This is a genomic window from Mesorhizobium sp. CNPSo 4670 (assembly GCF_057784235.1).
In genome coordinates this window covers 1-54150 of sequence record NZ_JBWJFQ010000017.1, presented here as the reverse complement: position 1 = coordinate 54150, position 54150 = coordinate 1, and the positions used below count along the sequence as shown (strand labels likewise).

Here is a 54150-nt window from a genome sequence, read left to right as displayed (position 1 = left end):
AGCGTCAGCGGCGTGTTGGAGGCCGGCTTGATCACCGTGCAATTGCCGGCGGCAAGCGCCGGGGCAATCTTCCAGGCCGCCATCAGCAGCGGGAAGTTCCAGGGAATGATCTGGCCGACGACACCCAGCGGCTCCTTGAAGTGATAGGCGATAGTGTCGTCATCGATTGTGGAAATGGAGCCTTCATCAGCACGGATACAACCAGCGAAGTACCGGAAATGATCGATGGCAAGCGGCACATCGGCGCCCCGCGTCTCGCGGATCGGCTTGCCGTTGTCCAGCGTTTCGGCCATCGCCAGCAGCTCGAAATTCTCCTCCATCCGATCGGCCACCTTGTTGAGCAGCCGCGACCGCTCGGCCGGCGACAGGCGCGCCCATCCGTCCTTGGCCTTATAAGCTGCATCGAGCGCCGCTTCCACGTCCGCAGGCGTCGACTTCGCCACCTCGACGAGGCGTTGGCCGTTGATTGGGCTGTAGTCGGTGAAATACTGCCCGTCCAAAGGCGCGACCCATTTTCCACCGATGAAGTTGCCATAGCGGGCTGGAATATTTCCCTTGGAGCGGACGAGTTCGAGGGCGTGTTGGGACATGGCAATTTCCTTGTCTTAATGCCCGGAACATTCCAGGGCCACGGAAACCCCAGCTTTATGCCCTGCCCCAAGACGCGCATTGATTTCGGTCAAAGCACCTTCCGCCCCAGTGCCTAGTCTGCCCTCATCGACAAAGGAGTTGGACTCATGGTCAAGACGATGAAGGCCGCCGTCGTAAGGGCATTCGGCAAGCCGCTTACGATCGAGGATGTGCCGGTGCCCGTGCCGGGGCCAGGTGAACTGCTGGTCAAGGTTATCGCCTGCGGTGTGTGCCATACGGACCTGCATGCCGCCTCCGGTGACTGGCCGGTCAAGCCTGTGCCGCCCTTCATCCCCGGCCATGAAGTGGCAGGCGTGGTGGCCGCGCTCGGGCCAGGTGTGACCGATTTCAAGAAGGGTGATCCGGTCGGCGTAGCCTGGCTGCACGACGCCTGCCTGAGCTGCGAATATTGCGAGACCGGTTGGGAGACGCTGTGCGAGCATCAGCACGATACCGGCTATAGCTGCGATGGCGGCTTCGCAGAATATGTCATCGCTTCGGCAGCATTCACCGCGCGCCTTCCAGCCGGTGTCGATTTCGCCCAGATGGCCCCGATCCTGTGCGCCGGCGTCACCACCTACAAGGGGCTGAAGGAGACCGAGGCACGTCCGGGCGAATGGGTGGCGATTTCAGGCATCGGTGGCCTCGGCCATGTGGCGGTCCAGTATGCCAAGGCGATGGGCTTCAAGGTCGTGGCGCTCGACGTGACACCGGACAAGCTCGCACTGGCGCGCGCGACCGGGGCGGACGTGGCCATCGACGCCCGCTCGCCAGACGCAGTGGCCGATGTCCTCAAGGCAACGGGCGGCGGCGCCCACGGCATCCTGGTGACGGCCGTCTCGCCACCGGCCTTCTCCCAGGCGGTACACATGGTGCGCCGCAAGGGTACGGTCGTCCTCGTCGGTCTTCCCGCCGGAGAATTCCCGACCCCGATCTTTGACGTCGTGCTGAAGCGCATCACCCTGCGCGGATCCATCGTCGGTACGCGACCCGATCTGGACGAGGCCATCGCCTTCGCGGCCGAGGGCAAGGTGCACGCTGAAATCACCAAGGCGCCGTTGAGCGACATCAACGCAGTCCTCGCGCGGCTTAAGGCGGGCAAGATCGAGGGCCGTGTGGTACTGGATCTCACCTTGCCGATAGAGACGAGCGCGCGGAAGACCGAAGCTGCTTATGCGTAAGGACATCCGGCGGCCGAAGATCTCCATTCAAGGCTAGGCCGCCGGCACCAGGATTGATCTCGCACAAGGACCGGGGCATCAGCGGCGTTTACGTTCCCTCGCATGATCCTCAATCTGCTCATCGGCACCGTCGTCATCAGCCTGACGGTCCTGGTCCATACGTTTGGGCTGATCGCCGTCCACCCATTCGATGGGATACCTTGTCGCCCGATTTCGTATGCACGGGCGTCACAGCCGCACGGTGGCAATGATTAGCGTGGTGATGGGGCTCTTCGCCGTCATGACCACCGAGATCTGGCTTTGGGCCGGGCTGTACCGGTTGCTTGATATTTTCGCCGACTTTGAGACCGCCCTGTATTTTTCGACCATTACCTTTTCGACGGTCGGCTATGGCGACATCGTACCTCCGCACGCATGGCGCGTGCTGGCGGCACTGGAGGGCGTGAACGGATTTCTGCTCATCGGCTGGTCGACCGCCTACCTGATCGCCGCGGGAATGCGCATCGGTCCGTTCAAGGCCGGCGAGCATTTTTGATTGAGGCTGAAACCACCACCCAACGCCGGGGCCGGCCTACCGCAGCGGTCGAACCTGGCCGCGATCGATCTGACGGGCTGCCAGTGATGAGTCGGAAAGCTGACTCAGATGGCAGTACCAACGACGGCACCAATACCGGCGGTCAGCGCCATTGCCAGCGCGCCCCAGAATGTGACACGAACCGTTGCCCTTAGCACATTGGCGCCGCCGGCTTTGGCGCCAATGGCGCCCAGAACCGCCAGGAACAGGAGTGAGGCAACAGACACCGTTGTGGCAAGCCAGACGGCCGGCGAAACAAGCACCATCGCCAATGGCATCGCCGCGCCAACCGAAAATGCAGCCGCAGAGGTCAGCGCGGCCTGGATCGGTCTGGCCGTCGTCACCTCCGAAATACCGAGTTCGTCACGAGCGTGGGCGCCGAGCGCGTCCTTCGCCATCAATTGGTCGGCGACCTGCAAGGCCAGCGTTGGCTCCATCCCACGTTTGACATAGATTTCCGCTAGTTCCCGTCGCTCGAAATCTGGCTGCGTCGCCAGTTCCCCTTTCTCGCGGGCAAGGTCGGCTTGTTCGGTATCGGACTGCGAACTGACCGATACATATTCGCCCGCCGCCATCGACATCGCCCCTGCGACCAGTCCGGCGACGCCAGCCACCAGAACATTGGAGGCCGCGGCATTGGCTGCCGCCACGCCAACGATCAGGCTGGCCGTCGAAACGATGCCGTCATTGGCGCCGAGCACGGCGGCACGCAACCAGCCGACGCGCGATACGAGATGGTTTTCATTGTGCAGGCGGCTCATGACATCACGGCGCACGCCGTCCGGCAGGTCGAAGCATTCTGACCAGCACATCCGATTTGACATAGAAATGTTGCCACAGCGCGGCTGCGGCATGCAGGCCGACGACAATGATGATCACCGGCTTGGCGAGTTCGTGAATCTCCCCCATCACTCGAAAGCTGAAGTACCATGCCAGCGCCCCGGTAGTCGGCATCCCGAAAATGAAAAGATAAAGCAGGAAATGGGCGGCCGCAGCAATCCGCTTCAGCAGGACGCTTTCTTCGGGCGGTGCCGCCGGCACGCCATTCCGTAGACGGATCGCAAACCGCCAGGTCGCCAGCACCAGAACAGCCAAACCGACATAGACATGAATGTTCGCGTTGAGGATGTCGCCAGCTGCCGGCTCGGTGCCGCGCGAGAACGCCCGGTAAGCCGGCTTGATGTCCTCACCGATTACAAGCTGCAGGACGATCAGCACCGCGATAGTCCAATGCAGCACTATCTGGGTTCCGGAGTATCCGGCCGGCTCTTGGGCAACAGTCATAGGCAGCTACCTCGTTTGAGAGAACCTTCCTACCTCGCTGCTTATGCGACAATCTTGATCCAGGACAAGTCAAGTTGTCGTCCCTTGAGCTTCGCGGCGCCCTCGCAGCTCGACCTCGGCTGACAGCCAGTTGTCAGCTTGGTCGTGGGATATTGCATTCGAAGCGGACCAGATGGGTCGCCTCTGCAAGGTTCAATGTGGAAGCACAATTTCGATGAAACAGATTGCCCTGTCACTTTTCGTCATCGCCGCCTCTGGCGCTTACGTCTGGGATCAAGCTGGCCAAGATCCGGCAAACGATATGCTTGGCTCATCTGACATGCTTGGCTCAGCGCTGCCGGCCAACGCGGCAAAGGTGCCCGCCGCGGAGCCGGCACCCACCGCGGCCTTGCCGATGTTTCGGACTTTGCCGGCGCTCGACCCTCGGTTCAGGACAAGGTTTCCGATTGCCCGGGAGACGACGGCGGGCATAGCAGTTCCCGCCGAACGGCCAAACGAGCCAGCTAAGCAGACAGTGGTTCCGGTCGAGCCTGTGGCGCCGGCTGTCACCGATCCCACGTTGTCAACGCCTTCATTCGCCATAACTCCTGCCGTCTACATACCTGTACCGCAGCAGCGGCCGGCATATCCGGAGGCGCCCGCACATGTTGTTCGGGTCGGCATGAAGCTCGCCGCACAGGCTTATGCTGACGGCGTCTACACTGGCCCGCCCGCCGATGCCTATTACGGCATCATCCAGATTCAGGCCCTCGTGCAGGGGGGACAGCTTTCGGCGCTGAAAGTGCTCAAATATCCATCCGATCGCCGCACCTCCATCAGCATCAACAGGCAGGCGCTGCCCATGCTGCGCGACGAAGCGATCCGCGCCCAAAGCGCCAATGTCGACATTATCTCAGGCGCGACGCTGACCAGCAGAGCCTTTATCCAGTCGCTGCGCGGCGCGCTGAAGAAAGCGTCGTCCTAGGTCCATGCGCGAAACGCGTATTTTGATGGGAATGCCCATTACGGTCGACGTCGGTGGCGCGTCGAGCGGTGAGCTGATCGAGACGGTCTTCGGCTATTTCGAGCACATCGACCGGCGCTTCAGCACATACCGGGCCGACAGCGAGATCTCGGCCATCAACCGCGGCGACGTTCCGGTCGTCGACTGGAGCGGCGAGATGACCGAGGTGTTTGCTCTCGCGCGGCAGACGAACGACGAGACGGATGGATACTTCGATATTCGCAAGCCCGACGGGTCGCTAGATCCATCGGGCATCGTCAAGGGCTGGGCAATCCGCAACGCGGCAGCCATCGTTCAGCGAGCCGGCATCCGCGATTTCTTCATCGAGGCAGGAGGCGACGTGCAGTCCTGCGGCAAGAATGCCTCGGGCCGGGACTGGAGCGTCGGCATCCGCAATCCCTTCAACGCCCACGAGATCGTAAAAATCGTCTATCCCCGTGGTCGCGGACTGGCAACCTCCGGAACCTATGTGCGGGGTCAACACATCTACAACCCGCATGCAATTGACAGTCCGATCCAGGACATCGTCAGCCTGACCGTCATCGGCGCCGATGTGCTCGAAGCCGATCGTTTCGCCACTGCTGCCTTCGCCATGGGCCGGGACGGCATTCTCTTCATCGAGCAGACGCCCGGCCTGGAGGGCTATGTCATAGACACCAATGGCCGCGCCACACCGACAACCGGGTTCGGAGCCCTTTGCCTGCCATGATCAAAACCATCGACCGATTTCTCGATCACCTGACCATGTACAGGCTGGTCCTCTATTATCTGATGGCGCTGGTCGGCGCCGCGTTCGTGCTCGGCTTCGTCAAGCTGATGCCACAGGATCCGATTGCGCTCGCCTTCACAATGGCTTTGGCGCTGGCCGCCTGCTGGCTCACCAACAAGGTCTTTGCGCATGTCTTCGCGGTCCCGGCCAACAACGAGTCCGTCTACATCACCGCGCTCATCCTTGCGCTCATCCTCGATCCGGTAGCCACCACCGACATCAAGGGAATCGCAGCGGTGGCATTCGCGTCCGTCTGGGCGATTTCATCCAAATTCATTCTCGCCATCGGGCGGAAGCACCTTTTCAATCCGGCTGCGCTGGGCGTAGCGCTGTCCGCGCTGCTGCTCGACCAACCAGCCACCTGGTGGGTTGGTGGCAATCTGCCGTTGCTTCCGCTCGTTCTCCTCGGCGGCATGCTCATTGTCCGCAAACTGCGCCGGCTTGATCTTGTCTTGACCTTTTTTGTCGTGGCGCTGGCGACCATTCTGGCAACCGGCGATCCGTCGCAGTACTGGACCGCACTTACGGAGACACTGGGTTCGTCACCTCTGCTGTTGTTTGCCTTTGTGATGCTGACCGAGCCGCTGACGGCACCGACGATGCGATGGCCGCGCGTCGCCTTTGCCGCCATCGTCGGCTTTCTGTTTGCTCCCAACATCCATATCGGCTCGTTCTATTTCACACCGGAACTGGCGCTGCTCGCCGGCAACCTGTTTGCCTATGCGGCAGGACCCAAGGGACGCTTCGTGCTGACGCTCGAACGCATCGAGCAGTCGGCCGTCGATAGTTTTGACTTCATCTTCCGATCGCCGCGCAAGCTCGCCTTTGAGGCCGGCCAGTATCTCGAATGGACGCTTGGCCTCGATCGTGCCGACAATCGCGGCAACCGCCGTTATTTCACGGTCGCATCGGCGCCGACAGAGGAAACAGTCCGCCTCGGCGTCAAGTTCTATCCGCAATCGAGCGCCTTCAAGCGCGAATTGATGACCATGAAGCCGGGCAGCACGATCCACGCCGCGCAACTGGCCGGCAATTTCACGCTTCCCGCCCGGCGTGAAACCAAGATCGCGTTCCTGGCCGGTGGCATCGGCATCACGCCGTTCCGCTCGATGCTGCAATATCTCCTCGACCGCAAGGAGCAGCGACCGATCGTCATCCTCTACGGAACCGAAGGCCAGCAGGACATCGCTTATCGCGAGGTGCTTGGCGCGGCCAGACAGGAGCTTGGCATCAAGACGATCCACGCTGTGGCGCGCGGTGGCGAGCGCGGGCAATATCCCGGATACATCGACGAGCGCCTGATACGTCTGGCAATACCCGACTACCTCGAGCGCACCTTCTACATTTCCGGCCCGCAGGCGATGGTCAAGGCGCTGCGCCAGAAGCTGTTGGCCATGGGCGTTCGCCGATCGAAGATAAAGGTCGACTATTTCCCGGGTTTTGCCTGATGCACACTCAACCGTGTCGCGGCAAGGAAATGGTCACCACCAGGCCCGGATCGGCGTTGGCCATGGCAAGGCGTCCATCATAGGCTTCGACGATGTCGGAAACGATGGCCAGGCCAAGACCGCTGCTGCCGCCCTTGCTGTCAAGTTGGACGCCGCGCGACAAGGCGGATTCGCGATCGGCATCTGGTATACCTGGGCCATCGTCGGCGACGGTAACGATCACATCGGCAGTCGTGGCTGATGCATCGACACGGACTGACGACTTTGCGTAGCGCGCAGCGTTTTCGATGAGATTGCCGAGGATTTCTGACAAGTCACCTTCGTCAATCGGCGCCGCCAGTTCCGCGGCGACGTCCATCTTGAACGAGAGCTGCTTGCCACTTGGCGTCCGTTTGACGACGGCAATGATACCAGCCGCAACGTCCGAGACCCGGCAGGATGCCTTGCCGGAGACACCCGGCGCGAGGCGGGCGCGCGCGAGTTCCCGCTCGACATGGCGCCGGATCGCTCCGGCGCTCTTCTCGATCTCATCGGCCAGATTCGTCTCGCCTTTCTTGCGCAACGCACGGATGTCGGCCGACAGCACTTGCAGTGGCGTCTTGAGGCCGTGCGCCAGATCGGTGGCGCGCGAGCGCGCTCGCACTAGGGCCTTCTCCTGGGCATCGAGTAGCCGATTGATTTCGTCCGCGAGCGGCTGCACCTCGCTTGGTGCCACCACATCGAGCCGTCCCGTTCGCTGCGCAATCACGCTTCCGACAGCGACCCGCAAGGTCACCAGCGGTGCAAGGCCGATGGTGATCTGGATGAAAAACGCGGCCATGAGGACTGCAGCGAGCATCAAGAGAGCCGGAGCGAGATCGCGAACATATTCGCTCACAGAGACCTCAACGGTTCGATGATCTTCCGCCACGATGGCGCGGAAGGAGCGGCCTCCGGCATCGATGATCGTGCGCTCGACCGCAATACTGAGTTCTCCTCCCGGGCCCGTGAACTCCTCGACCGTTCGCAGCCCACCACTTGCGCTCCGGGCAGGCAGGAGCAGCTTGGCGTCCCACAAGGATCGAGAACGCTCGAGGCTGCCGGTGGCGATGTCCTCCACCTGCCAGTAGTAACCGGACAGTGGATTGGCAAACCGCGGATCGGTCAGCACTGGGGTCACGACAAGGTGGCCATCGCTTGTGAAGGTCGTTGCGCCGATCAACTCGTTGAGGTCGACCGTCAGTTCGCCCACCACGCGGCGCTCCACATGAAGTTCGAACAGATAGCGCAAGCCGGCGCCGGCGATGCCGAGTGCGACAAGAATCGAGATTGTTGCCGCCAACCACAGCCTGAAGCGGATCGAATTGCCCATCAGGCGGCATCATCGGGCATCAGATACCCGAACCCGCGTCTTGTTTCGATGACATCGCTGCCGAGCTTCCGTCGCAACCGCGCTACAATGACCTCGATCGCGTTCGGATCGCGGTCGTTGCCCGAATCGTACAGATGCTCAGCCAGTTCGGTCGGCGCCACCACCCGCCCTGCGTGATGCATCAGAAACGCCAGGAGCCGGTACTCCAGCGGCGACAGGGAAACGGGAATGCCGCGCAGCGAAATGCGCATCTGGCGCGTGTCCAGAAGCAGCGGGCCGGACCTCAGAACGGGTGCCGCCTGCCCCGCCGAGCGCCGCAGGATGGCCCGCAACCGGGCGAGCAGTTCTTCCATTTCAAAAGGCTTGGGAAGATAGTCATCCGCACCGGAGTTGATGCCCTCGACACGCTCCATCCACATTCCCCTTGCGGTCAGGATGAGAACCGGAAACCGGCGGGCGTTGGCTCGCCAACGTTTCAAGATCGTGAGGCCATCGAGCTTGGGCAGTCCGAGATCCAGAATCGCGGCGTCATAATTCTCGACATCGCCCGCGAACCAGGCGGCTTCACCATCCTTTACAACATCGACCGCCATTCCGGACGCCTTGAGGGCAGTCGCGATATCGGCAGCGATACGGGGCTCGTCTTCGGCGAGGAGTATCTTCATCAGTCACCCTCCCCATCGCGCATAATGACTCCGGCACCGGCGTCGACGTCGACAGTCCTTCGCCGGCCATCGGCACCGACGACCTGGAACCGGTAGACCCATCTGTCGGCCTTGCGAATGAGCTCGACCGCAACAACGTCGCCGGGGGCTTTGGCGCGGACAAGGTCCAGTATATCGGCAAGGCCCTTGATTTCGCCGTGCTCGTACAAATCCCGCGCCCGGTCATGGTCGCCGTCATCGTCCTCTTCGGCACGGGCACCGACAGGCATGGCCAGGACAAGTCCAGCGAGACCCAGCACCGCCAAACACTTCAACTGGCTTTTCATCGGCAAGGCATGTCGCACGTTCAAGCTTTCAATTTGCTGTCAGTCATCCTCAGCCCGCAGCAAGCAAAGGGTCCCTATCAAGGCATTATCGCGTCCAATCATGGCCGCGCCGAGAAGGATACCAGACCATGCGCAATTCCATGTTTATCCTTGCAGCACTTGCAGGCCTCACAATCTTTGCCCTGCCGGCGGCCGCTGAATCGGACGAAGGATCATGTGGGGCGCCATCGTCTGTTGTCCCATCCGGCCCGATCGACCTGCAGGCCATCCCAATGCAGGACGCCACCACCCCGAAAGCCATCAGGGGGGATGACGATGCGTGCGACGACCGGCAGGGCGATGAGGCCGACGACAACGACTAGATCTCTGGTTCGCGGCGCGTGGCACGCCACAGCACATAACCCGCGCAAATGTCGTCGGCCAAGGCTCGCTGCGAGGCCGGCAATTATCCAAAGTGCCCTACCAATTTCTGGAGAGTTTTCGTGGTCCCCATTCAACACATCCACCCCGTTCTTGTTCATTTTCCCATTGTTCTGATCTACACGCTTGCGGCTATCGACCTTGTGGCGCTGGCTGGCGGCAGCGCCGTCACCAGGAAATCGGGCGCCGGCACGATCTCAACGTCTTTAGCCCTGGCTGCCGGGGTGTTCGCCATTGGGACCTGGTTCTTCGGCGGTCTTGCCCTTGATCACGCCGAAGCGGCCGGCTTCAGCAGCGATATCGCGGAAATCCACGAAAGCCTGGGAGCTATCACAGCCTTTGCCTTCCTGATCTGGGGACTTGTGAGGCTTGCGCTTTGGATGCGGAATCGCGAGTTTCGAGCTGTAACGATCGCCATTCCCCTGATTGAAATTTGCGGAGCGGTGCTGGTCACTGCGACGGCCTACTATGGTGGACTGCTTGTCTACGAACTTGGGGTGAATGTCGCCAAGACCGCGATCGCTGGTTGACCGGCGGGCGCCCGTCGTTCGCGACCTCAGCTTTGGACCATTTGCCTCGATGGCAAAATGATTCAGATCAAGGCGCTTCGTGCATGTGAAGCCTAAGAAGCCGGAGGTTTGGAAAACTCCGGAGAGCGAACATGCAAGCCGAAGCCATAATGAGCAAGCCAGTCGTCGGCATAGACCCGTCCGCATCGATCGCCGAGGCGGCCGGGTTGATGCTCTCTAAAAAGATCAGCGGCTTTCCCGTCATTGGCGGCGACGGCACCCTGGTTGGTATCGTCAGCGAGAGCGATTTCCTGCGTCGGGGGGAATTGGGCACGGAGCGCAAGCGCTCGCGCTGGCTTGAGTTTCTCGTCAGCCCCGGAAAGGCCGCCGATGAATATGTCCACGCCAATGGGCGACGGATCGAGGAGGTGATGTCGCAAGATGTCGTCACGGCATCCCCTACCGCATCGCTCGCCGAGGTCGTTGAGCTCATGACGCGTCACCATGTCAAACGCATTCCGGTCGTCGACGCTGGGAAAGTCGTCGGCATCATCACCCACTCTGATCTTCTGCGGGCATTGCTCAGCGTCCTTCCGGATGCAGCCCCTGCAGCCATCGATGACGAACAGATTGGCCAGAACATCATTGCCGAGCTTGCGACGCAGAAATGGGCCGGCAAAGACTTGATCAACGTGACGGTGAACAAAGGCGTGGTGAAACTGAGCGGTGCCATCTTCGACGAACGTGAGCGCCAGGCAGCCATTGTAGCGGCCGAAAACGTCGCCGGCGTCAAAGCGGTCGACGATGGTCTCTTCTGCGCCGATCCCTTGTCCGTCATCCTCGTTTCGTAGCGGTGGCAAGACCAACGCCGAGTTGGTGTCTCGAGCCGCGGTGCCAGTGGGTTTAACGTAGCATTCGAGGATGGCCCACCCAGCGAAACAGGTCAGCTTTTACACGTGCGATCCGCTAACATTGCCACGGTGGGCTGCCAGTTTTTCCCCCAGGCTTCGCCATGCTCAGACGGCGACTAGAAGTATCAATGGCCGAAGGAGCAACAGGGCGAATGCAACAAGTGCCGCGCCCGCAACTCTTTCTGCCATTCTCTTATCTCCGCCGAAGCGCCGACCTAGCAGAAGCCACACCGATCCGGTGGCGGCTGTCATCACCAGGAGCGCAACCCAGAAGATCCCCAGCGCGCGCGGTTCGATGTTCATCGGCACGATAGCCAGGCAATAAATAAAGGCCTTCGGGTTCAGGGCACTGATCGCCGCAACAGAAATGGCGTCGCCGTTCTTGGACACGTTGATCCGAGCACTCGCCGTCAGACGCAGGCCAAGAATGACGAGCCATGCGGCTGCAACCAGCCTAAGTATTTGAAAGGCATCGGGCGACACAAAGGGACGCAGCGAAAACCAGCACGCGGATGCGATCCCGTATCCGCATGCCTGAGCGGCCAAAAGCTTGATCTCATTCTCTCGCTTGACCGACCCCGCCATCAAAAGAGCGTTGGTTGGTCCTGGCGCGACAAAGAGCAGAAATGTTTCTAGAAGAAATAAATTGCCCAAACTGCCTGGCCCCGCGGGATGTAAACCTATCAACTGCAAAATGCCGGTTTGCGTTGACTCTCGTCAAGACACGGGCGGCACGACTTCCTCGACGCTGAGCCGCACGATGCACTACCGCTGGTCGGCCGCGTGCTGCAGTCGCGCGATCAGGTCGCGGTTCCGGCAGTAATCTGGCGGGACCTCGGCCTGCTGATGTTCGTCAAGCCAGGTCGAACATTCATCCTGGTGCCCGCAGGAACGGCAGCGGTCCACCGCCCGATTGGTAACAGCTGCACGGTCCGCCACGACATTTAGTTGTCTGTCGACGCCGAGCTTCTGCATCATGCGACCCATCAAAGCGGTTCTGGCGTCAACTGAAATCAGATAATCGAGAAAGGTCATGATTCATCACTCCTGCCTACTGGCCATCATTGCCACTGTAGACGGCCGGTCGCGTTGATCTCGGTCAACCGCCGCGCCTAAACGAGGCGTTGCGCGCTAAACCAAAGCGTCAAGGCGGACGAGAAATGGCCGCTGCCCGGCAAGCAGTTTTTCCCGTGCCAGGTCTAGATCCAGCCATTCACAGCGATCGACCTCGGGAAACGACTGCATGCGGCCGCTGCCTCGTGGCCACTCCATCTCAAACAGGTTGCTGCGCAACGTCGCGGTATCGAAGTCGCTTTCGAGGGCGAAGACGGTGACCAGTTTGCCTCCTCGCTGACGCAACTCACCCAAATTGAGCAGGGCTCCCTTGGGCTCCCAGCCAGTCTCTTCCTTGAATTCGCGCCGCGCCGCGGCTTCTGGCTGCTCGCCTTCGTCATACTCGCCCTTGGCGATGGACCAGGCGCCAAGATCGCGGCTTTGCCAGAATGGGCCGCCTGGATGGACGAGCAGCACCTGCAGCACCTTGTTCGACCTACGATAGGGCAGAATGCCCGCGCTTCTTTTCATCATCACTCAAGCCTCCCCATGCGGCCTACGATCTCGGGTAGGCCGCATGAGGCTTGGGCCCTCTGTCGATCAGCTGCCCCGCCCTCTTCCGGTGCGACTGACGGCTCTCTTGTCCGAAGAACCAGCGCTTGGTCGCCTCCGAGGCCAGTAGATAGAGCGCGGTGATTGCGACAAGCCCGGCAAGCACCGGCAGCGGCAAAGGCACGAAGCCGAACCAGGCGGCAAACGGCAGATAGGGGATCATGATCGCGACACCCCCGACACCCAACGTAAGCCAGGCGAGCAACGGGCTTGGACGGCTTGCCCAGAAGGCCCTGTGCGTGCGCACAATGAGCACGATGGCAAGCTCCGTCAGCAACGATTCGACAAACCAGGCGGTCTGGAACGCGGCTTCCGTGACATGCGCGAAGAACAGGAGGAACGCGAAGGTCGCGAAGTCGAACAGCGAACTGACCAAGCCAAAGCTGATCATGAACCGCCGCACAAAACGGATGTCCCAGTGGCGAGGCTGGCGAAGCTGGTCGGCATCGACGTTGTCGCTTGCGATGGCGAGCGAAGGAACGTCAGAAAGGAAATTGTTGAGCAGGATCTGCTTTGCCAGAAGCGGCAGGAAAGGCAGGAACAGCGAGGCGACAGCCATGCTGATCATGTTGCCGAAATTGGCGCTGGTAGTGATTGAAATGTATTTCATCGTATTGGCGAATGTCTTGCGGCCGTCGTCGACGCCGCGCACGAGAACGCCCAGATCTTGCTTGAGAAGGATGATGTCGGCAGCTTCGCGCGCGACATCGACAGCTGTGTCGACCGAGATGCCTATGTCTGCCTCATGAAGGGCGGGCGCATCATTGATGCCGTCGCCAAGATAGCCAACGACATGGCCTCTGCTCCGCAAGGCCTGAACGATGCGCTCCTTCTGGTTGGGATCGATCTCGACGAAAAGGTCGGTGTGCTGCACGCCTGCAAAGAGCGCGCTCTTGGTCAATTTCGAAAGCTCCTCGCCGGTCATGATCCTGCTGGCGTGCAAGCCGACCGCTTGGGCAAGATGTGCGGCAACGTAACGGTTGTCGCCCGAAATGACTTTTACCGCGATGCCGCGTTGGGCGAGCTCGGCAAGCGTCTCCTTGACGCCTTCCTTTGGCGGGTCGAGGAAAAGCAGGAAGCCTGCGAAGACGAGATCGATTTCGTCTTTCCTGTTGAACGTTTTCCGGCTCTCAAATCGACGGATTGCCAGGCCCAGAACGCGGTAGCCGTCCGCGCTCCAGCGCCGGAATTTTTCGTCGATCGCCGCACGTTGCTTCACATCGAGGGGTTCCAGCCCTTTCACCGTGCTGACGAGGCCGCACGTTTCGAGGACATTTAGTACGGCGCCCTTGGTGATCAGAAGATCTTCGGCATCCTTGGTCCGCACAACAACGGACAGGCGCTTGCGAATGAAATCATAGGGGATCTCGTCGACCTTGGTGAAAGCGGCCAATGAAGCGCCCCCGCCCGGTGCATCGGCGATCGCTTCGTCCAGCGGGTTCTTCAATCCGGTCTGCAGGGCCGCGTTGAGGCGTGCCCAAAGCAGGATGTCGGTTGACGGATTGCCGTCGACATCAAGCCATCCGTCGAGGTGGATCACGCCTTCCGTCAGCGTGCCGGTCTTGTCGGTGCAGAGGACGTCCATGCTGCCCAGATTCTCGATGGCGTCGAGACGGCGCACGATGACCCCATTGGCAGCCATCGCGCGAGCCCCTCTAGCCAGCGTCACACTGATGATGGCCGGAAGGAGTTCCGGCGTAAGACCAACCGCCAGTGCCAGCGAAAACAGCAGCGATTCAATCAGTGGTCGATGCAGCATCAGGTTGGCGAAGAACACCAGGATGACAATCGCCAGCATGATCTCGGTCATCAGATAGCCGAACAGTCTTATGCCCTGGGCAAACCCTGTTTCGGGAATTTGGCGCTCCAGGGCCGCAGCGATCGATGCGAATTCAGTGCTGGCGCCGGTCGCTGCCGCAAGCACGGTTGCAGTGCCGCTGCGGACTGATGTGCCCGTAAAGACCGCATTGCTGCGCTGTGCGACGGAAGCCTCGGGCGCCGACCGCCCCGGTGCCTTCACAACGGGAAAGGTTTCGCCGGTCAGCACGGCCTCGCTGACATTGAAATCGCGCGCGTCAAGAATGATACCGTCCGCGGGAATAAGGTTTCCGGCCGACAGGCGGATCAAGTCGCCCGGCACGATATCTTCGGCAGCAACCGAGCATTCGACGCCATCACGCAACACAATAGCCTTGCGCGAAATACGCTGTTTCAGTGCTTCGGTCGCCCGCGACGCACCGTACTCCTGGGTGAAGCTCAGGACGCAGCTTGCCAGCACGATCGCACCGATGATCGCAGCCTCCTGGCCCTCTCCCACGAAAGCCGATACGCTGGCCGCGAAAATAAGGATCAGCACCAGCGGGCTACGGAACTGGCGGGCAAACACGATCAGAGCCGACGCGCTTGACTTCGACGCCGGTGTGTTTCGGCCGAATTTTGCGAGCCTCGATGCCGCCTCGGAAGCTGCAAGCCCCGAGGCAGACGTCTCAAGGCGTCGCAGGAGGTCATTGGTCTCGATCGACCAATAGGCACCGCCATCTGGCGGGACGGATTGCTGGTCAGCTTCGCCTATCATCAATACGACATGAAGCGGTTGATGCTGCTCTCTTCGATCAGTGTACGGGTGACGCCGCCAAACGCCCATTCCCGCAACCGGCTATGGCCATAGGCGCCCGAGACGACCAGGTCCGCATGGATCGAGCGTGCGAATGTCACCAACCGGTCCCCGTCAGCCTCGCCGGCGATCAGCTCGGTTCGCGCCTTGATGCCATGGTGTTCGAGAAAGACCGCGACATCGGCGAGGCCGTCACGAATGCTTTCGTCGCGGTCGGTGTCAATCGTGACGATCACGACTTCGCTGGCTTTGGCCAGGAAAGGCAATGCATCAGCAATCGCTCGCCGTGCCTCCCTGGTGTCCTTCCACGCTACGAGAACGGTTTTTGCAAGGACGTGCTCGACGTTGGTTGCGGCGACCAGAACCGGACGCCCGGCACCCAGTGTCAGACTGCCGACATCCACGGCGCGAAAGACATTGTCTCCTGCCTGGCCGGTAATGATAAGATCTGCCGCCCTGGCCGAAACGCTGAGGAAGCGGGTTGGGCTGCAAACCGCTTGGCCCCATTCGCTAAAGATCGACGCAGGAACCAGCCTCTCGAACTCGGCACGCAGTTCGGCAAGCCGCTTTTCGATCTCCGTCCGCTGGATCTGCATGATCTCGCCTTCGTAGACCATGCCTTCGCCGGTCGCGACCAGGGGCGGAACATCCGCGGCTGCCAAGCCGATAAGACGGGCTCCGAACCGCTCCGCGAGCTCGACCCCAGCCGTTATAAGGGGTGCAGGAGGCGCATCGATGGCGAGGTTGACGATGATTGACTTGTACGACATGCGGACGCCTTTCGCTGAACGATGGAATCCGTGATGAATTGCACTCGTCCGCGTCCAATGCCTTGATGCGCGTCAAAGACCGCCAATTGCATCCGCCGTCGGCTCGATCCGTTTTGCGTGTGCGGCGAGAAGTGATAGTTAGCCTTGGCAGCACCGTCTCGAACCCAGGAACCTCAGGTGATCAAAGACGAAGCGCTCAGCCTGTCGCCCGGCGGAACGACACTGAAATCACTGTTGTCGCAAATGTTCGATCAGGCTCCGGGCTTTACAGCGCTCCTGCGCGAGCCGGGTCATATTTTCGAGCTGACCAATGCCGCCTACCAGCGATTGATCGGCCACAGGCAAGTGGTTGGAAAGTCAGTACGGGACGCCTTTCCCGAGTTCGACGAGAACGAGTTTTTCGAACATCTGGACCATGTGTACACGACCGGCGAGCCCTATATCGGCCACGAGGTGAAGGTTGGCCTTCGCAACAAAGCCGACGGGCCGGTCGAAGAGCGCATCCTGGATTTCGTCTATCAGCCGATCAAGGCCGACGACGGTCGTGTCACCGCGATCTTCATTGAAGGCACGGATGTCAGCGACCTCTCCTTTGCAAACGCCGCACTTCTGTTGCGTGAGGACCATCTGCGATCGATCCTGGCCACAGTGCCAGACGCGATGGTCGTTATCGACGAACAGGGCCGGATCCAGTCCTTCAGCACCGCTGCCGAAACGCTGTTTGGCTATCAGTCAGGCGAGGTCATTGGTAAGAACGTCAATATGCTGATGCCGTCGCCCTATCGCGTCGAGCATGATGCCTACCTGCTTCGCTATCTGACGACGGGAGAACGCCGGATCATCGGGCTCGGCCGCACCGTGACCGGCGCGCGCAAGGACGGCACAACTTTTCCGATGGAGCTTTCAGTCGGCGAGATGCATCCGGGAACCGGACGTTTCTTTACCGGCTTCTGCCGCGACCTGACCGAGCGGCACCGGGCAGAAGCCAGAATCCAGGAGCAGCAGCAGGAGCTCCTGCACATGGCGCGGTTTACCGCGCTCGGCGAAATGGCCTCGACGCTTGCTCATGAGATCAACCAGCCACTGACGGCGATCACCAATTACCTGAAGGGCAGCCGCCGGCTTCTCGAGAACAGCAAGGAAGAAAATGCGCCTATGCTGCGCGATGCCGTGGAAAAGGCGGCCGAGCAGGCCCTGCGGGCAGGAAACGTCATTCGTCACCTGAGGGACTTTGTTGCGCGGGGCGAAAGCGAGCGTCAGGTCGAACGACTGCCGGCGCTGATCGAGGAAGCCTCGTCGCTGGCCCTGGTCGGTGCGAAGGAGATAAATGTCCTCGTCGCCTACAAGCTCGACCCTGCCGCCGAACTGGTCTTGACCGACCGCATCCAGATTCAGCAGGTTCTGCTCAACCTGATGCGCAACGCCGTGGAGGCCATGCAGGATGCACCGCGCCGCGAATTGAAAGTCACGACGATTGCGCGGGATGACGGGATGGCCGAGGTGAGCGTGATCGATACAGGCCCAGGCCTCGCGCCGGAGGTCTCGGCTCAACTCTTTCAGCCATTTGTAACCACCAAGAAGCAAGGCATGGGTGTCGGCCTCTCCATTTGCCGTACCATCGTCGAGTCGCATGGCGGCCACATCTGGGCCGAGCCAATGCCCGCCGGAGGAACAGCATTCCGGTTCACATTGCGCATCGTTGAGAAGGAAGAGGTCGCCAATGGCCGGCAATGATCTTGTGCATTTGGTCGACGACGACGTCGACGTCCGCAAGTCGCTTGGGTTTCTTCTCGCCACAGCCGACTTTGCCGTACGCCTGCATGAATCGGCCACAGCTTTTCTCTCGACGGCGACAGGGAATATCGACGGCTGCATCGTCACCGACGTACGCATGCCGGGTATAGATGGCATCGAGTTCCTGCGGCAGCTCAGAGCAGGCGGACATAGAATCCCGGTTATTGTCATGACGGGCCATGCTGATGTGGCGCTCGCCGTTCAGGCAATGAAGGAGGGCGCTGCCGATTTCATCGAAAAGCCGTTCGACGACGAGATGCTGATCGGAGCGATCCATTCAGCGTTGGCCAACCGCAACCAGGTCGATGCAGCGCATCCTCAGTCTGCGGATATCCGCGTGCGTCTGTCGACCTTGTCAGAGCGCGAGCGGCAGGTGTTGGATGGACTTGTTTCGGGTCTGCCCAACAAGACGATCGCCTATGATCTGGGGATCAGCCCGCGCACTGTCGAGATTCATCGCGCCAATGTCATGAGCAAGATGGGCGCAAGCAGTCTGTCACATCTCGTGCGCATGGCGCTGATCGTGGAATCCCGCCCCTAGGGAGAACCTTCGAGAGGGTTGCCTGTTCTGGCCTGAACCTTCTCATCTTCCCACTCGCGCCAGTGGGTCGGTCGGATGTCGACACGAGCACCAGTGGCGGCATTTTTCCAACCCTCCTTCGCCTTCCTGCAGGCAAAGACAAGTGCATGTTCGCCGTCTTCATCGAAGACGGCGAGTTCGAGATCGCGACCAAACGGAGCGCTTGGGATAGGGTTCCACATCGCATCAAAATCTTCGCAAACGGTTCGTTGCGCATTGATCTGCATCATTTTCTGGAACCGCCGGACAGGCATGCGCGTTGCCGGGGGTCGGATCGATGTGGCTAACAATTCTTACGGCGGAAGGCGCCATATATCGTCATCGGTGCCAACCACATGCACGGCGCGGGCAGCCCAATTGATTGCCAACGCACCACTGATGTCTGATCGGGCGCTCATCACGACGACTGCCTTTCCCTGAAATCCTTCATAGCCTCACTCCGTCGCCGGCCGGCCATCTTAGGGCGGCTGCCGCATCGGAAATTGATCGCCGTCAAACGCCGTACGATTGCGCCCCTTGCGTCGTACGCCGATTGATCGGGATCAAGGACCGTGCTGCGCGAGCGCATAACATTCGACGGCATAGGGAGAATTGCGATGCAATATATCAAGGTCGATGAAGCGCTATGGGCATCCTGCATGTTGCCGGAGGGCATCTTGGAGCGCTGGTTCATTGCCAGCGGTGACACAATCAAAGCCGGCGAGCGGATAGCCGAAGTTCGCGTTGAAGACGCGCTGCACGAGATCGTGGCACCGGCAGGTGGCCGCGCCACGATTGTCGCTACTGCGAATACCGTGGTCGAACCCGGCTCGATCCTGGCAACGTTGGAGTCCCAGTCCGCGTGAGGATGCCTCACAGGTGGATTGCGCTCATTCTTCAACAATAGCCCAAGGATGTATCAATATGCAGACCCAACATGCCGTTGCCTGGCTGGATCATCGCGAAGCCAAGGTCTTTTTCTTCAATCGAGAGACCGCCGAGAGCCTTAGGCTTGCCACCACGCTTGCGCATCATCAGACCCACAACAAGGCAGGCACCGTCGACGGCAAGCGTGCACCGGAAAGCCAGTCCTTCTACCACGACATCGTCGCGGCCCTGCAGCCGGCGAAGGAATGGCTGATCATAGGGCCAGGATCGGCGAAAGATGAGCTGGCAAAGCATGTCCGCGACCACCATCCCCACTTGAGGGATCGCATTGTCGGCGTAGAACCTGCCGATCATCCTACGGAAGCCCAGATCGTGGCGCATGCTCGGTCATTCTTCCGTGCCGCCGACCGGATGTTGCCCTAGCTTCGTCTGCGCCGGCTTGCTGGCGCCGCTAACGACGCCAGATCGATTGCCTCCATTAGGCGTCAAGTTCGGTAGGCTGCCGCGTCCGTGGCCCCGATCACGGTTGCTGCAAGGTGCTGATGTAAGCGATAATTGCATCGATCTGGTCGGGGCTCGCGATCCACTCAGGCATGTCCGGGTGGCCAGTCGAAATCCCCTCAGCGAGAGCCTCTTCGAGATCAGTGATCGGATAGCGCTTTGACAAGGTGCGAAATGGCGGAGCATCGGGATGGCTGCTCTTGTCCGTTTTTCCGACGGCGTGACAGCGGGCGCAATTGACTTCCACCAACGCCTTTCCGTGATCCGTTAAGCTATCGGCCAAGGCTGGATGCACATGTCCGATCAGCATCAGAGCAAGGACGGAAGCCGGCAGACAACCACGCCTGTAAAAGCTGTTCATGTTTGACGACCTTCCGCCTTGTCGATCTACGCGACTGTCTTCGCCGCTGCGTCCTCGATCGCGGTTCTGGCTTCCTCGCGAACCCGCTTGGCCGTTTCCGAAGCAAGCCTGGAGATCAGTGTAGCGACCTTGCCGGCTTCGCTGACGTATTGCGATGTCGCATTCTGCAGGAAAACAGAAAAGATGTCGAAAGCGTCATTGAACTGCGGACCGCCGATCAAATCATCGGCCAGCTTCACGTCCTGTTCGCAACGGTGCTTCAGAAACGCCAGCGTTTCGACGTTGTATCGCATCATCGCCTTGAAGGCATGCATCTGAAGGGTCGCGGCAGCGAGGAAGAACGTCTGGCCATTCTCCGCCATCGGCAACAATTGCATGCCGAATGACGATGGTTCGGGCTGAGTGTGCATTATCGACTACTCCGTTGTGAGGCATGCAAACAAAAATCTCCTCAGCGCGACTTTGACGCCGTTCGTCGTCATGTCCTTGATCAGGATCAACCCTATGGCCTTGCCGGATTGCACGAGCGTCCCGGCGCCAACCGGTCTCGTTGCGGCGTTTGACACGCATCAAAGTGCTTCCCTCCTTTTGATGGCCAAGTCGCTTCAACCGTAAATGGATTGACGCGATGGCTTTCAAGACGATCATGGTTCAACTGGACGTGGACGCCATCACGGCGCCACGCATCTCGATGGCATTGGGATCTTGCTCAACGACTTGAGGCCGACCTGATCGGCTTCTGCGCCGCCGAGCCGCGTTTTGTCCTGCCAACCGGCACCGACGACCAGGCCGCGACCAAGGCGATGTGGTGTCAGGTGGAGGAGATAGAAGGTCGCTTAGACTGCCTGAGAGGGGAATTCCTGAGCATCGTCAATGGCAGCAATCGTGCCTCGTGGCGTGGCGAAATAGGAAATCCGACCCGGCAGCTTGCAATCAATGCGCGTGCCGCCGACTTGATCCTCACCGGCTCGCCGGCGACCGATCTGGTGGTCGACCATCACCGTATACTGGATCCGGCAAGTCTCATCCTTGCGGCTGGCCGCCCGATACTCGTGGCATCAGAAACCACTGCCCCGATCAAGGCCGAAAGCATCCTGATTGCGTGGAATGACAGGCGAGAAGCGCGACGTGCCGTCGTCGACGCTATGCCTTTCCTGATCACCGCCAGGGATGTTGTGATCGCCACCGTGGACAATGGTGATACTGGATCCAGGGAGAATGTGGCGGATGTCGAACTCTTTCTGACGCGCCACGGGGTGAAGGCGCGATCGGAAGTTTTTGATGCCCGCCACATAGAGCCCGCGGAAATTCTCCTTCGGATCGGGCAGGAGATCGCGGGCGATCTCATTGTTCTGGGTGGCTACGGTCATAGCCGAGTCCGGGAAATGACTTTTGGCGGCGTGACGCGTTCGGTTCTCCAGAGCGGATCAGTGCATCGGTTCATCTCGAATTGAAAAAAGACGTCTGAGGCGTCGGCCCCCGGTGGCCAAGAGCGACCGCATCATTCCCCTGCTTGTGCAGAAATCCGGCGGCTAAGAGCCGCCGCCTGCTCATCCCCTTTCCCCAAGAGCAATTTGATCCGGCTCAATGCTCGAAGCCCTTCGACGCCTTAGGAATGGAACTCAAATCTTCGAGGAGCGTCGCCATGGGTCATAGTTCTCACACGTCCTTTGCTGAGTTCACGCACGCTGCCCAACAGGCGCAGCAATGGGTCAACGAGCTTGCCAAGGATCTTTGCTGGAGCGAGCCGAGCGCGTGCCGCCTCCTGAGGTCTGTTCTGCACACGGTGCGAGATTGGCTGTCGCAAGCGGAAATGGCCGATCTCTCGGCGCAACTGCCTGTTTTGGTCCGCGGCATCTATTTCGAAGGCGGAACCCCGCGGTGCCTACGCATGAGCGCACGAAGCGCGACTTTATTATCAGCGTCCGAAACAGTTTCGGCTACGATGAGGAGATCGATTTCGATGTCGCGATCAGTGCCGTTTTCAAGCTTCTTGACCGTCACATTTCGCATGGTGAGATCGTGCAGGTCAGAAACTCGATGAAGCAGTCCCTTAGAAAATTGTGGCCGGTGGATTGACCCATGTTCCGAGACCGGGAAGACGCTGGAGTGAAGCTCGGCCTGGAGCTGACCAACCTTCATCTGCATCGGCCTGTTGTGCTGGCATTGCCGCGTGGCGGCGTGCCTGTCGCAGTGGAGGTGGCCAGAGCTCTCAATGCTCCTCTTGACTTGCTTATCGTCCGCAAGGTCGGCGCGCCGGGCAATTCCGAGCTGGCTGTTGCCGCAATCGTCGATGGCGACCCTGGGGAGGTCGTGTTGAACCGTGAGATTGTCGAGACCTATGCGCTCGACGAAGACGGATTACGTGTCTTGATTGCCAAAGAGCGTCCCGAACTCGAACGTCAGCGCGTTGCCTATCGAGGCAACAACAGACCAATCTCGATCTCGGGAAGGACCGTGATCATCGTCGATGACGGGGCCGCGACCGGAACGACCATGAAAATCGCGATCCGCGCCCTCAAGCGCCGGTCACCGAGAGAAATCATCGTGGCTGTTCCTGTTTCACCGCAAGAAACGGTCGTTGAACTGGCCCGGCAAGCGGATCGTGTGGTTTGCTTAAGTCAGCCAGGACAGTTCCGTGCCCTGAGCTACCATTACTTACGGTTTCCCCAGCTCTCGGACAGCGATGTGATCGCTACGATGGACGAGGCTGTTCGATCGCAAACGGGCAGGCAACACCGAAGTGGGCAACAGGCGGCCGGCCCCGCTTCGAAAGCCTCCACGAAATCAATGAGACGGAACAACCGAGAGAAATAAGAGAAAAAGGAGAGACCGTCATGCAGGTCCGCACGCTTTCTGCCTTGGAATGCACGAAAATCCTGACGACCAATCGTGTTGGTCGCTTGGCATGCGCGACGGATGGGCAGCCCTACGTCGTGCCCCTCTACTACGCCCATTCGGATGCTCATCTTTACGCGTTTTCCATGCCGGGCAAGAAGATCGAATGGATGCGAGCCAATCCGCTGGTGTGCGTCCAGGTCGACGAACACGACCAAGGGCGAGGATGGCGAAGCGTCGTTGCCGACGGCCGATACGAGGAGCTGCCTGATCGGATCGGCCACAAGCTTCAGCGGGATCATGCCTGGTCGGTCTTGAGCAAGCACTCCGACTGGTGGGAGCCTGGCGCACTCAAGCCGGTCGTTCCTCCCACAGCCGACAGTGCACCGCACGTTTTCTTCCGGATCCTGATTGAACAGGTGTCGGGACGAGAAGCGAGCGAGTAGTCGTCCCATCAATTGGTTGGAAGAAATGGAACGGGCCGGCGCAATCTGCGCCGGCCCTTTTTTCCTGCCGTTGACTTGCTATCGCGCCATCAAGACCGGCAGCGATTGACCCTCAAGCATCGACTTGGTGACGCCACCGAAAATCCGCTCGCGCAACCGGGAATGACCATAGGCGCCCATGACCATCAGCTCGGCCGCAACGTCGCCCGCATGCTGGCGCAGCACGTCGGCGACCGAATGGTTCGCACTCGGCAGGCGTTCGACCGTAACCTTCACGCCGTGCCGGGCAAGATAGGTAGCGGCATCTGCTCCGGGTTCCGCACCGTGATGGAACTCGTCCTCGATCGGGTCGACCATAACGAGGTGAACCTCTTCGGCGCTTTTCAGCATGTCGAGCGACTCGCGAACGGCACGCGACGACTCAAGCCGGGCGTCCCATGCAACCAGGATACGTTTCGGCTTCAGCGTTGGCCGGGAGTCCTCTGGAACGAGCAGGATAGGCTTTCCCGATGAGAACAGCGCGCCTTGGATGACTTTATCCCTCAGCGTCGTGCTTGTGAGCAGATCTGGACCAAGAATGGTCAGATCGGCATAGCGGGCGCGCCTTCCGATGACTTCGTCCGCCCAGGCCGTATCCGGGTAGTCGTCGCTCAGATCAGTAGATACCGAGCTCTGCGAAAGAAAGGCGCCGACTGCCGAGATTCGCTCCTTGAGCCTCTTGACCTCGACCTGGCGCTCCTCGAACCAGGCTGGTGAAACGACGCCCACATGCGCACCGCCTGAGGGCGGTAGGGCCAGCTCGAGAACGAGCACGGAGAGATGGGCGCCGACCTGTTCGCACAGGCCGGCGGCGAGCTTCAGATCGCCCTCGCCTTGGTTCGGTCCGGTAACCGTAAGCAGTGTCTTGAAAGTCACGGCAACAACTCCTCATTTCCGCGTGAAGGTTCAATCGTTGCTGAAGCTTAAGCGCGAGAGGCCGGTGCGTTCATTGCGCTGAATCAATCCCTTGGGTGCGGCCCCATTTGATCCGCATCAACGTCCTCGCGAGCCAAGGCTGTAGGCTTCCGCTAATCAGTCGGGGAAACGCAGATGAAATTTCTGATCGCGGTGGCTCTCGCAGGTTTGGCCTTCAATACCGCCGCCGCTCAGGAGCTGGGCAACGGCAAGGCGGAATACATGAATTCCTGTGCCGTCTGCCATGGTCCCGAAGGCAAAGGCGATGGTCCGCTCGGCGACGAATTGGTCAAGCGCCCTGCTGACCTCACTCGTCTTTCGAGAAACAATGGCGGCGCGTTCCCCTACTGGCGCGTTTTCGCGACGATCGACGGCCGCGCCATGGTGCCGGAGCATGGCGATCGCGACATGCCGGTCTGGGGCCGCCAGTTCCTTCCTGGTGACGTGAAGAAATATGGCCCGAACGCCGGCGAAATCGTCACCAGGGAACGGATCCATGACCTGGCTGGTTATGTCGAGACACTGCAGCAATGAGAGCACATGGCGGAAACGGTCTCCGCAAGACACAAGCATCAGGGAGGCGGTCCATGATCGTTGATGACCAGCAATCCGTTACCGCGTTCCTGCTTGATCCTGCCTCATACGCCGCAGCTTGGCCGGTCGAGGCGATCGAGACCCATATCTCGCGTATTTTTCTGACTGGCGAACGCGCCTACAAGATGAAGCGGGCAGTGAAGCTCCCCTATGTCGATTTCTCGACGCCGGCACTGAGGCTGGCCGCTTGCGAGAAAGAGGTGGAACTCAACTCCAAGACCGCGCCCGGCCTCTATCTGGGTGTGCGTCACATTACACGCGAGGCAGATGGCAAACTGACTTTTGACGGCACTGGCCGACTGGTCGATGCGGCGATCGCGATGGTTCGCTTCGATCAGTCGAGGCTCCTCGATCGCATGGCTACCGCCGGACACCTGACGCCAGCGCTGATGACCGCCGTAGCACGCATGATCGTGGGATATCACCGTGCCGCGTCGGCAATCCACAATGGCAGCGGATCGTCCAACATGGCGGGCGTGCTCGACATCAACGAGGGCGGCTTTGCCACCAGCCATGTTTTCACAAAAGCAGAAAGCACGACCTTTGCCGAGGCCTTCCGCACCGCTCTTGCTCGGCATTCCGGATTGCTCGATCGTCGCGAAGCCGCAGGCAAGATCCGTCGGTGCCATGGGGATCTGCACCTGCGCAACATCTGCCTTTTCGACGGCGAGCCTCGCCTCTTCGATTGCATTGAATTCAATGACCAGATCGCCAACATCGACGTTTTGTACGATCTTGCCTTCCTGCTGATGGATCTTTGGCACCGGGGTTTTCCGCAGCTCGCCAACCTTGTGATGAACCGCTATCTCGACGAAGCCGACGACGAGGACGGGTTCATCCTGCTGCCCTTTTTCATGGCGGTGCGGGCCGCCGTGCGCGCCCACGTCACAGCAACCCAGGTCGAGGAAGGCAGTGCCGATTCCGACAAACTGACTGTCGAGGCCAGGTCCTATTTCGACCTTGCCCGGACATTTCTCCAGGAAACCCCGCCGCGTCTCGTTGCCATCGGCGGCCTCAGCGGTTCCGGCAAGACGACCGTTGCAGAGGCGTTCGCCGCCCATGTCGGTGTGCCGCCCGGCGCCCGCATCGTCGAAAGCGACCGTATCCGCAAAGCCATGCACGGTGTGCCGGCCGAAACGCGCCTACCGGACAAAGCCTATCGGCCGGAAGTCTCCGACCGCGTCTACCGTGAAATGGCGTGGCGGGCCGGCCTGATCCTCGCGGAGGGTGGATCGGTTGTCGCTGATGCCGTCTTTGACAGGCCTGCCGATCGCGATCGGATCGAGAAGGCGGCGAGTGACAGGGGCGTCGCATGCTCTGGATTCTGGCTGGAAGCGGATCCGCTTGTTCTCTGGCAACGGGTCAGCGAGCGCAAGGGAGGTCCTTCCGACGCCACCATAGATATCCTCTCGCGACAGTTGCAGCGAAATGCCACTCAATCCACATGGCGCAAGGTCGACGCTGATCGGAAGCCTGCCGATATCGTCGCGGAGTTGACAAGGTTTTCCGATAGCGACGCCTCCGAAATCCTGCGCACAGCCTCATGACGGCAAGGTGATCGACCTCAACGCAGATCGAGTATTGCCTCGACGAGGCCGGGTTCGCTTGGATGATGCGTTACCGAAAAGCCAAATTCGCGGCACATGGCCAGCATCTTGGTGTTTTCGCTGAGCACAATGCCTTCGATCCGGCCGATCCCATCGGCCTTTGCATAATCTACGATTTGCTTGAGCAATTCCCAACCCAGACCGTGACCTTGCAAATCCGTGCGCACCAGCAAGGCGTATTCGGCGACAGCGTGGTCCGGATCGCAAGACAGGCGGCTGATACCCGCCAGCAATCCTGTGCTCGTCTCCAGAGCGATGAAAGCCATGTTGCGATCGTAGTCGAGTTGGGTGAGCCGCTTCAACATCTGGTCGGAGAAGCTTTTGCGCGGCGACAGAAAACGCAGGCGCAGATCGTCAGGCGAAATCCTGGCAAGGAATTCGGGATAGAGCGCGATGTCGGCCGGCTTGATCGGCCGGATGTGATAGTGCGTGCCGCCACCGGAAAACGCCTTCTCCCAACCCGACGGATAAGGCCTGATGGCGAGAGCGGGGTTCGGGCCCACCTCTTCCACCCGTTCCGGCGCGATCTCGATGCGGGCGTCGAGCGCAACCACGCCCTCGGCGTCGGCCAGCAGCGGGTTGATATCCATCGAAACGAGGCACGGAAAGTCGACGGTCATCTGCGACAAGCCGTTGAGGGCCGCGATGATCGCTTGCCGATCGGCCGGCTTGCGATCGCGGAACCCGGCAAGCAGGCGGCCGATCCGCGTTTGCGCGATCAGGTCACCGGCAAGAACGTCGTCGAGCGGTGGCAATGCGATCGCTGTATCATCCATAACCTCGACCGCGACGCCGCCAGCTCCAAACAGGATGGCCGGCCCGAAGATCGGATCCCGGCTCATGCCGAGGATAAGTTCCTGCGCCTGTTTTCGCACCACCATCGGCTGAACGGCATAGCCTTCAATATCGGCTTGCGGTGCGTGTTTGCGCACACGCGCCTCGATTGCCTGTGCGGCCTCCCCGGCAGCGGCGGCGTCGGCAATGCTGAGCACCACCCCGCCAATGTCCGACTTGTGCGAGATCGCCTTGGACAGCAGCTTGACGACGACCTGTTCAGACGTCTTGAGGAGTTGGCCGGCCGCCGCTTTCGCTTCAGCAGGAGATCTGGCAACGATCGTCTCGGGTACCGGGATGCCGTAGGCGGAAATTGCTGCCTTGGCTTCGGGCTCGGTCAGCATTCGCCGGCCCTCCCTCGCGACCTGCCTGAATATGGCGAGCACGGCTTCCCTGTCGCTCGTGATGTCCTCGCTGCGGCTCGACGGCGTGCGCATCAATGCCCGCTGGGCACGCGACCATTCGCTGAGGTAGGAGACGGCTGTTGCCGCGTCAGCCGGCGTTTCAAAACTGGCAATGCCGGCATCCTGAAGGATTTGCCGCCCGGCGCGCGCCGTGTGTTCACCGAGCCAGCAGGTCAGGACCGGTTTGCCGGCAATCATCCCTTCCCTTGTGGTTTCCGCCACCGCGCTTGCCGCGGCAAGCGCCGAACCCAGCCCCGTTGGACAATTCATCACCAGGACAACGTCCGTTCCGGGGTCTGCCGCTACAGCTTCGACGGCGGCCTTGTAACGCTCTGGCGGGGCATCGCCGATGATGTCGACCGGATTGGCGTGCGACCATATTGGAGGCAATACGGCATTCAGGCGTTGGATGGTGGCGGGTGATAGCGCGGCCAATTCCCCTTTGCAGTCGATGAGTTGATCGATGGCCAATACCCCTGCCCCGCCGCCATTGGTGACGATGCCGACGCGGGCTCGTTTGAGCGGAGTGAAGCGGGCGATCGTTTCAGCGGCATCAAACAGCTCGGTCAGGCCTTTGACACGCAGGATGCCTGCGCGCAGCAATGCCGCGTCTGCGACACGGTCAGCCCCCGAAAGCGCGCCGGTGTGGGTCGCGGCCGCTTTGGCCGATTGCTCGTGCCGACCCGACTTGATCGCGATCACCGGCTTGACCCGTGCCGCCGCACGGGCGGCTGAGATGAACTTGCGCGGATTGGGAATTGTTTCGAGATACATCACGATGGCGCGTGTGTGCATGTCGCCCGCTAGCATGTCGAGACAATCTCCCACGTCGACATCCGCCATGTCACCCAGGGAGACGATCTGCGAGAAGCCGACATTATTGTCAGCCGCCCAGTCGATCAGCGACGTGGCAATTGCGCCGGATTGCGACAGCAGCGCGATGTTGCCAGGCTTGGCGGCCATATGCGCAAATCCGGCATTGAGCTTCAAAGGCGGGATCACCAGACCGACCGTGTTCGGCCCGATGATGCGGAAAAGATTGGGCTTGGCAGCGTCGAGCATGGCCTGACGCAGGCCGTTCTCGCGCGTAAGCCCGGCGGTGATCACGACCGCCGACCGTGTGCCCTTGTCGCCGAGCTCGCGCACGATGCCGGGAACAGTGTCCGGCGGTGTGACGATGACACCAAGGTCTGGAACACCCGGCAGGTCGGCCGCCTTCGCATAGCAGCGTCGACCGGCCACTTGCGAATATTTCGGGTTGACCGGCCAGATCTCGCCCGCAAAGCCGCCATTGACGATGTTGTCGAAGACGACACGGCCCACCGAGCCGTTGCGCGCCGATGCCCCGAACACGGCAACCGACTTCGGAGCGAACGCATGGTCGAGATTTCGGATCGTCACCCCTAGTGTCTCCTGTTCCTGGCGATCATCGTCAGTCGATCTTGCCCGTTCGTTGCGTTGGATCAAAGCGTTCTCCGGTTATCGCGATTAGCTCTTGCGCAAGGTCGCTCGCAAAGTGGCGACGAGCTACAGCGATCAACGATTGGAGAGTCGGATGAGTTACTATTTCAGCAAGATCGTCGCCATGCCGTTCACAGCGGCGATCGACCACGTGACCGACAAGCTCGCAAGCAAGGGGTTTGGCGTTCTGACCTCGATCGATGTCCAGCAGACCATGAAAGCCAAGCTTGGCGCAGATTTCAGGCCCTATGTGATCCTGGGCGCGTGCAATCCGCATTTCGCATGGCGGGCGCTTCAGGCCGAAGACAAGATCGGAACCATGCTGCCCTGCAATGTCATCGTCACGGAGGTCGGACCGGGAAAGGTGGAGGTCGCAGCGGTGGATCCGGTCGCTTCAATGGGCGCTATCGGCAATCGCGAGCTTGCGCAGGTCGCGAATGATGTGCGGCGACTGCTCGAGGAGATGGTCCGCGAACTCTAGGGCCAGGGGCCATCAAGGTTGAGGGACATCGGATGAACGAGTCCAACCTGCGGCGCGCATTGCTGGTCATCGCCATCCTGGGCCTCGCCGTTGGGATCGGAGTGTGGCGAACGGGGCTCGGCCCTCTTGAGGCCGACACGATCTGGGCGATAGCGACCTTGCCCGTGGTGGCGGCTCTCGCCCTCTCCATTCTGCGTGATTTCTGGATCGGCCGCTTCGGCGTCGATGCGATTGCCTTGGTATCGATGTCCGCCGCGCTCCTGCTTGGGCAACCTCTGGCGGCCGTGGTGGTTGCGATCATGTATGCCGGCGGCACGGTGCTTGAGGATTTCGCCCGCGGCCGCGCGGAACGGAACCTGAAGGCATTGACCGACCGGTCCCCGCGTGTCGCCCATCGAACGTCAAAGCTGGGGACCGAGACCATCTCCGTCGAAGACGTCGCCGTCGGCGACGAGCTTCTTGTCCAGGCCGGGGAACTGCTCCCCGTCGATGGGATCCTGCTCGATGCTTCGGCCTCGCTCGACGAGTCGGCGGTGACCGGTGAGCCGCTGCCGGAACGGCGGACAGCGGGCGATATGCTGCGCAGCGGCACCATCAATGCGGGCGAGCCCTTCAGCATGCAGGCTTCTGCCTCGGCAGAGCAGAGCACCTATGCCGCGATCGTACGCATGGTGGCTGCGGCGCAGACGGCGAAATCCCCGTTCATCCGTATGGCCGACCGCTTCGCCCTGTTCCTGCTGCCAGCCACTTTGCTGGTTTCCGGTGCCGCCTGGTACATCTCCGGCGATCCAATCCGGGCGCTGGCCGTGCTGGTGGTCGCGACACCTTGCCCGCTCATCCTTGCGGCACCGGTTGCCTTCATCGGCGGCGTGTCCCGCGCCGCGCGCGCCGGCATCCTGATGAAAGGCAGCGCGGCTCTGGAGGCCCTTGCGCAAGTCCGAACCGCGATCTTCGACAAGACGGGGACCTTGACCATCGGCGGCGCCGAGCTCATCGAAATCGAAGCCGCACCCGGCCGTGACGCGAACCATTTGCTGCGGCTCTTGGCTTCCCTGGAACAGGCCTCGCACCACGTGCTCGCCGACTCGATCATCCGGGCGGCGCGCGGCAGACAGCTGATGCTTTCGCATCCGCGTGATGTCCGCGAGCATCGCGGCGCAGGCCTGAAGGGCAAGGTCGACAACATGTCGATCGCGGCGGGATCGCGGGCTCTCGTGCTCGCCGACAAGCCGCTGCCCGGCTGGGCGAAAGTCGGCGAAGAAAAATACCGGGACGAGCCGGTGCTCAGGGTTTTTGTAACCCTCGGCGGACGGCTTGCCGGTGTTTTCACGTTCGGCGATGCCCTGCGTGTTGATGCGCATGATGCACTCGGCAAGCTGCGCTCAGCCGGCATTGCGCGCGTGATTATGCTCACAGGCGACGACGGCGTGGCGGCCAAGCGCATCTCCGCCCGGCTCGACCTCGACGCCATTGTCGCCGATGCGACCCCTGCCGAAAAAGTCGCGACGGTCGAATCCGAGAAAGCCTTGGCGCCGACGATGATGGTCGGGGACGGCATCAACGACGCCCCCGCCCTGGCGGCCGCGACGGTCGGTGTCGCCATGGGCGCACGTGGTGCCACCGCCTCCTCCGAGGCGGCTGACGTCATCGTGCTGACCGACAGGCTGCAGCCCGTGGCCGATGCGGTTCGGATCGCGCGGCGAACGCGGTCGATCGCCTTGCAAAGCATCATCGCCGGTCTGGCGCTATCGGGGCTGGCAATGGTTGCCGCGGCCATGGGCCTGATCACTCCGGTTGCCGGAGCGCTACTGCAGGAAGGGATTGACGTAGCGGTTATCCTGAACGCGTTGCGCACCCTTGGCGATGGACATCTGTGGCGCGCATAGTGGTCGAGAGCAAGATCGGTAAATGACCATGGCACAGCAGAATCTGGTGGTTTGCAGCAAATGTGGTGGGGTCAACCGCCTGCCACTGGGCCGCAATGCCATAGAGGCGAAATGCGGAAAGTGCGGGAACCGGCTGTTTTCGGGGCATCCCGAAGATGTCGATGCCGCGATCTTCGATAATCAGATCGCGCGCAGCAGCCTGCCCGTTGTCGTCGACATCTGGGCACCGTGGTGTGGCCCCTGCAAAATGATGGCGCCGGCCTATGAAGCAGCAGCAAGTGAGCTCGAGCCGCATGTCCGCCTGATCAAACTCAATTCCGACAATGAGCAGGCTGTTGCTGCCAGGCTCGGCATTCGCAGCATCCCGACCATGATCCTCTTTCATGGCAGGCGCGAAATCGCGCGCACATCCGGCGCACTGACGGCAGGCCAGATCGTCAGGTGGATTCGCGACCGCCTGCCGACGGTCGCTGCCTGAAAGTTGCCGCCAATGGAACCGCTCATCGCCCGGTTGGGACTGGCCCTTGCAATAGGTCTTCTCGTCGGTTTGGAGCGCGGCTGGCAGGAGCGGGATGCACCCGATCGCAGTCGCACGGCCGGCATCCGGACATTCGGCATATCCGGCTTGCTCGGCGGCGTGCTCGCCGCACTCGCCGATGCGCTCGGCGCGGTATCCGTACTGGTCGGCGGCTTCATCGCCTTTGCGGCAATCTTCGCCTGGTACAAGGCGCGCGAGGCTGTCCATGATGAGGATTTCAGTGTCACGAGCGTGATCGCGGGCCTGGGCGTTTTTGCCCTTGGCGCGCTTTCCGTCGCAGGCGATTATCGGGCTGCTGCTGCCGGTGGGGCGGCATTGGCGGCAATCCTGGCCAGCCGCGAGGTCCTGCACGGTCTTTTGAAGCGACTGACCTGGGTCGAACTCCGTTCGGCGCTGATCCTGGCGGTGATGACGGCGATCGTCTTGCCCCTGCTGCCAAACCGGACGATGGACCCGTGGGGCGGTTTCAATCCTTGGGAAGTTTGGTTCCTGATGGTGCTGATGGCCTCTATTTCGTTCGCCGGCTACGTGGCTGTTCGCATTCTGGGAAATACCCGTGGTCTGCTGGTCAGTTCGCTCACCGGTGCGATCGTCTCTTCGACGGCGGTGACCCTGGCGCTTGCCCGCAATGCCGCATCGGCAAGCAATCCGCTGCCGCTCGCTGGGGCGGCATCCCTGGCTGCAATGGTTTCGGTGCTCCGCGTCTGCACCGTGGTTTCGATCGTCGAGCCAAGCGTGCTCGCATCGGTCGCCATTCCGGCGATTGCCGCAGCGCTCGCCTTCGCTGTCTGCGGCGCGTTGCTGATGACTCGCGACAGCGGGGACGGTGAAGGCAGCGCTATCGCGCGCAATCCATTCGAACTGGGCCCGCTGCTGCTCTTCGCCTTGCTCTTTGCGATCGTCGCGACCGGGAGTGCCGGGCTGGCCGCTCAATTCGGTGGGCGCGGTCTGTTGGCGAGTTCGGCGCTGGCCGGCGCATTCGATGTCGATGTCTCGGTGCTTGGGGCGCTGCGCCTGGTCAAGCATTCCGTGCCTGTCGAGACCGTGGGCCAGGCCGTGCTCGCGGCGCTGGCAGCAAACGCGATCGGTCGCCTGTCGCTTGCAGTATTTGCCGGTCCGGTCTGGTTCTGGTTGCCACTGGCCGTCACAACCCTGATCGCCGCGACCATGGGCATCTGCGCCCTCCTGTTGCTCGGTCCTGGATAGAAGTGTTGTTCTCGAGCCTTCTTTGATGCGGATCAAGGGCCAGGTCCCGCCACCGCTCTATGAAACTCCGTGAAAGGAGTTCGCCATGACCAGTTTGAAGGACCTCACCCCGAAATTCCGCAATGTCCGGCTGCTGCTCGCGCGTGAAAAGGGCCACCCGGAAGGCGACCGTGAAGAAGGCTACGACGTGCTGGCTCCATTGACCGGCGAAGGCCGGATCGATGCGGAAGAGTGGAAGTCGCACAGGGCCTCTTGCCGTGTTCGTCGCTTTCGCACCGGCGAGGAGGATCTGATCGGCCGGCTGAGGCGCAAGCCCGGTGGACAGTGGTATTTCGACTATGCCGAAGGTGATCGCGACGACGAGATCGGCTTCCATCTCGGCGACGAACGGTTTGTGACCGGTGAGTACCTGTCGATCGAGCGCAACGGCGCCATGCACACCTACCAGGTGGCAAGGGTCGAGCGCCCCTGACGCGGCAACGCCACGCTCGCTGGGAGTAGACCACCATGTCGCGACGCATCCTGATTGTGGTCGGCCATCCCGACCCGTCCCCGGACCGGCTCTGCCGCGGTCTTGCCAACGCCTATGGCGAGGACGCGGAAAAGGCGGGGCACGCAGTCCGGCGGGTCGATCTGGCAGCGCTTGATTTTCCGATGCTGCGGACGATGCAGGAGTTCGAACATGGTACGGTTCCCGACGAGCTGAGGGATGCAGCCGAGGCGATCGTGTGGGCCGAGCACATCGTCTTCGTCTTTCCGCTGTGGCTCGGAACCATGCCGGCTCTGCTCAAGGCATTCCTGGAACAGGTGATGCGGCCAGGGACGGCTTTCGCCTACCCGGACAAGGGCGGCGGCTTCACCAGGACGCTGCTTCGCGGCCGCTCGGCGCGCGTCGTGGTGACGATGGGCATGCCTTCCGTTGTCTATCGGCTATGGTTCCTCGGACACGGCATTGCCGGCATGAAGCGAAGCATTCTGCATTTTGTCGGCATCAGCCCGGTGCGCGACGACGCGACCCGCGCGAAGTGGATCAGCCAGATGCGTGAATTGGGTGAACGGGCCAGGCAGCGCTCGTTGTGAATTTAAATCGCGGCACGTATCTCGTGTTGACCTTGCCTTCAAGGGTTACCTTGCTATTGTGCGGCAGCCAAAGCGACAAGACTGGCGATCCCGGCAAGCTTGCCGAGACTGCGACAGTTCTAAGCAGGGAGCCTAGTTCAGGGCCTATGGATCGACGGTGAATTCAGCCCACATGCCCGCCCCATAGTGACCTGGCACGTTGCAGATAAGCAGGTATTGTCCAGCCTTCAGATCGACGGTCAATGTGCCTGATTTGCCGGGATCGAGTTCCGACACCTCGCCCTTATCTCCGGACTTGTCTTCGTCGACCCGGTTCTCGGCCTCAAGGTAAGGAAGCAGCTTGCCGGGCGCGGCAAGGTACATCACGATCATCTCGTGAATGGTGTCCTTGGAGTCATTCTTCACTTTGAATGTGACCTCGCCGGCCTTCACCGCACCCGGGGAAGCCTTGATCCCCATGGTCGCCTTGGCGAGATCAATGCCCGGCGCCGCATAAGCGAGACCCATCGGCATCTCCGTACTCGCGCCCTTGTCCCACAGGGAGACCTGGACAATCGCAGCAGCCTTGACGGCGCCGGCACTGCCGGCCATGAGCATTGCGGCAGCAAGCCCGAGCGCAACTCTCCTCAATAGGGTTTTCATGGCGATCTCCTTCAGGACAGCAGCAGAAGTGCTCTACATCCTGGCCGTCATCCTGCTCGCCGCGTCACCCGCCGTCCTTGCGCCAGATCAAACCGACCGGCGCGAGCCCATCGGCGGCGCCAATGTAGCTGTCAGCCAGTTGTCAGGTTGAATTGGCTATGTCGCACCAATGACGGTGAAATATCCGTCTGACACGACCGATCGAAATCCCAGCCGCAGGCGCAACATCCGCGCCCAACCCCCGAATGGAGCCATCATGTATCGCACACTCGTTCTCGCCACCCTCGCCGGCATGGTTGCAGGACCGGCGTTCGCCGCCGGCGGCAGCTGCAGCACCGCCCCGAAATCACAGTTCAAGCCCAAGGCAACGCTCGAGGCGCAGTTGACTGGCGAGGGACTTACCGTCCGCCAGATCAAGGTCGAGAAGGGTTGCTACGAAGTCTATGCGGTCGACAAGGCCGGCAAGAAGGTGAACCTGGCCTACAATGCCGAGACCCTTGAAAAGCTCGACAATGCCGAAGCCGGCGAAAATTGATCCGAACGGTTCGATAGTCATGGACGCGCGGTCATCGCCAGAGATGGTGCGCGTCTGGGACCTGGTCGTGCGAAGTTTTCACTGGGCGCTGGTGCTCAGCTTCGTCACGGCCTGGCTGACCTCGCATTCCTCCGAGGACATCCATCATTGGGCTGGCTACGCCGCGGCGGCGCTGGTCGCGATGCGGCTGTTGTGGGGCGTTCTGGGCACCCCCTATGCGCGCTTCTCGCAATTCGTGCGTGATCCGGCAACAGTGCTGCGCTACCTCTCAGCATTGCTGAGCGGTCGCGAAGCCCGCTACATCGGCCATAATCCGGCCGGCGGCGCAATGGTGATCGCCTTGATTGGGGCGATGGGATTAACCGCGATGACCGGATGGCTGATGACGACGGACGCTTATTTCGGCGTCTCGTGGGTAGAGACGGCACACAGCCTCGTCGCGCACGGCCTGCTCCTGCTGGTCCTCTTCCATATGGGCGGCGTCGCGCTGGCAAGCTTTCGCCATCGCGAAAACCTGGTCCGGGCCATGATCACCGGGCGAAAACGCAAAGCCGAGCCCACGGACATAGCCTGACGATCTGTCAAGGCACCAAGCGATCCGCGCGCCCTCGACGATCTCGGGGGCGCAAGTCGGTCGCCATTCGTTCGGCGGCGGCGAAAGCCATCCATGCGACATCTGGCGAGTGGATCGGACACAAGCTCGATAAGCGAGCGCTTTTCCCGGGCTCCCAGGAACCCCAAACTTGCCATTTGCCGCTCGCAGACGGATTTGACCGGTATCAAGGCAGCTAGTGCTGATTTCTTGTCTATTGCCTCCCGGTGCGCGAGACCCTGATCGGCATGGTCGCCGGCGCCAGCGATGCGACCCGCGCGAAGTGGATCCGCCAGGTGCGCAAGCTTGGTGAGCGAGCGCTGTAGGGTCCAAATCAATCGGTGGACTGTCGCAAATGGCCGAGATGGTGTTGAAAGCTGCAGTTCGTTCCGTCGATCGCAACGAGCGACGAGCGCCAGCCGTGTCACTTCGCGGATGTACCCCCTAAGGTCCGTTCATCAACAAACTGCGGACGTTGCGAACGTGGTTCCATCACGCACAACAGCCTGCCATTCGACATGAGGAGTACATAAGAACCCACGTCCAATGTATCAGTGCATTGCCAGTGTTTTCATTGTTTGGACGCAACCAGCGACAGGTTACATCGAACCAAATGCGAACTGAAACGACGCCGGGCGGGACGCGTTGCGGCGAGAGAGCGGACTGAGATGGAGCATCAATCATCAATGTTGCCCGATGACTCGCCGCGTCGGCGCACCAGCTTCTTGCGCACGTTGGGACCCGGTCTCATCACCGGCGCGGCAGACGATGACCCCAGCGGCATCGCCACTTACAGCCAGGTGGGCGCGCAATTCGGCTACGCGCTCGGCTGGACAATACCGTTCAGCTACCCCCTCCTGGTCGTGATCCAGGGGATCAGTGCGGGCATCGGCGCCGTGACCGGTCAAGGCATCGCGCAGAACCTGAGGCGACACTATCCGCCTTGGGTGATGCGTTTTGCCGTTCTCCTGTTGCTCGTCGCCAACTTCATCAACATCGGCGCTGATCTGGCGGCGATGGGAGCCGCATTTAAGCTTCTCGTCGGTGGGTCTCAGTTCCTCTACGCCGCAGCCTTCGGACTGCTCTGCACCGGCCTTGAGATCTTCATTGCCTACAAGCGCTATGTGACCATCCTGAAGTGGCTAACCCTCTCCCTGTTTGCTTACGTCGCGGTGGTGCTGGCTGTGGACGTGCCGTGGGCCGCAGCGCTGCGCGGCGCACTCATTCCGCAATTCGCCTTGGATCACGACCATGCCATGGCCCTAGTGGCTGTTCTCGGCACAACGATCAGCCCTTACCTCTTCTTCTGGCAAGCCGGTGAGGAAGTGGAGGAGCTGCATCGTCGCCACCTTGTACGGCTCAGTACTCATCCGCGTACGGCGGGTGCCGAGCTCGCCCGCATTCGAACAGATACGCTTTTCGGCATGGCATTCTCCCATCTCATCGCTTTGTTCATCATCATCGCCACCGCAGCCACCCTCCACGCCAACGGTACTGCGCAGATTGAGACTTCAGCGCAGGCGGCAGAGGCGCTCCGGCCGATTGCCGGCGAAGTCACCTTCGCGGTTTTCGCCGCCGGCATCATCGGCACCGGCATGCTGGCCGTCCCGGTGCTTGCCGGCTCGGCTGCCTATGCCGTCGCCGAGATGTTCCGCTGGCCCGAGGGGCTGGATCGACCGCCCCGTGAGGCCAAGGCGTTCTATGCAACGATTATCGCAGCAACCCTCGGCAGTGTTGTCGTCAGCTTTACCGCACTCGATCCAATCCGCGCGCTCTACTGGACAGCGGTCATCAATGGCATACTTGCGGTCCCACTGATGGCAATCATGGTGATGATGGCCAGTAGCCCGCGCGTCATGGGAAGGCTGTCGGATGGCTTGCGGTGCTGATCATGGCTCTGGCCACGATCGGGTTCTTCGTGCTCTAGGCACCCAGGTCGCAGCGAAAAGCGGTTCGTGAAGCCTGTTCCATGGTGCTATAATGCGGTCAATTGCTGCTGCGAAGCATTGAGGTACCGGCATGCCGGGTTGGCTCGTATCAACCGTCCCTACGAATGTCTCGTCCGCTATCGGAGGGACATCGTGAACGTCCTGATTGTCTATGGAACGACCGAAGGGCAGACGGAGAAGATTTCAGCACGGGCGGCAACGCGTATTCGCGAGCGCGGGCACCAGGTCGAGCTGCTGGATAGCACAGCGCTCGCATCCGATTTGAAGCTCGGACACTTCGACGCGTTCGTCATTGCCGCGTCGGTCCACCAGGAGCACCACCAGGAAACCGTCACGAACTTCGTATTTGCGCATCATGAGGCGCTGAGCACCAGGCCCTCGGCCCTCATATCCGTCAGTCTGTCGGCGGCGCTGGAAGACCAGAAGACGGAGGCTCAAAAGTATGTGGATCGCTTCGTCTCCGTGACAGGGTGGCAACCACGCATGACCCTTCTTCTCGGGGGCGCATTGCGCTTCACCAAGTACGATTACTTTCAGGAGCAGTTCGTCAAATTCGTCGTCATGAAGAGCGGCGGCCCGAGCCCCGAGCGCGATCACGAATTCACTGACTGGAACGCACTCGCCGACTTCGCCGATCGATTTCTCGAGACGGCCAAACAAGGAGGTGCCTAAGTCCGGCGCAGCCTGCATCGAGATGCACAAAGTGAAGCTGGCCCTTTCACCTGGGGAGTCCCGTGACCGTCACTGAGATGACCGCCCAAGAATGCAGGATGCACCTGGCCGACAGCAGGGTCGGGCACCTCGCGTGCTTAAGGGACGGGATGCCGTACGTCGTGCCGATCAGCTTCGTTTACGAGAACAGCCACATCTACAGCTTCTCCCTGATCGGCCAGAAGGTCCGGGCGATGCGCGAACATCCTCAGGTCTGCTTCGAAGTCGACGAGATTGCCAACCCTCGCAGCTGGTGGAGTGTCGTTGCTTTCGGCCTCTACGAAGAACTGGCCGAAGCGGGCCCGCGGCAGAATGAGCGCGACCATGCCTGGTCGCTGTTGCAGAAAGCGCGCCCCAACTGGTGGGAGCCTGGCAGCGAGACACCTCACTCCGAGGACAAGGTGGCCAGTCCGCCTCACCTCTTCTTCCGCATCAACATCGAGAAGATCACTGGCCGTCGTGCCCTCGTCTGACCGGCCCCAGTCTAGCTATGATCGCGCAGGCGGAACCTCGGCAATACGGCAAAGTCACACGTCGGGGAGGCGACTGCGCTTTTGAGCGAGTCCAACGGGAGCCGGGGATCATTCGTGAACATCCGTCAACGGCTCTCCCTTGTGTTCGACCTCTTAGTGCGGCACGCATGGGCTGCTGGCCATAATGTTGGCCGCACTGACCGAGACCGCAGCACGTCAAGATTGCCAAGTCTTCCGCAGCCCGGTGCGCGAGACCTTGTTCGGCTGGTCGCTGCCGTCAGCGATGCGACCCGCGCGAACTGGATCCGGCAAATGCCCAGACTGGGACAACAGGCCAGATAAGGCTGGCGCATGCCGATCACGGCACCAGGACGGCTGCGCCGTTCAATCTCCCTTCCCTCAGATCTCCCAACGCCTCGTTGGCCCTTTCCAGCGGATAGACCTTCGTATGCGTGCGCACCTGCGCGCGTCTCGCAATGGGAAAGAACTCTTCCGCGTCGCGGCGCGTCAGGTTTGCGACCGACACCAGTTCGCGCTCTTCCCAGAGCAATTCGTAGGCCATCGCCGGAATGTCACTCATGTGAATGCCGCCGCAAACCACCCGGCCACCCTTGCGGACGGCACCAAGCGCGATCGGCACCAGGTCACCCACAGGAGCGAAGATGATTGCGGCATCGAGGTGCTTGGGCGGTGATTCATCCGACCCACCTGCCCAGGTCGCACCGAGCGAGCGTGCGAATACCTGTGCTTGCTCGTCACCCGGCCGAGCGAAAGCGAAGATCTCACGACCCTGCCAGGAGGCGATCTGGGCGACGATGTGTGCGGCGGCGCCGAAACCATAGAGTCCGAGCCGCTTGCCGTCCCCCGCCTTCTTCAGGCATCGCCAGCCGATCAGGCCAGCGCAAAGCAACGGCGCCAGGGGTACGGGGTCGGCCTCCGGGTCCAGATCGAAGGCGAAACGCGCATCAGCTATGACATGGCTTGCGAAGCCGCCGTCGCGCGTATAGCCCGTGAAGTCTGGCTGATCGCAGAGATTTTCATTCTCTGCGACACAGTAAGGACAATGCCCGCAGGTGTGTCCAAGCCAGGGCACGCCAACGCGGTGTCCGATCCTGGAACGCGCCACGCCCTTGCCGACAGAATCGATGATACCGACGATTTCGTGACCCGGAATGAGCGGCAGTTTTGGATGACGCAGGTCACCATCAATGACATGGAGATCGGTCCGACAGACAGCGCATGCCTCGACTTTCAACCTGATCTCACCCGGCCCAGCTATGGGATCGGGCATGTCAACCAGTTTCAAGGGCATGTCGACGCTTTCGAGCATCATCGCTCTCATGACAACTCCCGCGTTATCCGCAAGGAACAAGGGGAGCAGGTCATGCTCGCTTCCCTTTGACGTTTCGACGCATCACGCGATTGTAAGGTGGTCTTCCACCACGCGTACGCCAGGCACAGCCCAGGCGGCGCGCTCTGTCGTGCGACGTTCGGCCCAGCTGTTGACCTTGCCTTTCAGGGTTACCTTGCCGTCGGACACGCTGACTTCTATCGCTTTCGACTCGACTTCCGCGCTGCGCTTCAAGGCGTCTTCGATGCGCTTTTTCACATCCGACGCCGTCGCATGCGGCAGCACCTCGATGCTGTTGTGTACCCCGAGAACGCCAGCCAGATATCGGATCGCGGCGAACGCTGCGGATCTCTGATACTGCCACTCCACCTTGCCGGTGAGTGTCACCCAGCCGTTCTGGACCCTGACCTGTACCGCTCCGTCGGGGACGACGGTATTCCAGCTGATCGAGTGTAGGGCGCGTTTGGCGATCTCGTCGTCGGCCGTCAGATTGCTGCCGACAGGCCGCACTTCGATCTCCTGCGCGATACCCTTCACACCTTTGACGCGGCGTACCACCTCCTCCGTGGCTGCCTTCTGCGCATAGGTCGATACATGGCCGGTCAGCGTGACCACGCCGTTGTCGACCGTAACTCCTATATTGGCCGCGTCGATGCTCGGCTGGAACTCCAGTTCATCGATGATGTCCTGCCTCAAGATATTATTGTTCATGATTGCACCTCTGCTTGGGAGCGGGCCGCGCTCGCTCGGTTGAAGGTCCGATTATGGAGAGGTGCGTTGGGAGGGCGTTGATGAGGATCAAATGGTCGGGTGGGTGACCTAAATTTGCAGCTTTGGAAATCAACCTTTCGTTTGACCGGCATCAAAGCTGACAGATCTGTCCTCCTGTTCACTGCCTCCCATCAGAGCCTTCAAATCTGGGAGAGCATCATGACTACGGCTGATTTCAACATCCCTGTACCGAAAGTCGCGACCGCCGCGCCAACGAAACTTCGACTGGGTTCCCTGACCGCATTGGTGATCGGTTCCATGGTCGGCTCCGGCGTGTTCAGCCTCCCGCAGAACATGGCGGCCGGTGCTGGTCCCCTCGCAATCCTGATTGGCTGGGCCATCACCGCGGTCGGCATGCTGGCGCTGGTTTTCGTCTATCAGTCGCTTGCTACCCGCAAGCCCGAGCTCGATGCCGGGCCCTATGCTTACGCCAAGGCCGGCTTCGGCCCCTTCATCGGCTTCAACAGCGCCTGGGGCTACTGGATCAGCGCCTGGGTCGGCAACGTTTCCTACGCAGTGATCGTGTTCAGCGCCCTGTCCTATTTCTTTCCGGCTTTTGGCGATGGAAACACCTGGCAGGCGGTGCTCGGCGCATCGATCCTGCTGTGGCTGATCCACGTCCTGGTTCTCGCCGGCATCCGGCAGGCCGCTGTTGTGAACCTCATCGTCACGGTTGCAAAGATTGCTCCGATCGTCCTGTTCGTCGGGGTTGTTGCCGTCGCCTTCAAATTGCAGGTCTGGTCGCTCGACTTCAACGGTCTGGGCAACGCCAGTCTCGGCTCGATCACCGCGCAGGTAAAAAGCACGATGCTGGTGACGCTGTGGGTGTTCATCGGCATCGAGGGGGCCAGCGTCTTCTCCGGCCGTGCCGAGCGCCGCAAGGACATCGCCACGGCGACGGTTCTCGGCTTCTTCACCTGTCTCGCGCTCTACGCCCTGGTGTCGCTGCTGTCGCTCGGGATCCTGAACCAGCCCGAACTCGCCGCGCTGAAGAACCCCTCGATGGCCGGTGTGCTTGAGGCGGTGGTCGGCCCCTGGGGCGCTATCCTCATCAACATCGCGCTCGTGGTGTCGGTGGTTGGCGCCTTCCTCAGTTGGACGCTGCTTGCGGCCGAAATTCCGCATGCCGCCGCCAAGGACGGCACCATGCCGAAATTCTTCGGCCGCGAAAGCGAACGCGGCGTGCCCTCGATCTCGCTTCTAATCACCAATCTGCTCGTCCAGGCCTTCCTGGTGATCACGCTTTTCGCGCAGAGCACGTATCAGGCATTGTTCTACATTGCGTCGGCCGCAATCCTGGTTCCTTACATCTTTTCCGGAGCCTACGCGGCCAAGCTTGCGCTGACCGGCGAGAGCTACGAGGGTGGCGAGCAGCGCGTCGGGCCGCTTTTTGCCGGATTGCTGGCAACGGTCTACGGGCTGTGGCTCGTCTATGCCGCCGGGCCGGCGTACCTGTTCATGTGCGCGATCCTCTATGCGCCCGGCATCATCTTCTACGTCTGGGCGCGCCGCGAATCCAATCAGCGCGTGTTCCATCCTGTTGAAGCGGCACTTGCCGTAGCCCTCGTCGCCGTCGCCACCCTCGCCGTTTACGAGATGTGGACCGGCGCCGTTAGCCCGCTTTGAAGGATTGGTTCGATGACGAAGCTGGGTGTTCATTCCGAAGTCGGTCGTCTGCGCGAGGTCATGGTCCACCGTCCTGACCTAAGCCTGCGCAGGCTGACACCGGAAAACTGCAAGGCGCTGCTCTTCGACGACGTGTTGTGGGTCAAGCGGGCCCGCCAGGAACACGATGTCTTCGTCGATGCGCTGCGCGAACGCGGCGTGCTGGTGCATTCCTTCGGGGAACTCCTGGCTCAGACAATGAGCCTGGCCGAGGCCCGCGACTGGCTTCTCGACCGCCGGGTTCATCCCGGAGTCGTCGGGCTCGACATGGTCGACGAGTTGCGCGGCTGGCTCAACGAGATGCCGTCAGAGCTGCTTTCGTCTTACCTTGTCGGGGGCATTGCCAGGGCGGAGCTTCCTTTCGAGCCGAAAGGCCTGACCGGAAGGACGCTCGCCCCCCAGGATTTCGTGCTGCCGCCACTGCCAAACCAGCTGTTCACCCGCGACAGTTCCTGCTGGATCTACGGGTCGGTCTCCGTCAATTCGATGTACTGGCCCGCCAGACGCCCGGAAGCGGCCAATGTCGAAGCCGTCTACCGTTTCCATCCCCGCTTTCGCGACAGCGGTATTCCTTTCGTGTCGCCAGACCTGGGCACAGGCACCAGCCTTGAAGGCGGCGATGTCATGCCGATCGGGGATGGAACGGTCCTCGTCGGCATGGGCGAGCGCACCACCCCGCAAGCCGTGGGCGACCTCGCGCGCAACCTGTTTGCCGCCGGCGAGGCGACGCGCGTGATTGCCGCGTTGATGCCGCGGGACCGCAGTTTCATGCATCTCGACACCGTCTTCACCTTCTGCGATCGCGACCTCGTCACCTTGTATCCGCCGGTGGTCGACCGGCTGCGCACCTTCTCGCTGCGGCCGTGCGATGGAGAGGCGGTGGTCGAGGTCACCGATGAGGCAAAACCGTTCACGGCTGTGGTTGCCGAAGCCCTTGGACTGAAATCGCTGCGGATCATTGCCACCGGTGGCGACCGCTACGAAGCCGAGCGCGAACAATGGGATGACGGCAACAATGTCGTGGCGGTCGAGCCCGGCGTGGTCATCGGCTACGACCGTAACGTCTACACCAACACGCTGCTGCGCCGTGCCGGAATTGAAGTGATCACGGTCGAGGGCGCCGAACTTAGCCGCGGCCGTGGCGGCGGTCACTGCATGACCTGTCCCATCGTCCGCGACCCGATTTGACCGAAAGGAAATCCCGATGTCGATCAATCTCCACGGTCGCTCCGTGCTCACGCTGGACGATCTCACGGCCGACGAGATCCGATTTCTTCTGAAACTGTCCGCCGACCTCAAGGCCGCCAAGCTCGCCGGACATGAGATCCCGCGTCTTGTCAGAAAGAACATCGCTCTGATCTTCGAAAAGGATTCGACGCGCACACGCACCGGGTTCGAAGTAGCGGCCTATGACCAGGGCGCTCACGTCACTTATTTCGGCCCTACCGGCAGCCATATCGGCCACAAGGAATCCATGAAGGACACGGCCCGCGTGCTCGGCCGAATGTATGACGCAATCGAATATCGCGGCTTTGGCCAACACCAGGGCGAACTGCTTGCCGCGCATGCCGGCGTGCCCGTCTACAACGGTCTCACCGACGAGGCGCATCCGACGCAGATTCTCGCCGACCTCATGACCATGCGTGAATTCACGCACAAGCATCTCTCGGACATGACCGTCACGTTCGTCGGTGAGGGTCGGGACAATGTCGCGCTGTCGCTGGCACTCGGAGCTGCCAAGGTTGGCATCGACATGCGCATCGCTTCACCGAAGGAGCTTTGGCCGGACGAGGAATTCTGCGCCCATATCCGGGACCTGGCGCAGCGTAGCGGCGGCCGCTTCCGGCTCGACGAGGACGTGACGGGGTGCGTGCAGGATGCTGATTTCATCTACACCGACGTATGGATGTCGATGGGCGAGGACAAATCGGGCTGGGCCGAGCGTATTCGTCTTTTGACACCCTACCGCATCACCAGGGAGGTGATGGCGGCCGCAGGCAACCCTCATGTCAAATTCATGCATTGCCTGCCGGCGTTCCACGACACCGATACCGAGATTGGCGCCTTCATCGCGAAGGAGTACGGCATCGACTGCATGGAGGTCACCGACGAGGTGTTCGAGTCTGGGGCTTCGATCGTCTTCGACCAGGCCGAAAACCGCATGCACACGATCAAGGCCCTGCTCGTCGCCACGATCGGTAACTGAGATGCTTATTGTCGTTGCGCTCGGCGGAAACGCACTCTTGCGCCGTGGAGAACCGATGACGGCCGGGAACCAGCGCGTCAACATCGTGCGCGCTGCGTCCGTGCTGGCCAAACTCGTCAGCGAAGGGCATTCGATTGTAGTCACACACGGCAACGGTCCGCAGGTGGGACTTCTGGCCCTGCAGGCAGCGGCAACCTCGGATGGCCGCACTTTTCCACTCGACGTGCTTGGCGCCGAGAGCGCAGGGATGATCGGCTACGTCATTGAGCAGGAGCTCGGCAACCTCCTCAAGGACAGGCTTTTCGCGACCCTGCTGACACAGGTGAAGGTCGATCCGCGCGATCCGGCTTTCGCTCACCCGACGAAGCCGATCGGCCCGGTCTACGATGAGGCAACCGCACATAGGCTTGCCAGCGAGCGCGACTGGTATATAGCGCCCGATGGCGACAAATGGCGCCGCGTCGTGCCTTCGCCCAAGCCGCTGGTGATCCTGGAAGCTTCAGTGATCTCGTTCCTCGTCGAGCGCGGCGTGATCGTCATCTGCACCGGCGGCGGCGGTGTTCCAGTGATAGCCCGGGATGATGGCAGTCTTTGCGGCGTGGAGGCCGTCATCGACAAGGATCTGGCAAGCTCGCTTCTTGCGCGTCAATTGAAGGCCGACATGCTGCTGATGCTCACCGATGTCGATGCGGTCTATGTCGACTACGGAACAGCTGGCGCTCGCGCGCTCCGGCGGGTGACTCCTAAGGAGATATCCGGACGGGACTTTCCGGCAGGATCGATGGGGCCGAAGGTTAGCGCTGCAATCGAGTTCACTGAAGCAACAGGCAGATTTGCAGCCATCGGCAGGCTCGAAGACGCTGTTGAAATTGTCAGGGGTGAACTCGGTACCTGGTTCCAGGCCAGCGCTCCCTGCCCATGACGATGACGGTCGCGCCGCCGCGGCAGGCGGAGCGGCTGGCGATCACGACGTTCCCTGATCGGACCTCAAATGACCATGCGACAAGCAGCTTCGGAGGCATCAAAAATGATCTTCAAAACCATTATTGTTCAGCTGGACGTCGATTCTCCGGCGGCTCCGCGCACGCTCTATGCCCAGGAATTGGCGCAACGGTTCGATGCCATGCTGATCGGTTTCGCCGCGGCGGATGCCTATGTGTTTGTTTCGGGAGACAATGGCGCCGCTGCAGCGGCGGAGATAATGCGTCAACGCAGGGCGGAAATCGAGGATCGCCTAAAGATCATGCGGGAAGAATTCCTCCGCATTGTCGGGGACAGGGCTTGCTGGCGCGAGGATATCGGAGACCCGACAGGTCTGCTCGCGATGCATGCCCGCGCCGCCGACCTCATCGTCACAGGAGCGCCGGCAAAGGGCGTCGCCAGCGATCGCCACCGTGTCGTCGATGCCGGTAGTTTGGTGCTTTCGGCGGGCCGGCCGGTACTGATTGCGGCCGAAAACCTTGCTCCGCTCAACCCAAAGAATGTTCTTGTCGCCTGGAAGGACACGCGCGAGGCACGGCGCGCAGTCAGCGATGCATTGCCCTTCTTGACAGGCGCACAACATGTGCTCGTGGCGACGATCGAGGAACAAGACCAGAGAAACGCGCGCGAAAGTGCCGGAGACGTTGTTCGGTTTCTGGCGAGGCATGGGATCAAGGCAAGATCGGAGGTTATAGGCGTCGGCAATGCAGACCCCTGCGAAGCCGTTGCCGAACTCGCCCGTGCGATGGATGCAGGACTTGTGGTTGCGGGCGGCTATGGCCACAGCCGGATCGGGGAATGGGCCTTCGGAGGCATGACACGCTCCCTGCTGAAACAGGAAGCAAGCAATCGACTGCTATCAAACTGAGGACGGCGGCCCGGCGGATCCTTGCACGCCGAGGCTCACCGACGCCCTTGTTCCTCGACTGCCTTCAATCGGACCACCGAAACCGAGCAAAGCGCCTCCGCTACCACCTTGGTCGAAACGCTACCTAGGTGCCGGCGAATGGCGGAAGACGCACGTGCCCCGACAACGATGTGTCCGACGTCATTGTGCTGTGCATAGTTGAGGATCGCATCGGCGGGGCTGACCGCCTCCAGCACATGATAGCTGATGCGGTCTTCCGGCATATGCAGTGGATGGGCCCAATCCTTGAGAGCTACGAGCCGCTTCAAATAGACCAAGCGCCCTGTTTCGTCGGTCGCCGGCGTCTCGCCGATGATTTCGGTCTTCAGGACCGTCACGCAGGCCAGCCACGAATCCTCACGCGAGGCCAGCACGCGGGCGGTTTCGTTGCGAACCTCGCCCGCCAGCGCATCGCTGCCGTTGGCCAGGTCGACTGTGGCAAGAACGATCGACGGTCCCGCCTGTGTCCTTGTCGAACTCGGCCTGCCCACGAGCGACCTGTCATCCTTCTTGCGAAACAGGCTGGTGATCGCAGCCCACATCCCCTCGTCCCGGGGCTTGCGCTTGGCAACGACCACCTGGTCGGGGCTCCTCAGATCGGACAGGATGTGTGACGCCTCAGTGTATCGCTGAGACCTGTCAACTTCCATACATTTCAGAATGATGGCTTCCAGCCATCGCGGTATGGCGTCGTTGATATCCCGCGGCAACCTGGGCGCATGATAGAGCCTGCGCTTCATTCCCGCCAAAGTCGCCGGCCGCCCGAACGGCTCCTCACCCGTAGCCAGCTGATAGAGGATACACCCCAGCGCGAACAGGTCACTTGCGCGATCGGATCTTTCGCCGAGCACCTGTTCGGGCGAAATATAGGCGGCTGTGCCCATCGGCACTGAGCTTTCCGCGCCGAGAAGATCGGGAAGCTGTGCATGGCGGGCAAGTCCGAAGTCGAGCAAGACCGCGCCACGCTTGGTGAGCATGATATTTTCGGGCTTCAGATCGAGATGTACGACCTTCTGCCGGTGCAGGGCGGCGAGCGCCGTTGCGATCTCGGTGCCGATCCTTGCTACCTCGTCCGCAGGCAGTGGCGCGTTGCCGACTGTATCTGCAAGACCGGTGCCGACCACGAACTCCATGGCTATGTAGGGAACGTGCGCAAGGCTGCCGGATGCCGCGAAACGCGGCACATGTGGCCCCGACAGGCGTTTCAGGATCATCTCCTCCGCCTCGAAACCGAGGATGACGGAAACATCCTCGCCCGGGTCGAGAAAAGGGATCTTCAGCACAAGCGGAAAATCGTACCGCGGGTTGGTCGCCCGCCAAAGCGAGGCCATGCCGCTGGAAGGGAGCTTTTCGACCAGCTCGAAACCATCAATGACTGCGCCTGCCTCAAACCGTCGCATCAATAGGTCTCCTTGAAGCCTAGCGACCGATCTTCAGCCGCATGCCGAGCCACCCAGGCAGGCCGGCCGCGTGGATCTTGCGGGTTGTTTCTTCGTGATCATAGGGAACACGAACCATCGTGGCCTCGTGTCGCTTCGTGTCAACAAGAACAAAGCACGCCGCAGGGTTGCCATCGCGCGGTTGGCCGACCGCCCCAGCAATTACCACGTGCCGCCGCAGCTCGAACAAAGGCGCTGCCACATTGTCCAGTGGCTGAAAATGTATCGGTCGGCGGTCCGGCAACGCGTAGTAGATGGCGGGAATGTGGGTGTGGCCGCAGAAAACAAAGCTGGCTTCACTTGCCGACAGGCAGCGTTCAGCTGCGTCCACGTCGCGTATGTAGAGCCATTTACCCGGTCGTTCCGCACTGGCGTGGACATAGAACCGGCTTTCAGACTGTAGCGAAAACGGTAGTCGCGCCAGGAAATCCACATGTGCCGGCGCGAGCCGTTCGCGGGTCCACTGGATGGCGAACCGCGCATTCTCAGTCATGTCGCGCCGGTTCAGCACGACTGCTTCGTCGTGGTTGCCCAGAATGCATAGCGCGCCTTGCGCCGTCAGATCAGCAGCCCTCTCGATCACGTGGATGGGGTCAGGACCGTAGCCAACCAGATCGCCGAGCAAGACCAACTCGTCTGGAGCGTCGTCGTGAACAGCCTCCAGGACCGCGTCGAAAGCCTCACGATTGGCATGGATATCAGACAGGATTGCAATGCGCATTCAACGTCATCCCGGGCCTAAGCAAAACATAGTACGGCGCATACCGCGAGTGATTTGATTCTGCTCAAGACCCACGCGCGCAATCACCGGCGGGCCCCGACTCAGCTGCCAACCGTCACGATCACGTCCGCAGCGGCATATGTGGCGGCGGCGCCGCTTTGAAGCTAAGGCAGCAAGCGGTCGTATTGGCGCCGGCGTCGTATCGAGGCGTTTCATTCGTCTGTATGACCGTTCCCCAAATTGCATCGACGGCCATCCAAAAGGCAATGAGGCCAGCCATCATTGATCTGGTCAACCTGGCGCTGAAGCATGGATTGATGCGTATCAAAGCCGGCCTTGCGCATGCGAGCAAGGCGGCAGCGGCGACTAGGTCGCGATACTCCGACGTCCAGTCGAGACCGCGGCGCGTGAAGATGCGGACGATATTGCCTTCCAGAACGATCTGCGACCGGTAGCCGTCGAACTTGACCTTATGAATCCAGCCGTCGCCCTCGGGAGGCTTTTCCAGCAGGGTCGGCATCAACGGCGGGATGAACTTCAAACGCATGAACTGTCTCGCAAGCCGCGATTCAATTAGCATGCGCTAAAATGGTTCCGGAACAATTTAGGCAAATTGAATGAGATGACCCGGCTCTCGCGATCGAGCAGCCGGGCCATAGGATAAGATCAGTAGTCGTTGTTGTTGTCGTCCTGCTGGATGATGACGTGGCGATGCCGATGCATCGGGCGGTCGACCGAGCCCGTGATGACGACCGCATCTCGGCCGCCGTGATGCCGGCGCTGCCAGGCGCGCTGGCCATTGTCGTAAAACGCCTGCTCGCCATGATGGCGGTGATGGAGACGATGTCCGTCCCGATAGATGACCATACCGTCGTTGTTGTTGTCGTTCCAGTGATGGCGATGATGTCGGTGGGTCTGGATGACGATGGCTTCGTCTGCTGAAGCCAAAGTAGGCGCGGCCAAGCAGAGTGCCAACGCGCTCAGGATCATGACTTTCATTTCGAATTCTCCAAAGAATGAGTTGCCCTTCGCGGGGTAAACATGTCGCGACCGCTTTGGTTCCGCTGCCACGGCGCGTCGCTCCTGGACAAAAAGCCCGCCACCTTGGGCAAAGGTGACGGGCTTCGAACTGCGGAAACGTGGCATTTAAAAATTAGTTGCATCTAATATGAATGCCCACCACCTTTCGGCAGCGGGCCAAGGGTCTGAAGTGCTGGGGACAAGCCAGCACAGGTAAATGAGCGGCCGAGGGGTTGGTTTCGCTCCCTGTTCACCGGTAAGTTACATCGGCAAACATATCTCACTCGCTCACCGCATGCTAAGCGAATGACAAGGACGCGGTGTGGTCGAACGGGTGGTGGGGGCATCACTCGGTCGATCCAGGCTCAGGTGGCTACCGCGTCCGAAAGCCCCTCCGCCACAGGCGGCGGTGGTTGCTTTGCTTACAAGTCTAGCAATCGCTCCAGAAAACTTGAGTACTTCTTGGCCAAGCTATCGAGCTCCTTGGGTAGCGCCTAGCCATACAATGCGCGCGAGTCCGCAGGTGCCTCTGTGCGGTTTTCCAAACTATAATCCCAAAGGACGCTGGTCGCCCGTATGTGATAGTCGCGGAGTATGCCGCCACGGCCCTTAGCCATAATAACGCGATGTTCTTCGAGATTGCGCCAGCACGCCAACGCAGCTTCGTCGCGCCAGAGTGAGAAGGACAGGTACTTTCCTGGCTCTGTGGAACTCTCAAACCGCTCTGCCGATATGAAGCCATCAACAGCTTCAAGTAGCGGGCGTATTTCCTTCGCCAACGCCTCGTATTCCGCGCGCCGCTCTGGGTAAGGCCACAATTCCGAGACGACAGCTATCACCATAGGGATACCCCGCTAGCATCGCCGGGAAAGCGTACTCCTTGCCAAGAGATTTGCGAGTCAAATCAAATGCCGCCCTGTCGAGGATCATATTCCTATTTTGCGCTCAGGTTTGTCGGCTGGGTAGCGCCTTCTGGACTTCCCCTTTGGACAAGTTGTACCCGATCCCGCCCCGTGCGTTGTCCGGGGATGCGGTTCACCGGGCCTGTGCCGTAAGCCTTTCGGGCGTCTAGCTCGACTAGGCACGGGAGGGACCATCCTTCTTCCGCCTGACCCGCATTCGCATCCGGTGGTCCTCGTGACTAGTCGTGCTCATCAGGAGCGACCTTGTCGGCTTGGGGTGGTGTCCCCCTTCTGAAAAGAGAAGGGCGAAACGATAGATCCTCGAGGGAACAGGTCGGTAGATCGCGCGCAAAAGTGCGTCCGCTGTGCGTTGGCCAAGTTCAAGCATGACGTTGTCGTATGTGTCGGAAATCCGGCAATTGGGGCAAGATAGGAGGTCGGAACCTTGCGGCTCACTGACACTGCTAAGGGGCACTCTGCACGAATTGCAGACAATCTTAGGACCGCTTTCGATCATCCGCCACGCCGCCCATGTTTTGAACAGCTAATGTGATCGACCTCTCCGCGAAAACAGTTCGGCAGTGATTTCGTCTCTGTCTCCACGATGGCTAGCGATCAAAGCCAGCGCTTCCTGGCGGCTGATGTTGCCGAGCTTCATGAGGTACGGAACCTCAAACGTTCTCTTCTTGAGACGCCATTCTGGCACGCGCCGTATTGCCCTTTTTCGGGCTGCTGTTGTTCCATCTTGACGCATCATTTTTCACTCCTCCCTGATATGATGATGCCGCCGCAAGTTCCGTGCCACGTCCCGCTTGGCCTGGTGTCGCCGATAGTCTTGGTTGCGCAGTTGCTAATATGCTCATAACTTAGGCAGCGCGGGGGACGATCCCAAAAAAACGCCCGATCCCGCAGTGGCCGGTGTGGCCGCCAGCATCCCAAAATAGCCCAGCCGCACCGGCCATTCCCCCGCTGGCGCGGTCCTTGAACTTGGTTTGGTTGCGCGATTGTCCAACGCAAAAGGCCCGCCACCGGGAAACGATGGCGGGAATGTCTGCGGTGGCTGCTCGGCGAGGGAAGCCGAGCAGGATCGGAAACTTCATGCTCATCGACAAGTTCCAGCCTCGCGCACAAAAAGCCCGCCACCTTTCAGCAGCGGGCCAGGGTCTGAAGTACGCGGGGGATCAAGCCAGCACAGGTAAACGAGCGGCGGAGGGGTTGCGGACCAGCATTTTGGTAGTGGGTTAGATTGAAATTCGAGCAGGCCAAAAAACCAAGCCAGCGCGACAGCCGCAACAATCCAGATCGCAAATGGCGGCAAGGCCGGCTTTGCTTGTCGGCTTTTCGCGCGGTGTTGCTTCGGCTCAGAACTCTACCACTGGCGGCACCAGCTTACGTTCAACAGCGTGCTGCCGATCATCGAGGCGGGCTGGACGGACACGGTCTTGCCCATGTCCCTAAGGACCTTGTTCGGCCATACATCGCCGATGGGCGCATGCGAGTAGTGCTAGCGGGCTGGTGCCCGCTCTTCCAAGGTACCATCTCTACCACCCGATTCGGCTGCAGTCCTCACCACCCTTTGTTCTTTGAGGCGCTTCTGCAAAGGGCTTGAGCCGCGCTGGTCACGCATGCCCGGCATGACGAGAGCGAATGCGCAGTGCCTCGGCGACCGCTGTCCTATTGGGGACTCTGGGGCGTCGCCGATACGTGACGTGCTGCGGCATGGTTCGCAGCATCGATAGAGGCCGAGAAGGAAAGATCGGTCGCCAAGCCTGCTGCCAATGTGCCAACGAAAACGTCCCCGGCACCATGCGTGCTTATCAGTTCTACGGGAAGTGCAAGTAGGCTAACCAATGCCTCACCACGCTTCACCCCAACCACGCCGTCGCCACCCGCGGTCACGATCACCGATGCGAACGACTTCGACAAGGCCTCCGCGGCCGAAGCAGCGTCAGCAAGGTTCGCGACGGGAACCCCGCACAACTGTTCGGCCTCGATAGCGTTGACAATTAGAACGTCGATTAGCTCCTTGAACTCGCCTTCCATTGGACGATAGGGCGCGGCGTTGACGCAGACGACAGTTCCAACAGCCCGTGCAGCGCGCGCAGCGGCGATATTGATGGCCTCAGGCATTTCATTCTGCAGGATCAGTACCCGTGCGCCTCGCCATATCTCTGTCTCCGTCACAGCGTCGGGATCGACCTTGAGGTTCGCGCCGGAGACGATCACCGCGCCGTAATCTCCTCCTGCATCTGAGATGGCGACGCTCATACCGGAGCCCGTATCGGCAAGGCGCGCAACTTTCGATATATCGACGTCACCGCGTTCCAGAGCGGCCAGCAGGAACCGGCCGAAATCGTCGTCGCCCACGGCGCCCACGAACCGGACCCTCGCTCCGGCCATGGCCGCTGCAACGGCCTGGTTGCCCCCCTTGCCACCAAATTTTGGCCGCCAGCCATAGCCGGTCACCGTCTCGCCCTTGCGCGGGCGATCGGGGGCGTCGATCATGATGTCGTAGTGAAGGCTGCCAACCACGGCGACGATGGGCTTGTCTGTCATGTCTGTCGCCGTTTGTTTGTGACCGCGCCCATAGTAGCTGCGAGATTTCTCTCCGCCGCCGCAAGATCGCGCTGGGCGACAGCCGCGAATACCGCGTCGAAGACCACGAGTTGGGCAATGCGGGCGGCTGCGTTCTCGCCAAGCAGCGGCGAGCCTTGCGCTGTCGAACACAGGACA

At 60.9% G+C, this 54150-nt stretch carries 61 protein-coding genes and 2 pseudogenes (1 of these 63 only partly in view); 35 read left to right on the top strand and 28 right to left on the bottom strand.

Annotated features, from left to right (window positions below; translation table 11 throughout):
* A protein-coding gene (locus AC0ZT5_RS24895; RefSeq protein WP_488498599.1) for an aldehyde dehydrogenase family protein crosses the window boundary here: on the bottom strand, positions 1 to 590 show its beginning. The gene continues 931 nt to the left of window position 1, outside the view; 590 of the gene's 1521 nt are visible here — the first part of the coding sequence; the start codon lies at positions 588 to 590; the stop codon falls past the left edge of the window.
* Between the two features lie 147 nt (positions 591 to 737).
* Here AC0ZT5_RS24895 and adhP point away from each other — a divergent pair, with 147 nt between their 5' ends.
* Positions 738 to 1811 carry an alcohol dehydrogenase AdhP gene (gene adhP, locus AC0ZT5_RS24890; protein WP_488498598.1) on the top strand — a complete coding sequence of 358 codons (1074 nt, stop codon included), beginning with the start codon at positions 738 to 740 and terminating at the stop codon, positions 1809 to 1811.
* Between the two features lie 280 nt (positions 1812 to 2091).
* Positions 2092 to 2346 carry a potassium channel family protein gene (locus AC0ZT5_RS24885; RefSeq protein ID WP_488498597.1) on the top strand — a complete coding sequence of 85 codons (255 nt, stop codon included), beginning with the start codon at positions 2092 to 2094 and terminating at the stop codon, positions 2344 to 2346.
* A 104-nt stretch (positions 2347 to 2450) separates the two neighbouring features.
* Here the strand turns inward: AC0ZT5_RS24885 and AC0ZT5_RS24880 are convergent, their stop codons facing one another.
* Both AC0ZT5_RS24880 and AC0ZT5_RS24875 read right to left on the bottom strand, forming a co-directional pair.
* A complete protein-coding gene (locus AC0ZT5_RS24880) occupies positions 2451 to 3146 on the bottom strand; it encodes a VIT1/CCC1 transporter family protein (protein WP_488498596.1) in 696 nt (231 codons plus the stop codon).
* A 4-nt stretch (positions 3147 to 3150) separates the two neighbouring features.
* On the bottom strand, positions 3151 to 3669 hold the full coding sequence (locus AC0ZT5_RS24875; protein WP_488498595.1) for a cytochrome b: 519 nt from the start codon (positions 3667 to 3669) through the stop codon (positions 3151 to 3153).
* Between the two features lie 661 nt (positions 3670 to 4330).
* Here AC0ZT5_RS24875 and AC0ZT5_RS24870 point away from each other — a divergent pair.
* From AC0ZT5_RS24870 to AC0ZT5_RS24860, 3 genes are read left to right on the top strand one after another with little or no spacing between them, the layout of a single operon-like run.
* Positions 4331 to 4633: an FMN-binding protein gene (locus tag AC0ZT5_RS24870; protein WP_488498594.1), complete on the top strand. Its 303-nt coding sequence runs from the start codon at positions 4331 to 4333 to the stop codon at positions 4631 to 4633.
* Positions 4634 to 4658: 25 nt separating this feature from the next.
* A complete protein-coding gene (locus AC0ZT5_RS24865; protein WP_488498593.1) occupies positions 4659 to 5381 on the top strand; it encodes an FAD:protein FMN transferase in 723 nt (240 codons plus the stop codon).
* Positions 5378 to 6889, top strand: a complete 1512-nt coding sequence (locus AC0ZT5_RS24860; protein WP_488498592.1) for an RnfABCDGE type electron transport complex subunit D — start codon at positions 5378 to 5380, stop codon at positions 6887 to 6889. The genes AC0ZT5_RS24865 and AC0ZT5_RS24860 overlap by 4 nt, the downstream gene beginning before the upstream one ends.
* 7 nt (positions 6890 to 6896) lie before the next feature.
* Here AC0ZT5_RS24860 and AC0ZT5_RS24855 read toward each other — a convergent pair whose 3' ends face one another.
* The 3 genes from AC0ZT5_RS24855 to AC0ZT5_RS24845 are packed head-to-tail and all read right to left on the bottom strand — an operon-like array spanning position 6897 to position 9174.
* Positions 6897 to 8240, bottom strand: coding sequence for a sensor histidine kinase (locus tag AC0ZT5_RS24855; protein ID WP_488498591.1), 1344 nt, complete (start codon positions 8238 to 8240; stop codon positions 6897 to 6899).
* Positions 8240 to 8905, bottom strand: a complete 666-nt coding sequence (locus tag AC0ZT5_RS24850) for a response regulator transcription factor (protein WP_488498590.1) — start codon at positions 8903 to 8905, stop codon at positions 8240 to 8242. Before AC0ZT5_RS24850 ends, AC0ZT5_RS24855 begins: the two co-directional genes overlap by 1 nt.
* Positions 8905 to 9174, bottom strand: a complete 270-nt coding sequence (locus AC0ZT5_RS24845; protein WP_488498589.1) for a PepSY domain-containing protein — start codon at positions 9172 to 9174, stop codon at positions 8905 to 8907. Before AC0ZT5_RS24845 ends, AC0ZT5_RS24850 begins: the two co-directional genes overlap by 1 nt.
* Before the next feature lie 185 nt (positions 9175 to 9359).
* Here AC0ZT5_RS24845 and AC0ZT5_RS24840 point away from each other — a divergent pair, with 185 nt between their 5' ends.
* From AC0ZT5_RS24840 to AC0ZT5_RS24830, 3 genes are all read left to right on the top strand, one after another.
* A complete protein-coding gene (locus AC0ZT5_RS24840; protein WP_488498588.1) occupies positions 9360 to 9593 on the top strand; it encodes a hypothetical protein in 234 nt (77 codons plus the stop codon).
* A 120-nt stretch (positions 9594 to 9713) separates the two neighbouring features.
* Positions 9714 to 10181, top strand: a complete 468-nt coding sequence (locus tag AC0ZT5_RS24835) for a DUF2231 domain-containing protein (protein WP_488498587.1) — start codon at positions 9714 to 9716, stop codon at positions 10179 to 10181.
* 131 nt (positions 10182 to 10312) lie between these two features.
* A complete protein-coding gene (locus AC0ZT5_RS24830; RefSeq protein ID WP_488498586.1) occupies positions 10313 to 11011 on the top strand; it encodes a CBS domain-containing protein in 699 nt (232 codons plus the stop codon).
* A 165-nt stretch (positions 11012 to 11176) separates the two neighbouring features.
* Here the strand turns inward: AC0ZT5_RS24830 and AC0ZT5_RS24825 are convergent, their stop codons facing one another.
* The 5 genes from AC0ZT5_RS24825 to AC0ZT5_RS24805 form a co-directional block, all read right to left on the bottom strand.
* Positions 11177 to 11725 carry a LysE family transporter gene (locus AC0ZT5_RS24825; protein ID WP_488498585.1) on the bottom strand — a complete coding sequence of 183 codons (549 nt, stop codon included), beginning with the start codon at positions 11723 to 11725 and terminating at the stop codon, positions 11177 to 11179.
* A gap of 111 nt (positions 11726 to 11836) precedes the next feature.
* Positions 11837 to 12106 carry a DUF6455 family protein gene (locus AC0ZT5_RS24820; RefSeq protein ID WP_488498584.1) on the bottom strand — a complete coding sequence of 90 codons (270 nt, stop codon included), beginning with the start codon at positions 12104 to 12106 and terminating at the stop codon, positions 11837 to 11839.
* A 96-nt stretch (positions 12107 to 12202) separates the two neighbouring features.
* On the bottom strand, positions 12203 to 12658 hold the full coding sequence (locus AC0ZT5_RS24815) for an NUDIX hydrolase (RefSeq protein ID WP_488498671.1): 456 nt from the start codon (positions 12656 to 12658) through the stop codon (positions 12203 to 12205).
* A gap of 22 nt (positions 12659 to 12680) precedes the next feature.
* Positions 12681 to 15311, bottom strand: coding sequence for a magnesium-translocating P-type ATPase (gene mgtA / locus AC0ZT5_RS24810; RefSeq protein WP_488498583.1), 2631 nt, complete (start codon positions 15309 to 15311; stop codon positions 12681 to 12683).
* Positions 15311 to 16120: a universal stress protein gene (locus AC0ZT5_RS24805; RefSeq protein WP_488498582.1), complete on the bottom strand. Its 810-nt coding sequence runs from the start codon at positions 16118 to 16120 to the stop codon at positions 15311 to 15313. The genes mgtA and AC0ZT5_RS24805 overlap by 1 nt, the downstream gene beginning before the upstream one ends.
* A gap of 177 nt (positions 16121 to 16297) precedes the next feature.
* Between AC0ZT5_RS24805 and AC0ZT5_RS24800 the strand changes: the two genes are divergently transcribed.
* Both AC0ZT5_RS24800 and fixJ read left to right on the top strand, forming a co-directional pair.
* On the top strand, positions 16298 to 17854 hold the full coding sequence (locus tag AC0ZT5_RS24800) for a PAS domain S-box protein (RefSeq protein ID WP_488498581.1): 1557 nt from the start codon (positions 16298 to 16300) through the stop codon (positions 17852 to 17854).
* Positions 17841 to 18455 carry a response regulator FixJ gene (fixJ, locus tag AC0ZT5_RS24795; RefSeq protein WP_488498580.1) on the top strand — a complete coding sequence of 205 codons (615 nt, stop codon included), beginning with the start codon at positions 17841 to 17843 and terminating at the stop codon, positions 18453 to 18455. Before AC0ZT5_RS24800 ends, fixJ begins: the two co-directional genes overlap by 14 nt.
* Here the strand turns inward: fixJ and AC0ZT5_RS24790 are convergent.
* Positions 18452 to 18724, bottom strand: coding sequence for a hypothetical protein (locus tag AC0ZT5_RS24790; protein WP_488498579.1), 273 nt, complete (start codon positions 18722 to 18724; stop codon positions 18452 to 18454). The genes fixJ and AC0ZT5_RS24790 overlap by 4 nt on opposite strands.
* Positions 18725 to 19090: 366 nt before the next feature.
* Between AC0ZT5_RS24790 and AC0ZT5_RS24785 the strand changes: the two genes are divergently transcribed.
* Positions 19091 to 19339 (top strand): lipoyl domain-containing protein, encoded by a 249-nt coding sequence (locus tag AC0ZT5_RS24785; protein ID WP_488498578.1) that lies wholly within the window; start codon positions 19091 to 19093, stop codon positions 19337 to 19339.
* Between the two features lie 31 nt (positions 19340 to 19370).
* Here the strand turns inward: AC0ZT5_RS24785 and AC0ZT5_RS24780 are convergent, their stop codons facing one another.
* The 3 genes from AC0ZT5_RS24780 to AC0ZT5_RS24770 all read right to left on the bottom strand — a co-directional run bounded on the left by AC0ZT5_RS24780 (position 19371) and on the right by AC0ZT5_RS24770 (position 20633).
* Positions 19371 to 19742, bottom strand: coding sequence for a hypothetical protein (locus AC0ZT5_RS24780; RefSeq protein WP_488498577.1), 372 nt, complete (start codon positions 19740 to 19742; stop codon positions 19371 to 19373).
* 139 nt (positions 19743 to 19881) lie between these two features.
* On the bottom strand, positions 19882 to 20172 hold the full coding sequence (locus AC0ZT5_RS24775; RefSeq protein WP_488498670.1) for a c-type cytochrome: 291 nt from the start codon (positions 20170 to 20172) through the stop codon (positions 19882 to 19884).
* A gap of 77 nt (positions 20173 to 20249) precedes the next feature.
* A complete protein-coding gene (locus AC0ZT5_RS24770) occupies positions 20250 to 20633 on the bottom strand; it encodes a phasin family protein (protein WP_488498576.1) in 384 nt (127 codons plus the stop codon).
* A 210-nt stretch (positions 20634 to 20843) separates the two neighbouring features.
* Here AC0ZT5_RS24770 and AC0ZT5_RS24765 point away from each other — a divergent pair, with 210 nt between their 5' ends.
* The 5 genes and pseudogenes from AC0ZT5_RS24765 to AC0ZT5_RS24745 all read left to right on the top strand — a co-directional run bounded on the left by AC0ZT5_RS24765 (position 20844) and on the right by AC0ZT5_RS24745 (position 23507).
* Positions 20844 to 21677 (top strand): universal stress protein, encoded by an 834-nt coding sequence (locus AC0ZT5_RS24765; protein ID WP_488498575.1) that lies wholly within the window; start codon positions 20844 to 20846, stop codon positions 21675 to 21677.
* 161 nt (positions 21678 to 21838) lie between these two features.
* Positions 21839 to 22045, top strand: a pseudogene (locus AC0ZT5_RS24760) (DUF2267 domain-containing protein); the annotation flags it as partial.
* 59 nt (positions 22046 to 22104) lie between these two features.
* The gene (locus AC0ZT5_RS24755) at positions 22105 to 22302 is read left to right on the top strand and encodes a DUF2267 domain-containing protein (RefSeq protein WP_488498675.1); all 198 of its coding nucleotides are present in this window, start codon (positions 22105 to 22107) and stop codon (positions 22300 to 22302) included.
* Positions 22303 to 22332: 30 nt separating this feature from the next.
* Positions 22333 to 23040: a phosphoribosyltransferase gene (locus AC0ZT5_RS24750; protein ID WP_488498574.1), complete on the top strand. Its 708-nt coding sequence runs from the start codon at positions 22333 to 22335 to the stop codon at positions 23038 to 23040.
* 20 nt (positions 23041 to 23060) lie between these two features.
* The gene (locus AC0ZT5_RS24745) at positions 23061 to 23507 is read left to right on the top strand and encodes a pyridoxamine 5'-phosphate oxidase family protein (protein WP_488498573.1); all 447 of its coding nucleotides are present in this window, start codon (positions 23061 to 23063) and stop codon (positions 23505 to 23507) included.
* Positions 23508 to 23585: 78 nt separating this feature from the next.
* On the opposite strand, the gene AC0ZT5_RS24740 is transcribed toward AC0ZT5_RS24745, so the two are convergent.
* The gene (locus tag AC0ZT5_RS24740; protein WP_488498572.1) at positions 23586 to 24422 is read right to left on the bottom strand and encodes a universal stress protein; all 837 of its coding nucleotides are present in this window, start codon (positions 24420 to 24422) and stop codon (positions 23586 to 23588) included.
* A 174-nt stretch (positions 24423 to 24596) separates the two neighbouring features.
* On the opposite strand from AC0ZT5_RS24740, the gene AC0ZT5_RS24735 reads away from it, so the two are divergent.
* Together AC0ZT5_RS24735 and AC0ZT5_RS24730 are read left to right on the top strand one after the other, a co-directional pair.
* Positions 24597 to 24995, top strand: coding sequence for a c-type cytochrome (locus AC0ZT5_RS24735; RefSeq protein WP_488498571.1), 399 nt, complete (start codon positions 24597 to 24599; stop codon positions 24993 to 24995).
* Between the two features lie 53 nt (positions 24996 to 25048).
* Positions 25049 to 26602 (top strand): bifunctional aminoglycoside phosphotransferase/ATP-binding protein, encoded by a 1554-nt coding sequence (locus AC0ZT5_RS24730; protein ID WP_488498570.1) that lies wholly within the window; start codon positions 25049 to 25051, stop codon positions 26600 to 26602.
* A gap of 17 nt (positions 26603 to 26619) precedes the next feature.
* On the opposite strand, the gene AC0ZT5_RS24725 is transcribed toward AC0ZT5_RS24730, so the two are convergent.
* A complete protein-coding gene (locus AC0ZT5_RS24725; RefSeq protein ID WP_488498569.1) occupies positions 26620 to 29301 on the bottom strand; it encodes a bifunctional acetate--CoA ligase family protein/GNAT family N-acetyltransferase in 2682 nt (893 codons plus the stop codon).
* A gap of 154 nt (positions 29302 to 29455) precedes the next feature.
* Between AC0ZT5_RS24725 and AC0ZT5_RS24720 the strand changes: the two genes are divergently transcribed.
* From AC0ZT5_RS24720 to AC0ZT5_RS24695, 6 genes are all read left to right on the top strand, one after another.
* Positions 29456 to 29842, top strand: coding sequence for a DUF302 domain-containing protein (locus tag AC0ZT5_RS24720; protein WP_436261611.1), 387 nt, complete (start codon positions 29456 to 29458; stop codon positions 29840 to 29842).
* Positions 29843 to 29874: 32 nt separating this feature from the next.
* Entirely contained in the window at positions 29875 to 31728 is a 1854-nt protein-coding gene (locus tag AC0ZT5_RS24715) for a heavy metal translocating P-type ATPase (RefSeq protein WP_488498568.1), read from the top strand.
* Between the two features lie 28 nt (positions 31729 to 31756).
* Complete coding sequence (gene trxC, locus AC0ZT5_RS24710; protein WP_488498669.1) at positions 31757 to 32206, top strand: thioredoxin TrxC; 450 nt, start codon at positions 31757 to 31759, stop codon at positions 32204 to 32206.
* 12 nt (positions 32207 to 32218) lie between these two features.
* On the top strand, positions 32219 to 33472 hold the full coding sequence (locus AC0ZT5_RS24705) for an MgtC/SapB family protein (protein WP_488498567.1): 1254 nt from the start codon (positions 32219 to 32221) through the stop codon (positions 33470 to 33472).
* An 85-nt stretch (positions 33473 to 33557) separates the two neighbouring features.
* The gene (locus AC0ZT5_RS24700) at positions 33558 to 33944 is read left to right on the top strand and encodes a hypothetical protein (RefSeq protein ID WP_488498566.1); all 387 of its coding nucleotides are present in this window, start codon (positions 33558 to 33560) and stop codon (positions 33942 to 33944) included.
* Between the two features lie 35 nt (positions 33945 to 33979).
* Positions 33980 to 34552 (top strand): NAD(P)H-dependent oxidoreductase, encoded by a 573-nt coding sequence (locus AC0ZT5_RS24695; RefSeq protein ID WP_488498565.1) that lies wholly within the window; start codon positions 33980 to 33982, stop codon positions 34550 to 34552.
* Between the two features lie 144 nt (positions 34553 to 34696).
* On the opposite strand, the gene AC0ZT5_RS24690 is transcribed toward AC0ZT5_RS24695, so the two are convergent.
* Complete coding sequence (locus tag AC0ZT5_RS24690; protein ID WP_488498564.1) at positions 34697 to 35143, bottom strand: sulfocyanin-like copper-binding protein; 447 nt, start codon at positions 35141 to 35143, stop codon at positions 34697 to 34699.
* On the opposite strand from AC0ZT5_RS24690, the gene AC0ZT5_RS24685 reads away from it, so the two are divergent.
* The 6 genes from AC0ZT5_RS24685 to AC0ZT5_RS24660 all read left to right on the top strand — a co-directional run bounded on the left by AC0ZT5_RS24685 (position 35142) and on the right by AC0ZT5_RS24660 (position 39454).
* Positions 35142 to 35345: a hypothetical protein gene (locus tag AC0ZT5_RS24685; protein ID WP_488498563.1), complete on the top strand. Its 204-nt coding sequence runs from the start codon at positions 35142 to 35144 to the stop codon at positions 35343 to 35345. The two genes, AC0ZT5_RS24690 and AC0ZT5_RS24685, sit on opposite strands and share 2 nt — an antisense overlap.
* A gap of 105 nt (positions 35346 to 35450) precedes the next feature.
* Positions 35451 to 35729, top strand: coding sequence for a PepSY domain-containing protein (locus AC0ZT5_RS24680; protein ID WP_477249671.1), 279 nt, complete (start codon positions 35451 to 35453; stop codon positions 35727 to 35729).
* Positions 35707 to 36303, top strand: a complete 597-nt coding sequence (locus AC0ZT5_RS24675; RefSeq protein ID WP_488498562.1) for a cytochrome b/b6 domain-containing protein — start codon at positions 35707 to 35709, stop codon at positions 36301 to 36303. The genes AC0ZT5_RS24680 and AC0ZT5_RS24675 overlap by 23 nt, the downstream gene beginning before the upstream one ends.
* A 704-nt stretch (positions 36304 to 37007) precedes the next feature.
* The gene (locus AC0ZT5_RS24670; RefSeq protein WP_488498561.1) at positions 37008 to 38210 is read left to right on the top strand and encodes an NRAMP family divalent metal transporter; all 1203 of its coding nucleotides are present in this window, start codon (positions 37008 to 37010) and stop codon (positions 38208 to 38210) included.
* Between the two features lie 192 nt (positions 38211 to 38402).
* On the top strand, positions 38403 to 38942 hold the full coding sequence (locus AC0ZT5_RS24665) for a flavodoxin domain-containing protein (protein WP_488498560.1): 540 nt from the start codon (positions 38403 to 38405) through the stop codon (positions 38940 to 38942).
* A gap of 62 nt (positions 38943 to 39004) precedes the next feature.
* The gene (locus AC0ZT5_RS24660; RefSeq protein WP_488498559.1) at positions 39005 to 39454 is read left to right on the top strand and encodes a pyridoxamine 5'-phosphate oxidase family protein; all 450 of its coding nucleotides are present in this window, start codon (positions 39005 to 39007) and stop codon (positions 39452 to 39454) included.
* 358 nt (positions 39455 to 39812) lie between these two features.
* On the opposite strand, the gene AC0ZT5_RS24655 is transcribed toward AC0ZT5_RS24660, so the two are convergent.
* Together AC0ZT5_RS24655 and AC0ZT5_RS24650 are read right to left on the bottom strand one after the other, a co-directional pair.
* Entirely contained in the window at positions 39813 to 40796 is a 984-nt protein-coding gene (locus AC0ZT5_RS24655; RefSeq protein ID WP_488498558.1) for a zinc-dependent alcohol dehydrogenase family protein, read from the bottom strand.
* Between the two features lie 72 nt (positions 40797 to 40868).
* Positions 40869 to 41516 carry a BON domain-containing protein gene (locus AC0ZT5_RS24650; RefSeq protein ID WP_488498557.1) on the bottom strand — a complete coding sequence of 216 codons (648 nt, stop codon included), beginning with the start codon at positions 41514 to 41516 and terminating at the stop codon, positions 40869 to 40871.
* Positions 41517 to 41735: 219 nt separating this feature from the next.
* On the opposite strand from AC0ZT5_RS24650, the gene arcD reads away from it, so the two are divergent.
* The 5 genes from arcD to AC0ZT5_RS24625 all read left to right on the top strand — a co-directional run bounded on the left by arcD (position 41736) and on the right by AC0ZT5_RS24625 (position 47296).
* The gene (gene arcD, locus AC0ZT5_RS24645) at positions 41736 to 43202 is read left to right on the top strand and encodes an arginine-ornithine antiporter (RefSeq protein WP_488498556.1); all 1467 of its coding nucleotides are present in this window, start codon (positions 41736 to 41738) and stop codon (positions 43200 to 43202) included.
* A 12-nt stretch (positions 43203 to 43214) separates the two neighbouring features.
* On the top strand, positions 43215 to 44429 hold the full coding sequence (locus AC0ZT5_RS24640; RefSeq protein WP_488498555.1) for an arginine deiminase: 1215 nt from the start codon (positions 43215 to 43217) through the stop codon (positions 44427 to 44429).
* Between the two features lie 16 nt (positions 44430 to 44445).
* Positions 44446 to 45447, top strand: coding sequence for an ornithine carbamoyltransferase (gene argF, locus AC0ZT5_RS24635; protein WP_488498554.1), 1002 nt, complete (start codon positions 44446 to 44448; stop codon positions 45445 to 45447).
* Between the two features lies 1 nt (position 45448).
* Positions 45449 to 46369: a carbamate kinase gene (gene arcC / locus AC0ZT5_RS24630; RefSeq protein WP_488498553.1), complete on the top strand. Its 921-nt coding sequence runs from the start codon at positions 45449 to 45451 to the stop codon at positions 46367 to 46369.
* Between the two features lie 105 nt (positions 46370 to 46474).
* Complete coding sequence (locus tag AC0ZT5_RS24625; protein WP_488498552.1) at positions 46475 to 47296, top strand: universal stress protein; 822 nt, start codon at positions 46475 to 46477, stop codon at positions 47294 to 47296.
* A 35-nt stretch (positions 47297 to 47331) separates the two neighbouring features.
* Here the strand turns inward: AC0ZT5_RS24625 and AC0ZT5_RS24620 are convergent, their stop codons facing one another.
* The 8 genes and pseudogenes from AC0ZT5_RS24620 to AC0ZT5_RS24585 all read right to left on the bottom strand — a co-directional run.
* Complete coding sequence (locus AC0ZT5_RS24620; protein ID WP_488498551.1) at positions 47332 to 48735, bottom strand: protein kinase domain-containing protein; 1404 nt, start codon at positions 48733 to 48735, stop codon at positions 47332 to 47334.
* A 19-nt stretch (positions 48736 to 48754) separates the two neighbouring features.
* Positions 48755 to 49495, bottom strand: a complete 741-nt coding sequence (locus tag AC0ZT5_RS24615; RefSeq protein WP_488498550.1) for a metallophosphoesterase family protein — start codon at positions 49493 to 49495, stop codon at positions 48755 to 48757.
* A 121-nt stretch (positions 49496 to 49616) separates the two neighbouring features.
* On the bottom strand, positions 49617 to 50036 hold the full coding sequence (locus tag AC0ZT5_RS24610) for a hypothetical protein (RefSeq protein WP_488498549.1): 420 nt from the start codon (positions 50034 to 50036) through the stop codon (positions 49617 to 49619).
* Positions 50037 to 50161: 125 nt separating this feature from the next.
* Positions 50162 to 50494 (bottom strand): hypothetical protein, encoded by a 333-nt coding sequence (locus AC0ZT5_RS24605; protein ID WP_488498548.1) that lies wholly within the window; start codon positions 50492 to 50494, stop codon positions 50162 to 50164.
* A gap of 515 nt (positions 50495 to 51009) precedes the next feature.
* Positions 51010 to 51357: an antibiotic biosynthesis monooxygenase family protein gene (locus AC0ZT5_RS24600; RefSeq protein ID WP_488498547.1), complete on the bottom strand. Its 348-nt coding sequence runs from the start codon at positions 51355 to 51357 to the stop codon at positions 51010 to 51012.
* Between the two features lie 926 nt (positions 51358 to 52283).
* On the bottom strand, positions 52284 to 52523 hold the full coding sequence (locus AC0ZT5_RS24595) for a hypothetical protein (RefSeq protein ID WP_488498546.1): 240 nt from the start codon (positions 52521 to 52523) through the stop codon (positions 52284 to 52286).
* Positions 52524 to 53091: 568 nt separating this feature from the next.
* Positions 53092 to 53973 carry a PfkB family carbohydrate kinase gene (locus AC0ZT5_RS24590; RefSeq protein ID WP_488498545.1) on the bottom strand — a complete coding sequence of 294 codons (882 nt, stop codon included), beginning with the start codon at positions 53971 to 53973 and terminating at the stop codon, positions 53092 to 53094.
* Positions 53970 to 54150 (bottom strand): annotated as a pseudogene (locus AC0ZT5_RS24585) (MurR/RpiR family transcriptional regulator); the annotation flags it as partial. The pseudogene AC0ZT5_RS24585 and the gene AC0ZT5_RS24590, both read right to left, overlap by 4 nt.

Bases quoted from the DNA above. Each gene is read 5' to 3' on its own strand.
- AC0ZT5_RS24685 (WP_488498563.1), top strand. From the start codon at position 35,142: ATGAGCATTGCGGCAGCAAGCCCGAGCGCAACTCTCCTCAATAGGGTT.
- AC0ZT5_RS24845 (WP_488498589.1), bottom strand. From the start codon at position 9,174: ATGCCTGTCGGTGCCCGTGCCGAAGAGGACGATGACGGCGACCATGAC.
- AC0ZT5_RS24600 (WP_488498547.1), bottom strand. From the start codon at position 51,357: ATGGTGATAGCTGTCGTCTCGGAATTGTGGCCTTACCCAGAGCGGCGC.
- AC0ZT5_RS24785 (WP_488498578.1), top strand. From the start codon at position 19,091: ATGCAATATATCAAGGTCGATGAAGCGCTATGGGCATCCTGCATGTTG.
- AC0ZT5_RS24770 (WP_488498576.1), bottom strand. From the start codon at position 20,633: ATGCACACTCAGCCCGAACCATCGTCATTCGGCATGCAATTGTTGCCG.
- trxC (WP_488498669.1), top strand. From the start codon at position 31,757: ATGGCACAGCAGAATCTGGTGGTTTGCAGCAAATGTGGTGGGGTCAAC.
- AC0ZT5_RS24820 (WP_488498584.1), bottom strand. From the start codon at position 12,106: ATGACCTTTCTCGATTATCTGATTTCAGTTGACGCCAGAACCGCTTTG.
- AC0ZT5_RS24875 (WP_488498595.1), bottom strand. From the start codon at position 3,669: ATGACTGTTGCCCAAGAGCCGGCCGGATACTCCGGAACCCAGATAGTG.
- AC0ZT5_RS24705 (WP_488498567.1), top strand. From the start codon at position 32,219: ATGGAACCGCTCATCGCCCGGTTGGGACTGGCCCTTGCAATAGGTCTT.
- AC0ZT5_RS24840 (WP_488498588.1), top strand. From the start codon at position 9,360: ATGCGCAATTCCATGTTTATCCTTGCAGCACTTGCAGGCCTCACAATC.
- fixJ (WP_488498580.1), top strand. From the start codon at position 17,841: ATGGCCGGCAATGATCTTGTGCATTTGGTCGACGACGACGTCGACGTC.
- AC0ZT5_RS24695 (WP_488498565.1), top strand. From the start codon at position 33,980: ATGTCGCGACGCATCCTGATTGTGGTCGGCCATCCCGACCCGTCCCCG.
- AC0ZT5_RS24655 (WP_488498558.1), bottom strand. From the start codon at position 40,796: ATGAGAGCGATGATGCTCGAAAGCGTCGACATGCCCTTGAAACTGGTT.
- AC0ZT5_RS24615 (WP_488498550.1), bottom strand. From the start codon at position 49,495: ATGCGCATTGCAATCCTGTCTGATATCCATGCCAATCGTGAGGCTTTC.
- AC0ZT5_RS24830 (WP_488498586.1), top strand. From the start codon at position 10,313: ATGCAAGCCGAAGCCATAATGAGCAAGCCAGTCGTCGGCATAGACCCG.
- AC0ZT5_RS24855 (WP_488498591.1), bottom strand. From the start codon at position 8,240: ATGGGCAATTCGATCCGCTTCAGGCTGTGGTTGGCGGCAACAATCTCG.
- AC0ZT5_RS24720 (WP_436261611.1), top strand. From the start codon at position 29,456: ATGAGTTACTATTTCAGCAAGATCGTCGCCATGCCGTTCACAGCGGCG.
- AC0ZT5_RS24675 (WP_488498562.1), top strand. From the start codon at position 35,707: ATGCCGAAGCCGGCGAAAATTGATCCGAACGGTTCGATAGTCATGGAC.
- AC0ZT5_RS24880 (WP_488498596.1), bottom strand. From the start codon at position 3,146: ATGAGCCGCCTGCACAATGAAAACCATCTCGTATCGCGCGTCGGCTGG.
- AC0ZT5_RS24690 (WP_488498564.1), bottom strand. From the start codon at position 35,143: ATGGCCGGCAGTGCCGGCGCCGTCAAGGCTGCTGCGATTGTCCAGGTC.
- AC0ZT5_RS24815 (WP_488498671.1), bottom strand. From the start codon at position 12,658: ATGATGAAAAGAAGCGCGGGCATTCTGCCCTATCGTAGGTCGAACAAG.
- AC0ZT5_RS24805 (WP_488498582.1), bottom strand. From the start codon at position 16,120: ATGTCGTACAAGTCAATCATCGTCAACCTCGCCATCGATGCGCCTCCT.
- AC0ZT5_RS24700 (WP_488498566.1), top strand. From the start codon at position 33,558: ATGACCAGTTTGAAGGACCTCACCCCGAAATTCCGCAATGTCCGGCTG.
- AC0ZT5_RS24650 (WP_488498557.1), bottom strand. From the start codon at position 41,516: ATGAACAATAATATCTTGAGGCAGGACATCATCGATGAACTGGAGTTC.
- arcD (WP_488498556.1), top strand. From the start codon at position 41,736: ATGACTACGGCTGATTTCAACATCCCTGTACCGAAAGTCGCGACCGCC.
- AC0ZT5_RS24620 (WP_488498551.1), bottom strand. From the start codon at position 48,735: ATGCGACGGTTTGAGGCAGGCGCAGTCATTGATGGTTTCGAGCTGGTC.
- AC0ZT5_RS24850 (WP_488498590.1), bottom strand. From the start codon at position 8,905: ATGAAGATACTCCTCGCCGAAGACGAGCCCCGTATCGCTGCCGATATC.
- argF (WP_488498554.1), top strand. From the start codon at position 44,446: ATGTCGATCAATCTCCACGGTCGCTCCGTGCTCACGCTGGACGATCTC.
- AC0ZT5_RS24865 (WP_488498593.1), top strand. From the start codon at position 4,659: ATGGGAATGCCCATTACGGTCGACGTCGGTGGCGCGTCGAGCGGTGAG.
- AC0ZT5_RS24790 (WP_488498579.1), bottom strand. From the start codon at position 18,724: ATGATGCAGATCAATGCGCAACGAACCGTTTGCGAAGATTTTGATGCG.
- AC0ZT5_RS24625 (WP_488498552.1), top strand. From the start codon at position 46,475: ATGATCTTCAAAACCATTATTGTTCAGCTGGACGTCGATTCTCCGGCG.
- AC0ZT5_RS24595 (WP_488498546.1), bottom strand. From the start codon at position 52,523: ATGAGCATGAAGTTTCCGATCCTGCTCGGCTTCCCTCGCCGAGCAGCC.
- AC0ZT5_RS24730 (WP_488498570.1), top strand. From the start codon at position 25,049: ATGATCGTTGATGACCAGCAATCCGTTACCGCGTTCCTGCTTGATCCT.
- AC0ZT5_RS24640 (WP_488498555.1), top strand. From the start codon at position 43,215: ATGACGAAGCTGGGTGTTCATTCCGAAGTCGGTCGTCTGCGCGAGGTC.
- AC0ZT5_RS24870 (WP_488498594.1), top strand. From the start codon at position 4,331: ATGAAGCTCGCCGCACAGGCTTATGCTGACGGCGTCTACACTGGCCCG.
- AC0ZT5_RS24780 (WP_488498577.1), bottom strand. From the start codon at position 19,742: ATGCGCCACGATCTGGGCTTCCGTAGGATGATCGGCAGGTTCTACGCC.
- AC0ZT5_RS24590 (WP_488498545.1), bottom strand. From the start codon at position 53,973: ATGACAGACAAGCCCATCGTCGCCGTGGTTGGCAGCCTTCACTACGAC.
- adhP (WP_488498598.1), top strand. From the start codon at position 738: ATGGTCAAGACGATGAAGGCCGCCGTCGTAAGGGCATTCGGCAAGCCG.
- AC0ZT5_RS24715 (WP_488498568.1), top strand. From the start codon at position 29,875: ATGAACGAGTCCAACCTGCGGCGCGCATTGCTGGTCATCGCCATCCTG.
- AC0ZT5_RS24860 (WP_488498592.1), top strand. From the start codon at position 5,378: ATGATCAAAACCATCGACCGATTTCTCGATCACCTGACCATGTACAGG.
- mgtA (WP_488498583.1), bottom strand. From the start codon at position 15,311: ATGATAGGCGAAGCTGACCAGCAATCCGTCCCGCCAGATGGCGGTGCC.
- AC0ZT5_RS24670 (WP_488498561.1), top strand. From the start codon at position 37,008: ATGTTGCCCGATGACTCGCCGCGTCGGCGCACCAGCTTCTTGCGCACG.
- AC0ZT5_RS24745 (WP_488498573.1), top strand. From the start codon at position 23,061: ATGCAGGTCCGCACGCTTTCTGCCTTGGAATGCACGAAAATCCTGACG.
- AC0ZT5_RS24605 (WP_488498548.1), bottom strand. From the start codon at position 50,494: ATGAAAGTCATGATCCTGAGCGCGTTGGCACTCTGCTTGGCCGCGCCT.
- AC0ZT5_RS24735 (WP_488498571.1), top strand. From the start codon at position 24,597: ATGAAATTTCTGATCGCGGTGGCTCTCGCAGGTTTGGCCTTCAATACC.
- AC0ZT5_RS24680 (WP_477249671.1), top strand. From the start codon at position 35,451: ATGTATCGCACACTCGTTCTCGCCACCCTCGCCGGCATGGTTGCAGGA.
- arcC (WP_488498553.1), top strand. From the start codon at position 45,449: ATGCTTATTGTCGTTGCGCTCGGCGGAAACGCACTCTTGCGCCGTGGA.
- AC0ZT5_RS24775 (WP_488498670.1), bottom strand. From the start codon at position 20,172: ATGCTGATCGGACATGTGCATCCAGCCTTGGCCGATAGCTTAACGGAT.
- AC0ZT5_RS24885 (WP_488498597.1), top strand. From the start codon at position 2,092: ATGACCACCGAGATCTGGCTTTGGGCCGGGCTGTACCGGTTGCTTGAT.